Source organism: Streptomyces sp. NPDC005866 (assembly GCF_040629895.1).
GTDB lineage: Bacteria > Actinomycetota > Actinomycetes > Streptomycetales > Streptomycetaceae > Streptomyces.
On the sequence record NZ_JBEXWP010000009.1, the window covers coordinates 229,974 to 279,538 of the forward strand.

A 49,565-nucleotide genomic window follows, 5' to 3' on the forward strand; every position below is an offset into this window, starting at 1 on the left:
GCACCGCCGACGGAGGGGAAGGGTCCGCAGGGCGGGGGGCGGGTGAACGCGACCCGCCCCCCGTGAACGGCCCGGGCACCGGACAAGGCGACCGCCGGCCGGACGACGAAGCCCCGGCGCCGCCCGCGCGAGGGAGCCCGCCCGTGTGCTCCCACCGCAGCCCCCCGAGCGCCGGGTGAGGCATCCGCCACCGCGTTTCCCGCCAGGGCACCGAGTCGCCCGCGCGGGTCTTCGGCGGGTCGGCCACAGCCCTCGCCGCCGCGCCGCTCACCAGCTGGTACAGCGGCAAGCCCCGGGCGGATGCGTCCTGTGACGGCGCAGGACGCCGCGGTCCCGCACGGCCTTGCCGTTGGCGGTGCGGGGCAGCTCCCGCAGCAGGTGGTAGCGATCGGGCACCGGCGTGCCGCCGAGGAACCGGCGGCACCAGGAACGCAGTTCGTCGCCGTTCAGTTCCGCGCTGCTCGCGACGTGCGCCTCGATCGGGCCGACCCCGAGGACCACCGCGTCCGTGATGTGCCGGTGGGCCCGCAGCACCGACTCGATGCGCAGCAGGTCGACCGAGGCGTCCCCGACGCCCTGGACCCTTCCGCGCAGACGCAGAGCACCGGTACAGGGATCACGCGTGACCAGGTCACGGGTGGACATCCAGCCGCCCGTCCAGGGTGTGTCGTCGTACAGGTACGGAGACTCGGGGACATGCACCTCCAGCACGCCGCCGACCACACGGGTACGGGCGCCGGGCACCGGAACACCGACGGCTGCCGGGCCGAAGCGGCCGGTGAGGTCGGCGGCGATGATGCCCGTCTCGGTCGTGCCGTAGGCCTGGCCGACACGCACCCCGTGGCGGCCGCGGAACACCGCGGGGATCTCGGGCGGCAGGGCGTCACCGCTCGACACGGCCAGCCGGAGGTGCGGCAACCCCTCGGGCTCGGCCCGCGCCAGCCGGTGGAAGTGGTGCGGATTGCCCAGCACCACGTGCGCGTCGGCCGCCGCCCGCACGGTCGCGGCCGCCGTACGGGCGACCGGCATCACCACGGTCGCGCCCACCGCGAGGGAGTGCAGCACCCCACCGATCAGCCCGAAGGAGTGCGTGAGCGGCTCCAGCACGGCCACCCGCTCGCCGTGACGGGGTATGCCCTCCACGGCGGCGAGCCGGTCCAGCTCCTCCAGCAGCGACTGCGGGCTCCTGCCGACCGCCTTGGGGCGCCCGGTGGTGCCCGACGAGAACTGCACGAGGCAGTGCTCGCTCACGCTCGGAGCGGCGCCGGCGCGGCGGCGCACCAGCACCTCGCACTCGTCGACGAAGTCATGGGGCCGCCGGCGGCTCTCGCCGAGCGACACGGAGAACTGCGCCCGCTGCGGCCCGGGCGGGACATCCCGTGACCGCTGGTCGGGCGGTCTCTCCATCAGCACCACCTGGGCGCCGAGCGACCACAGCGCGAACAGCGTCCACAGGTGCGTGAAACTCGCGTTGCCGTACAGGGCGACCGTACTCCGCGCCCGGATGCCGTACTGCTCCAGCACATCGGCCAGCCAGGCCGTCTCGCGGCGCAGCCTGCCGAACGTGACCTCGCGGTCTGCGGCACGCGCCCACACCATGTCGTCGGCGTGGCGGCCGAGTAGTTCGGCACCCCACCAGGACCGTTGCGTCATCGCTTCCACCGGACCCCTCGCCGCGGCGCCGGGGCCGCGGCGAGGGCGGCCCCGGACGCCTGTCGCCTACTTCTCGACGCAGAACTCGCCGACCGGCCAGCCCACGTGGCGCTTGTCGGTGGCCACGTGACCCAGCAGCTGGTCGCCCTTCTTCAGCTCCGTCACGTTCAGCACCGCCGCACCGGGGCCGAGCACCCGCACGTGCCAGTCGTCCTGCACGATCAGGCTGACCTCGACGCCCTCCGGGGAGACGGCCTTGATGCCGAGCAGCGGGCGGGACTCCAGTTTGATGCGGCCCACCACGATGCGGCGGGTGCGGCCGTCGGCGCCGACGGCGAGCACCGGACTGCCGGCCTTCAGCTCGCTCAGGTAGTTGGTGCGGTTGTCAGCCCCGAACACGTAGCTGTGCAGCGCGCCCGCGTTGATGCGGAACGGCCGGGTCGGCATGTACGGCAGCGGATGCGTCTCGCTCACGCACAGCACGAAGCCGTGCGCGTAGGAGCCCACCAGCATGCCCTCGTCCTTCTCGAAATGCGTGCACGTGTCGATGCAGACGCGGTCGCCGAGGCCGAGGTGCTCGATCGACTCGACCGTGAGCGTCTGAAGCTGCAGGTCCGGGGTCTTCACCCGCAGCATCTCCACCAGTGCGAAGACGTCGTTGGCCGAGCGCGGGGCCACCAGGACGCCCTCGGAGCCCTTCTCCAGGACGTCGACGATGATCTGCGCCTCCTCGATGTCGGCGGCCTGGCAGATCAGCTGCCCCGGCGAGGCGTCCGCCGCGGCGATCACTATCTCCAGCGGGATCTTCGTCGGGTCCTTGAACTCCACCACCGTGAAGGGCAGTTCACGTGCGGCGTCACAGGCGAGCTTCAGGGTGGGGTCGTCGACGACGTTCACCCAGGCGGCCGTGTCCTTCTCGCCGCCGCGGTGCAGACTCCCCAGCGCGCCGAGGCTGTCGATGTCGACGACCTCGCGCAGCACGATCAGGTCCTCCGGGGTCTCCTCACCGACGCGCGCGCCCGGCGCGAGGATGCGCTTGACGGTGTTCGGCAGCAGGGCGAGTCGCTCCGGGTCGCTGTCGACGATGCCGTCGACCCGCGCGTGGATCGCGGCGTCGACGACCGCCTCGCGGTGTTCGGCGGGCACGGTCCGGAGGTCGATCCAGGCAAACTTCACAACACACCTGCCATCTCGGTCTGCGGCGCGGGCTCGGACGAGAGCTCGCGGCGGTGAATGATTGAGGCCAGTTCCCGGACCGCCTTCTCGGGCGACGGGCTGGTGAACACCCGTCGTCCGACGGCGAGTCCGGCACAACCCAGGTCCATGGCGGTGACCGCGAACTCGTACAGGTTCCGCTCGGTGGAGCCGCCGCCCGCCACCACCACCGGCAGCGGCGAGGAGGCGATCACCTCTTCCATGCGCTCGGGCGGAGCGGCGAGCACCGTCTTGACGATGTCGACGCCCAGATCCGCGGCGATGTTCACCACATGGGCGACGAGCGTCGGGTCGGTCGGATCGGTCACACGGGGACCACGCGGATAGATCATGGCCATGAGCGGCATGCCGAAGCGGTCGCAGGCCGCGGCCACGGCGCCGAGATCGGCGAGCTGCTCCGCCTCGGTGTCGGAGCCGATGTTCACGTGCACGCTGACCGCGTCCGCGCCCAGCCGGACCGCCTCCTCCACGTCACCGACCAGCACCTTGGCGTTGACGTCGGGGCTGTGCGCGGTGCTCGCGCTCAGGTGCACCACGAGTGAGCATCGTGTGAGCAGCGCCGGGGCGATCATGCGCGCCCTGCCCTTGTGGACGACGACACCGTCGGCGCCGCCGTCCGCGATGGAGCGCACCAAGTCGCCGAAACCGGCGGCGGTCGTCACGGGCCCGTCGGACACGGAGTGGTCCAGCGGCACGAACAGGAACCGGCCGTCTCCTGGCCGGGACAATCGCGCGAGGCGCACCGATTTACCGGTGAGCGGCATGCTCGACATGACACCCCTCCTCGTTCCTGGTCACAGGGTTCGGGTGGGATTCCGCTGCGGGTCCCGGGCTGAACTGTCGCAGTGGCCTCTGAAGAATCGAGCCAGGTGCCGCGGGCCGAGCACGCCCGCAAGATGCGGAGTGCGGCAACGGCCCACGGATGCCTAGCGTCGGCGGCATCCGCGTGTGATCCGCACGCCACAACGGGAGGGGACACCCTATGACGCACGGCAGACAACGGGTGAGCAGACGAGGGGTGATCGCGGCGAGCGCCGCGATCGGCGGCGGCGTGCTGCTGCCCGCCGGGCAGGCGGTGGCCCAGCCGGAGGAGCTGGTGACCGTCACCCCGGCCGACGCGCGCTACCCGGACCTCGTCCGGGGCTGGAACCAGCGCTACGTCGGCCGGCCCGAGGCGGTCTACGTTCCCCGCTCGACCGCCCAGGTCGCCACCGCCGTCCGGCAGGCGGTCCGGGCCGGCAAGCGGCTCACGGTGCGCAGCGGCGGACACTGCTGGGAGGACTTCGTCTTCAGCCCCGACGTCCAGGCGGTCATCGACATGTCGGCGATGCGGGACGTGGACTTCGACCCGTCCATGAACTCCTTCATGGTGCAGCCCGGCGCCCAGCTCCTCGACGTCTACGAGCGCCTGTACCGCACCTGGGGCGTTTTCGTGCCGGCCGGCATGTGCTTCCAGGTCGGGGCGGGCGGCCACGTCAGCGGCGGCGGCTGGGGACTGCTGTGCCGCCGGCTCGGCCTGGTGGTGGACCACCTGTACGCGGTCGAGGTCGTCGTGGTGAGGGCCGACCGCACCGTGCGCACCGTCGTCGCCACCCGCGAGGACAACGATCCGAACCGGGAACTGTGGTGGGCTCACACCGGCGGGGGAGGCGGCAAATTCGGCGTCGTGACACGCTACTGGTTCCGCAGCCCGGGTGCGAGCGGCACGGACCCGGCCCGGCTGCTGCCGGCCCCACCCCCGGAGGTCTTGGTCAGCGCCGTCTCCTGGAAGTGGTCCGACCTGGACGAGCGGTCCTTCACGCGGCTGGTCCGCAACTATGCGGACTGGCACGTGCGGCACGCCGCCCCCGGCGACCCGGCGACCGCCGTGTGCAGCCTGCTCTCCCTCAACCACGTCTCCAACGGAGCCGTGGGCTTGATCACGCACGTCGACGCGAGCGTGCCCGGTGCCGCCCGGCTGCACGACGAGTTCCTCGCGGCGGTCAGCGAGGGCGTCACCGTCGCGCACGGACCGGTCACCACGCGGATGGGCGAGCTGGCCGCGCTGCCGGATCTGGCCACACCGCGCCGCCTCCCCTGGCTGCAGGCGGCCCGCTACCTCGGCACGGCCAACCCCACCACCAACGACCCGACCCAGAAGAGCGACTTCAAGTCGGCGTACATGAAGGCCGGTTTCCCCGAGCGCCAGCTGGCCGTGCTGTACCGCCACCTGACCCGCACGGACATCGGCAACCCCACGGGCTCGGTGATGCTCAGCTCCTTCGCCGGCCAGGTCTCGGCCGTCGCGCAGGACGCCACGGCGAGCGCCCACCGGGACGCCGCGTACAAGCTGGCCTGGATGATCTGGTGGGACGACCCGGCCGACGAGAAGGACTGCGTGCGCTGGCTGCGCGAGTTCTACGCCGACATGTACGCCGACACCGGCGGCGTTCCGGTGCCCGGCGCGGTCACCGACGGCTGCTACGTCAACTACCCCGACGCCGACCTCGGCTCGCCGGAGTTCAACCGCTCCGGCACTCCCTGGCATGACCTGTACTACAAGGGCAACTACCGTCGCCTGCAGCGCATCAAGCAGGAGTACGACCCCGGCAACGTCTTCCGGCACCAGCAGTCGGTGCGGCTGCCGGGCAGCTGAGCCGGCGCCTGCCGTGCAACCCGTCGGCGCGGGCCGGTGTTCCTCCTGATGTACAGCATCCCAACGGATGCCAGAGTGCCGTCTACCACCGCAGGAGCCCCGATGCCGAACAGCCCAGCCGTGGACACCGAGGTCGCCGTCGTCGGCGGCGGGCCCGTCGGCATGCTGCTCGCCCGGGAACTGGCTCTGCTGGGCGTGCGCGTCACCGTCCTGGAGAAGCTGCCCTCGCCGACCGGTGAGTCGAAGGCGGGGACGCTGCACGCCCGCACCGCGCAGACCCTGCACCGGCGCGGACTCCTCAAAGCCGTGCAGCCCGGCCCGCCTGCCCCGCCGGTGGGCCTCGGCCCCGTACCGTTCCACTTCTCCGGCATGTTCGACCTCGACCTGAGCCGTGTCGTCACCGAGGGCCCCGTGATGGTGGGCAGCCCGCAGGCATGGGCGCAGGAGGTGTTCGCGGCCGAAGCCGAACGGCTCGGCGCGCGTATCCGGCGCGACCGTGAACTCGTCGGCCTCGACGAGGAACCGGACGCGGTACGCCTGACCGTACGCGACTCACGGGGCGCCACGGAGGACACACTGCGCGCCTCCTGGGTGGTCGGGGCCGACGGCGCCCGCAGCGCCGTGCGCCGGCTGACCGGCATCCCGTTCACCGGCACGCCCGCCCGCGTCGGCGCCCTGATCGGGGAGGTCCGCCTGCTGGACCCGGCGCGGGCGCCGCAGGGTTGGCAGCGCAACCCGCGGGGCTGGACCCTGGTGTGGCTCAACCTGTTCGGACGCAGCCGGGTGTGCACCTACGACTTCCGCGGCCCGCACCCGGACCGGCAGGCGCCTGTGACCCTGGACGAGTTCCGGGCGGAGGTGGAGCGGATCGTGGGCCACCCGGTGCCGATGGACTCACCGAGTTGGCTCACCCGCTTCAGCGACGCTGCCCTGCAGGCCGAGCATTACCGCGTCGGCAGAGTCCTGCTGGCCGGGGACGCGGCACACGTCCACTTCCCCGCCGGCGGCCAGGGCGTCAACCTCGGCCTTCAGGACGCCGTCAACCTGGGCTGGAAACTCGCCGCCGAGGTGCACGGCTGGGCGCCGCCCGGACTGCTCGACACGTACGAGGCCGAGCGCGCGCCCATCGCCGAGGCGATCCTGGAGAACGTGCGCGCCCAGGTGGCCCTGATGGACCCCGACCCCCGCATGGACTCGCTGCGCACCCTGTTCGCCCGGATGATGCACTTCGACGACGTCAACCAGTACCTCGGCGGCATGATCAGCGGTGTCGACGTCCACTACGACACCGGCCCCGGCGACCCGCTGGCCGGCCGCTTCGCCCCCGACGCGCTGCTGAAGACCGGCGACTCGGTCACCAGCCTCGCCGAACTCCTGCACAGCGCACAGCCGTTGTTGCTGCTGCTGACCGACTCGGAGGACTTGCTCAAGGCCGTCGAGCCCTGGCGCTTCCGGGTGAACGTGGTGACGGCGACGGCGACCGGGCAGATCGGCACGGACGCCGTGCTGGTGCGGCCCGACGGATACATCGCCTGGTCGGCCCTGGGCGACGCCGGGGACGCGGACGCCCTGGCCGGGGCGCTGGGGTGCTGGTTCGGGGACCCCGCGTAGGCGGCGGGGCCCGTACGGTGCCGTGACGGCCGTCGTACGAGCGCCGCCACCCGGCGGTGCGCTCGCTCAGTAGCGGTAGTTGTCCGCCTTGTAGGGGGCCGTCGACATCGACGCCGGTGTACGCCGCCTGCTCCGGGCGAGCTCGTGAGCTTCACGCCGAGGGCGTCCAGGTGGAGGCGGACGACCTTCTCCTCGAGGGGTCTCCTCCGTGACGCCGCGGATCTCGGACGCCGGCCGGGCCCAGTTGAGGCTGCTCGCCTCCGATCGGGTGCGAACCAGCGCGAGTTCCTCGCTGTCGGCGTCCGGCAGCGTACCGCTTTTCGGGTACTCCACGCCTAGGTGGACCAGGTGAGTGGTGTCACCGCCGTCGTCCAGGATCATGTTCGGCCTCGCGCGTCCGGGCCAGGTGAGGGCTTGCTCGGCGCACCACCAGTACTCCTCCAGCGTCTCGCCCTTCCAGGCGAGGACCGGGACGGTGGCAGCGGCCACGGCCGCGGTGGCGTGGTCCTGGGTGCAGAAGATGTTGCCGGAGGCAGCGGACCTGGGCGCCGAGCGCGACCAGGGTCTCGACCAGCACAGCGGTCTGCACGGTCATGTGCAGCGAGCCGGTGATGCGGGCGCCCGCGAGCGGCTGCGCGGCCGAACCCGGCCAGGGACAGGTCGGCGACCTTGAAATCGGTGAACTCAGCGGACCCGGACGCTTCTTGTGATCTGCGCCGACTGCACATTGCGATGGATGTCGAGGGCTGCGGTTGACTTGTTGAGCGTGATGTAGTGCAGGCCGGGTGCGCCCTCGGCGAGGAGGCGTCCGGCCATGGCGGTGGCGTACTCCACGCCGATCCGGTGGCCCTCGGCAGCGTCGTCGCGGGCGCTCTCGAGCCGGTGGGCGAGGTCCTCGGGGAAGGCCGCGTGGGACAGTTCGGCGAAGCGGCGGATCTGACGGACGTCGGTGGCCGGCATGATCTCCGGGATGATCGGGATGTCGCAGCCGGCCGCGGCCACCCGATCGCGCAACCGAAGGTAGTCCTCGATGCGGAAGAACATCTGGGTGACGGCGTAGTCGGCTCCCGCCCTGCACTTGGCGACGAAGTGCCGGATGTCGCTGTCCCAGTCCGGCGAGCGCGGGTGCATCTCGGGGAAGGCCGCCACACCGATGGTGAAGTCCCCGAGTGAGCGGACCAGTTCGACCAGTTCCCGGGCGTAGGTGAAACCGGCCGGGTGCGGCGTCCAGGGGCCGTTCGGATCGCCGGGCGGATCACCCCGCAGCACCAGGACGTCCCTGATCCCTGCGTCGGCGTACTGGCCGATGATCTGCCGCAGTTCGGCCACCGAGTGCCCGACGGCCGTCAGGTGGGCGACGGGCCGCAAGGTGGTTTCGGCGGCGATGCGCCGGGTGACCTCGACGGTTCGCTCGCGCGATGATCCGCCGGCGCCGTAGGTGACGGACACGAAGGTGGGGGAGAGGGATTCGACGCGGCGGACGGAGTTCCACAGGGCGCGCTCGCCATGGCCGGTCCTCGGCGGGAAGAACTCGAACGAGAACGAGGGAACGCCGCTCGCCAGCGCCTCGCGCACCGAGCTCATGAACGGCCTCCCGCGTTGAAGTGGCTGGCTTCCGGATGCCGGACGATGATCGCGTCGGTGGACTGCTCGGGGTGCAACTGCAACTCCTCTGGCAGGTGCACGCCGATGCGCTCGGGCCTGAGTAGATCGGCGATCTTGGCGCGGTCGTCCAGATTCGGGCAGGCCGGGCAGCCCAGCGAGTACCGGCACCCCTGGTAGTCGGTGCGGAGCATGCCGTCCAGCCCGGCCGGGTCGCTGCCGTGCACACCGAGTTCGGCGGGCACGCGGGCGGGCCAGTACCCGGCGAGGGCCTCGGCCAGCTGGACGGACGGCCCGTGCAGCTCCAGGTAGCCGCGGTAGGCGTCGGCCTCGAAGAGAAGGGTCGGGTCCTGCGCCTGGAGCATGGTGCCCGTCGCACCGTCGGCGACCACCACACGGGTGGCCAGTTCCTCCAGCAGCGCGCTCACGACAGCCTCGCCAGGCGCGGCTCCATCTCACGGGCCGCGTCGTGCCCGTACGTGCGCTCGACACGGTCGATCAGATCCACCGCGAGCAGCTTGTACTCCTGTGTGCCGACCGTCTCCAGCACGATCGACGCCAGCGCACAGCCGAGCCGCGCCGCGCGTTCCTCGGGCCAGTCCCAGCTCAGGCCGGCGAGGAATCCGGAGCGGAACGCGTCCCCTCCCCCGGTCGGGTCGGCGATCTTCGCGGTGGCGACGGAGGGCACGTCCAGACGGGGCTGACCGCATCGCGCCAAGGTGACGCCGTCCGCGCCCCGGGTGGTGATCCACGTACCGACGCGTTGCAGGATGTCCCGTTCGCTCCAGCCGGTGCGCTCCTGCAACAGGGCGGACTCGTACTCGTTGGTGAACAGCAGGTGCGCGTGGTCCACGAGGTGACGGGCCTGGGTGTTGTTCAGGCGGGCAAGCTGCTGCGAGGGATCGGCGGCCAGGCGGATGCCGGTGCGCCGAGCGGTCTCGGTGTGGCGCAGCATCGCCTCCGGGGCGTCGGCGCCGACGAGCACCAGATCGAAGCCGCCGCAGTGGGCGGCCGCCGCGGCGAGGTCGATCTTCGCGGCGTCGGCCATGGCACCGGCGTAGAAGGTGGCGATCTGGTTCTGCGCCTCGTCCGTCGTGCACACGAACCGGGCGGTGTGCAGTGTCTCGCTGATCCTCACGGAGTCCGTGTCCACCCCGGCGGCGCGCAGCCAGGCCCCGTACTCGGCGAAGTCGACGCCCGCGGCGCCGATCAGACGCGGGGTGAGTCCCAGCTGCGCGAGTCCGAAGGCGATATTGGCGGCGACACCGCCTCGCCGCACGTCAAGACGGTCGACGAGGAAGGAAAGGGACACCTGCTCCAGCCGGTCGGCAATCAGTTGGTCGGTGAACCGACCGGGGAAGGACATCAGATGGTCGGTGGCTATCGAGCCGGTCACGGCGATTCGCACGGCGGTCTCTCTCCTTAACCGGGGTCGAAGGGTGCGGCCCAGTGCCCGGCGGCCGGGTCGCGCGGGACGCCGGGGCCGGCCCCTGGCAGCTCGGGACTGCCCCGGCACGCAAGTCTGCCGCGCGCCGCTGAAGCGCCGATCGAGGTCACCCGCCGCCGGCCGCGGGGTGGACGTCCGGATACCGCTGGTACGACCGCCCGGGGTGATGCACAGTTGCCTTCGTGGACAGACGACGGGTCGATGGCGCGGTCGCGGCAGCGCCTCCCCGGTACACGCTGACTGGCGGCGACGGGCGGCCCTACCGAAGCGTCGTGGCCGGCCGGTTCGGCGGCTACCGACGAGGACGGATATACGGACGACTGGACTGCCCCTCCGCTCTGCGGCACATCGCCCGCGGGAAATACGTGCGCCATCGTGTGTTCTTCGCGGACGAGGCAACCGCCGTCGCCGCGGGATACCGGCCGTGCGCGGTCTGCTTGCCCCATCGCCACCGGGCGTGGAGGAAGGGGGAGCCGTCATGAGCGACCCCTCTCGCCGATTGGTTCCAGCCGCCCTCTGCGACTACGCGTCCTGGCCCGCCGCCCGGTCGCACACCGACCGCGAACTCGCGTGCCCGCTCGCGCTGTTGGAAGGCTGCGGATTCCGCGGCGGCAGTGTCGCGCTGGGGCATGGCCCGGGACGCCGCGTCGAAGGACGCCATCACTGCGTTCGCCGACACCTGGCAGAGGAGCGGCGGACATCTCGCCGCGGTGGTTGACTGGCCGGAGGGCGCCGCCTCATGGCTGCGTCAGGCTCGTCGGCTGACCCGTTCCGAGCCGGACGCCTGGGGTGGTGGCCGCGGCGCCGGTCGGTTGGGCCCAGAGGAGCCGTCGTGCTCAGTTACGGAGAACCGAGCCGGGGGCTGACAGAAGTTGCAGGCATTCTGGTCGGATGTCGGGGTAGACGCCTGCTTGCCGGACGATGGACCGGTGACGACGAGGCTGATCGACTGGGAGGGCGCATGATGGCGACGACCGCGCAGACCGCTGGGCAGACGGTGGACCTTCCGGAGGTGGCGGACCCTTCCAAGGTCGCGCCGAAGGACGCGCGGGAATTGTCGAAGCTGTTCTTCGACCAGCTGGCGGTGCTGGAGGAGGGCACCACCGAGCATCAGTACGCGCGCAACACGCTGATCGAGATGAACATGTCCCTGGTCCGCTACGCGGCAGGCCGGTTCCGCAGCCGCGGGGCGGAGGAGATGGAGGACATCGTCCAGGTCGGCATGATCGGGCTCATCAAGGCGATCGACCGGTTCGAGCTGTCCCGCGAGGTCGAGTTCACCTCTTTCGCCGTGCCGTACATCGTGGGGGAGATCAAGCGGTTCTTCCGTGACACGTCCTGGGCCGTGCACGTCCCGCGCCGGCTCCAGGAAGCCCGCGTCCAACTCGCCCGTGCCAACGAGGAACTGCGCAGCCGCCTGGGCCGGACACCGACGACCAAAGAGCTTTCCGAGCTGATGAGCCTTCCGGAGGACGAGGTCGTCGAGGCCCGGCTGGCCTCCAACGGCTACAAGTCGGCATCCCTGGACGCGGCGATCAACGGCAGCGAGGACGGCGAAGCCGCGCTGGCGGACTTCATCGGCGACGAGGACCCCGCACTCGGCCTGATCGAGGACTTCCACGCCCTCGCCCCGATGATCGCCGAACTCGACGAACGCGACCGCAAGATCATCCACTGGCGGTTCGTCGAGGAACTCACCCAGGCGCAGATCGGCGAACGTCTCGGCGTCTCCCAGATGCACGTCTCCCGGCTGATCACCCGTCTCCTGGGCCGCCTGCGCGAAGGCATGCTCAGCACCACCTGACGGTCGCAGTTGCGTCAACCGGACGACGCCCGGTGTCTCCCCGCAAGCCCGGGGGAGACACCGGGCGTCGTGCCGTACTGCGCGAGGTTCTGTCGGCCGGGCGGAGCCGCGCAGCCGCGTGGCCCCGAGTCCGGCGCGCCGGCTGCGCGATGGCGGGTCCGGCTTCTGCGCGCAGGCCTGAGTGAGCGGACGGACCGCCACCTGGTGAGGTGCCTGGTGTCGATCGCGCTGCCTCTGCGCGGTGCGCTGCCGGGTCACCGGCGGGTGGCGAGTGAGAGTCCGCACGGCGAGGGGGCGATCGCCATGCTGGAGCGACTGCTGTTGTGGTGGCCGGGCGGGGAAGTCCTTCGTGCTGGTCCTGCTCGCGTTCGCCGTCACCGAGTTCATGTCGCCACTACGCTCGTGGCCGCGCACGTCCGTCCTCATGGGCCTGCTCGGCCGGGGGTTCTGGAAGGCCGGCTCGTTCCCTGTGCGTGGGCTTCGACAGCTCCGCGTTGAACTGAGCGCCCACCAGAAGAGCCAGGTTGGACAGCCACAGCCAGACCAGGAAGACCACGACACCTGCCAGCGAACCGTACAGACGGTGATAGGCGCCGACATGGGACGTGTAGAGCGCGAATCCGAACGAGACGGCCAACAGGAGTATTACCGCCAGTGCGCCACCGGGTGCCATCTTTCTGGCAGGGCGGGAGGGCGCGGGGCCCGAGCGGTACAGGACGAGCACCAGGGCGACGGCGATCGCGGCCGCGGCCGGCCACCGCAGGGCATCCCAGGCGGCCTGCGGCCCGGTACCCAGATTGAGCGCCCGGCCCAGACCCCGTGCCAGGCTGCCGGTGAGAAACAGGGCGAGGGTCGATGTGAGAAGCAGGCAGACCAGGACGAGGGCCGTGCCGACGATCCGCGGAGCGGTGCGCCAGACAGGCCGGCGCGCGCTCATCCGGTGCATGGAGTGCAACGCCCTGCGGAAGACGCTCAGATAGCTGCATCCCGACCACAGGGCTGCCGCCCCGCCCAGGAAGATCAGGGTCCATGCCGTCGACGACTGTCCGGTCAACTGCCGCAGGTTGCTGCGCAGCAGAGCGCGGGACGCGTCCGGGGCGGCCTGTGACAGGCGGTCGATGACCTCCGGCTTGGCCGTGGGAATGGTCAGGCCCAGGATCGAGAGGATCATCAGCAGCAGAGGGAACAGGGCCAGGACCGCGTAATAGGTCAGCGCGGCGGCCCAGTCCGTGACGTCGTCGTTCCAGACGGCCACCGGGGTCCGACGCAGCGCCGCCCACCATCGAGCCGTGTGCCCGTCTCCATCATTCATGACGCGGATGCTCCTACCCCCGGCCCTCGGGCCGCCTCATCCAGCACTACGGTGCGAGAGCACCCGGCCGACACCGCGTGGTGAACAGAGCCGTCGCCATTCTCGCGCGCCACCGGGGACTTGAGGCGTCTGCCTGATGGTGACCCGGGAGCGGCCTGCGCGTCCGCCCCGCGGTGACGCCGTCGAAAAGGGGCCTTCCCGGAATCACGCCGGGCAGGCCCCTTTTCACATGCTCGATCGAGAACGCGGAGTCAGTGCTTGAACGCGTCCTTGGCCTTTTCCTTGGCCTCTCGGGCATCACCCGTGCTCTTCTCTGCCTGTCCCTCAGCGGCCATCCGGTCGTTCCCGATTGTGCTTCCCACGGCTTCCTTGGCCTTGCCCTCGGCCTGCTCGGTCTTTGCCTTGGCCTTCTCGCCGGCAGTCATGGAAGAGCACCTCCTGATAGATCGTGTGCCGCTGTCGCGGTAACCCGCTAGTGCCCCGACATTCCCTGCACAAACAAAGCGTCGTTGGTGAATGAGGACGGAATCGCAGGGCACACGGGGTGCAGGAGGTTGATAAATATGGTTCCCCTGATACTCGTTCTGCTTCTTGCACTGCTCCTCTTCGGCGCCGGCTTCGCCGTCAAGGTCCTCTGGTGGGTCGCCGTCGCTGTCCTGGTGCTGTGGCTTCTCGGCTTCGTCATGCGCTCCACCAATGCCGGTGGGGGCCGAGGCCGGTGGTACCGATGGTGATCTGACCCGCACACGCTCCTACGTCACGGGGCCCAGCCGACATGTCGGCTGGGCCCCGTGCGCGTGCCGGACGCGTAGGCGATAGGGCGCACAAAAGGGCATACGGCACCATAGGTGTCCCAAACGGCTGCAGGGGTGGGTGTGTTGCAGTCGGGGGCGGGACGGGCACGCGCAATGGAATCCGCGCGACCTCCTGCCATTTCCCCGCCTCCGGCCCTTACCGGCGGCCGTGCGCCCAGCCGGACCGCGGCGGCGTGCGGAGTCCCGTGGGCGGGAGCCGGGCGCGGCGGGCATCGGCAGCGACCGGCTGTCGGCAAGCGCCGTGCCTCACCTGGGTGTACTCGCCACCCTTGGGTGTTACTCGCCGTACCTGGGTGTTACGAGCTCGCGCGGTCGCCCGCGGTTCCCCTTGGTGTCAGGGATGCCGGTCGGCTCAGCTCACAGGAAGCGCCGGATCGGGGTGACCGCGGCTTCCTTGGCGCGCTGCAGCATGGCCCGTCGTCTCCATCGGGTGGGGTCGATGTCCACGCTGCGCTTCAGGTCCGCCTCGTAGTCGCGGTCGAGTGAGGCGGTGAACTCCGCGTCCAGGACGGCGAGCATCACCTCTTCGTCGTGGTCCATGGACCGGCGGTTGAAATTGGTGGACCCGATGAGGGAGGCAACCGAGTCCACGGTGATGATCTTGGCGTGCAGCATGGTCGGTTGGTACTGGCGGATGCGCACGCCGGCCTCCAGCAGGCGCGTGTAATGGTGCTGGCCGGCGAGTTGGCAGGCCCGCTGGTCGGTGTGGGGGCCGGGGAGCAGGATCTCCACGCGCACCCCACGGCGAGCGGTCCGGCAGAGCAGGTCGACGAAGTAGGTGTCGGGGGCGAAGTAGGCGGTGGCGAGGCGGAATCGTTCCTCGGCGGATGTGAGCATCACCCGGATGAGGGTCTGCATGTCCTGCCAGCCGATGCTGGCCGAGCCCCGCACGACCTGAACGACCGCCGAGCCGGCCTGAGGGTGCTCGGTGAAGCGGTCGCGGTCGTCGAAGAGTTCGTCATGGCACTCGGCCCAGTTCTGCGCGAACGCGGCAGCGATGCCGTCCACGGCCGGTCCGCGCACCTGGACGTGGGTGTCGCGCCACTCGTCGGGATTGCCGGCGTCGCCGCACCACTCCTCCGCGATGCCGACGCCGCCGGTGAAGGCGGTGTGCTCGTCCACGATGAGGGCCTTGCGGTGGCAGCGGTGGTTCTGTTTGAACGGCGACAGCCACACGGGTTTGCGGAACCAGGCCACCTGTACGCCGGCGGCGCTCATGAGGTCCAGCAGCCGCCGCTCGATCTCCTTGGCGCCGAAGCCGTCGAGCAGCAGCCGCACGCGCACCCCCGCGCGGGCCCGATCGGCCAGAGCGACGGCGAAGTCGTGGGCGATCTGGCCCCGCCAGTACACGAACGTCATCATGTCGATGGTGTGCCGAGCCGAACGGATCGCCCCGAGCATCGCGGGGAAGATCTCGTCACCGTTGCGCAGGGGCACCAGGTCGTTGCCTTCGGTGGCGGCCACGCCGATCAGCCGCTCCAGGCGACGGCGTAGGCGCTGCTTGCGCGCCGCTGCGTCAGGCCCGGTGCCGCGAGCGGGGGGTGCGGGTATGCCGTCGATCATCACACCGAATCTCCCCCTGGACCATGAAGGCGGAACGTCAGGGGCTCCCGGACGAGCCCGAACAACCATCTGCCCCGCCCGTACCGCGTCACTCCAGCCGTCTGCTTGGACCGGAGCCGGACCCTAGGGGATGGCCAGTTCCGCCCAGATGGTCTTTCCGGACGCGGTGTACCGCGTGCCCCAGCGCTGGGACACCTGGGCGACGAGGAACAGGCCGCGGCCTCCCTCGTCGTCCCGGCGGGCGCGTCGCAGATGAGGTGCCGTGTGCGCGTTGTCGGAGACCTCGCAGAGCAGGCCGCGGTCCCTGATCAGCCGTAGCATCACGGGGCCGGTGGTGTACCGGATGCTGTTGGTGACCAGCTCGCTCACCACGAGCGCGGCGGTGAAGGACAGTTCGGGCAGGCCCCAGGTCTCCAGCTGGCGCTCGGTGTGGGTGCGGGCGTGCGCCACCATGGCTGGGTCGGGCGGCAGTTGCAGGTCCGCCACGCGGTCGGCACCGAGCCGCCGGGTGCGCACGAGCAGCAGCGTGGCGTCGTCGGCCTGGGGTCCGGGCGGCAGGGTGGACAGTGCCCGGTCGCACAGTTCCTCCAGCGGGCAGCGGTGCCAGGTGAGCACATGGGCGAGGCGGTCGATGCCGCTGTCGATGTCGGTGCGCCGGTCCTCCACGACTCCGTCGGTGAAGAACGCCACCACGCTGCCGTTGGACAGGCTCAGCTCGACGTTCTCGTACGGCAGGCTGCCCAGCCCCAGGGGCGGCCCCGGGGCCAGCGCGGACGCGGCCACCGAGCCGCCGGCGTCGGCCACGATCGGCGGGGGATGGCCGGCGCTCGCCCAGGTGCAGCGGCCGCCGACCGGATCGTAGATCGCGTAGAGGCACGTCACTCCGAGCGCCTCGTCGCTCAGCCCGTCACTCGCGTTGGGTTCCGAGTCCTGTGCGACCAGGCCGTCCAGCCGGGTGAGCAGCTCGGCCGGGTCCAGGTCCAGCAGCGCCAGGGTCCGTACGGTGGCGCGCAGCCGGCCCATGGTCGCGGCCGCGTGCACACCGTGGCCGACCACGTCACCGACGGTCAGCCCCACCCTGGCACCGGACAGCGGGATCAGGTCGAACCAGTCGCCGCCCACGCCCACCCGGCTGTCGGCGGGCAGATAGCGGTACGCCACCTCGACCGCGCTCTGTTCGGGCAGATGCCGGGGCAGCAGGCTTCGTTGCAGCACCAGCGCCGCCGCGTGCTGGCTGGTGTAACGGCGGGCGTTGTCGATGCCGACGGCGGCCCGCTCGGCCAGCTCCACGGCGAGTGCCTGCTCCTCGGGCCCGAAGGGGTCGGGGTTGCTGCTGCGCCGGAAGGTGGCGAGACCCAGGACCGCGTCGCGGGCGAGCAGCGGGACGAAGAGATGGGAGCACCGGGTGGCCGACCCCCCTTCGTCCGGCCCCCCCGGTGGGGAGGCGTCCACGATGGGGCGGTTGGTGGCCAGGCTCAGGGCCTGCGGTGACGACGGCGGATAGGAGACCGGGCTGGTCCGGAACTCCTCCGGGGTACGGCCGTGCATCCGCAGCAGACTGTGCCCCGGTGCCGAGCCCGTCGGCGGCTGCCGTCCCTCGATGACCGCCGGCGGCAGATCCACTAGCACCTCGTCGGCCAGCTGCGGCACCGCCACGTCGGCCAGCTCCGCGGCCGTACGCCGCACGTCCAGCGAGGCACCGATGCGCTTTCCCGCCCGCACCAGCAGCGACAGCCGTTCCTGGGCGCGGTAGCGGTCGGTGATGTCCAGGGATTCCTCGAACAGCCCCAGTGGTTCGCCCCTGGCGTCCATCAGCCGGTAGTACGAGCAGGACCAGACGTGCTCGCGCACCGGGTCGACGGGGGCGCGCCCGCGGTAGTGCATGCCGAGGATCGGTTCCCCGGTCTTCAGTACCTGCTCCATCACCTGGTCTTCGTCCGGGGGGTGGTGGCGGGAGATGAACTCACCCTCCGGAAAGAGATCCGAGGCGGGCCGGCCGACGTACTGGGCGACCCCCGCGAGCTCCGTATCGGCGCAGGCGTTCCCCCAGACGACGCGCATGTCCGTGTCGAAGATCGTCAGACCCACGGAGGACTCGGTCGCCAGCCCCTGCAACATCGCCAGCTGGGCCTCCCAGCCGCGCAGGGCTCCCAGGCCCGTCGCGACCACGACGGTCGCGGCGACGCCCTGGTGCGCGAGCGGATGGAACGTCACGGCGGCGCGCAGCGTGTGTCCGTCCCGGCAACGGAGGTCCAGGACCGTGCTGCGGGGACTGTGCGCCTTGCAGAGAGCGGACAGCCGCTGCCCCGGGTCCGCCGCCAGCAGCCGGGCGGCGGCCCGGCCGAGCATCTCCTCGGCCGGATGTCCGAGGAGATGCTCGGCCCGGCTGCTCCACCCGGAGATGCGGCCTTCCGCGTCCAGCACCGCGGCGGCGGCCTTGGAGAGATCCAGAGGGCTGTGGAAGTCGACGTTGGCAGCATTCGGAAAACGATCCATGGCACCGCTTCCCTTCGTGCCCCCTCAGCATCCCGTGCCGCACGACGGACGACAACCGCACGCCCCGGCACCACCGGCTCGGGCAAGGCGAGCGCCGCCGGTCACCGGCCGCGACGCACCGTGGCCGGAGCGACAGCGTCGCGGCCTGGTCGACTGAGCCGTGGCCTGGCCGTCGCCGCCGTGGCCTGGCCGGACACGCCGTGACCTGGCCGGACACGCCGTGCCCGGGTCGTCCACGTCGTGGCCGCGCCGACTCCGCCGTGGCGACCGGGTCGGGGCTGCCATCACTCTCGGGAGGCAGGTGCGTGGTCGCCCCCGCCGTGGCGGAACGGCGGGCGTCGACCACGACCAGCCGAAGGCGGTCAGCGTGTGCGGGGCGGCGACCGCCGCCCCGCACACGCTGAAGGCCGTGCGGTCACGGCGGCGGAAGCGACCCGGTGGGTGAACCTCAGGTGTCGGTGATTCCCTCCGAGGTGAGGGCGTCCCGGAGCTGGGCCCTGGCCGTGACGCCCAGCTTGGGGAAGATCTTGTGCAGGTGGTAGCCGACCGTGCGGGGCGAGAGGTAGAGGCGTGCCGCGATATCGCGGTTGGTGAGGCCCTGGGCGGCCAGTTCGGCGATCTGGCGTTCCTGCCGGGGTCAGGTCACCGGCCGGGGCCGTGGCGACCGCCGTACCCGCCGCCCGCAGTTCCGCCGCCGCCCGCTCGGTCCAGGGGCGGGCGTCGAGCCGCTGGAAGCACTCCAGTGCCGCGCCGAGATGCCGGCGGCCCTCGGCGGCGCGGCGGCGCCGGCGCAGCCACTCGCCGAAGTCGAGGTGGGCCAGCGCCTTCTCGAAGGGCCGGCAGTCGGTGACGGAACCGTCGAGAGCGGCCCGGAAGTGGTGCTCGGCGTCGTCGTCGGTGTCGGTCAGCAGGGTGGTGGCCCGGTGGAGTACGGCGGCCAGGCGCGGGGAGGGGTCCGGCTTCAGGTCCTGCGCCACGGCGTCGACCACGGTGCGCGCGTCGTCCGTCTGCCCGTCGCGGACCGCGGCGGCGGCCAGGTCGCCCAGGTAATAGAGGGAGGCGTGGTAGTGGACGGGGGCAGGGCGGAAGTCGTGGGTGAAGGCCGCGCGCAGCTGCTCGTAGGCGCCGGCGTGGTCCCCGGCGACGAACGCGGCCATGCCCACGGCGTGCCGGTGCCGGACCTGGAGGCTCAGGGACTTGCGCAGGTCCACCCCCCGTACGGCCTCGATCGCGAGGGTCCGCGCCGCCGGGTCGCCCCGCAGCGCGCACAGTGTGGCCCGCAGTATCCGGGCGCCCACGGTCACGTTGTCGGCGCCCGCCTCCGTCGCCATCCAGAACGCCTCGTCGGCCGCCTCCTCGGCCGCCGTCCATGAGCCGTTCTCGGACAGGGTGAGGGCGAGCGCCTGGGTCACCGTCGCGTTCGTGCCCGCGCTGCCCGCGCGGCGCAGGAGGTCGATGGTCCGGCCGAGGATGCGTACGGCCTGCTCGGTCTCGTCCAGGATCCACGTCGTGCCGCCCAGCGCCGTGAGGTTGCCGAGGGTCTCCTCCCGCGCCAGCGCCGCCAGCCCCTGCGCCAGGTGACCCAGGAGCAGCGGCCGTTCGAGATGCGGATCGACGACCGCCAGGGCCCAGGAGCGGCCGGTGGGATCGCCGTCCCCGTCGATCAGGCCGCCGATCCGGCGGAGCTCCGCGCGGTAGTACGGCGCGCCGGACGGATTCCGTTCCCGCGCCCACGCTGCGGCCGGTCGGCGGACGGCGGCACGGCTGTGCGGCATCCGGTCCGCGGTTCGACCGGGACGGGCCCGCTCAGGCGATGTGGCGCAACAGTGCCGCGACCGCAGCCGGAGGCTCCCCCGGCGGCCGTACCACCATCACCTTCCAGCTCGGCGCGTGCCGGGCGAACCGGTAGGTCGTCAGGTCCGGGAAACGGTGGGCGATGGTCGGCGGCATGATGCAGACACCGAGGTCGTTGCGGACCAGTTCGGACGCGGCCACGATGTCGTTGACCTCGAAGGTCGCGGCCCGTTCGACGTCGGCCGCACGGAACGCGCGGTCGGCCGCGTCGCGGATCGCCCAGCCCGGGGTGAACTCCACCTGCGGCAGCTCGGCGATGTCGGCCGGGTCGACCGTGCCCTCGGGGCCGCGCACGGTCAGGCTCCGGCGGGGCGAGGCCACCAGGACCATCTCCTCGCGGGACAGCAGCCTGGTCACCAGCCCGCGCTGTTGCTGGCGGTCCAGCGCCACCACCGCGAGGTCCACCGTGCCCTCGCGCAGCGCCTGACGCAGGTCGGTGACCGCGGCCTGCCGCAACCGCACCACCACGCGCGGGTGTTCCGCCCGCAGCGCGGCCAGCGCGTGGTGCAGGTTCGCCCAGACCCCCTGCATCATGCCGACCGTCACCCGGCCGCGCAGCTCCCCCTTCGCCGCGTCGACGGCATCGCGGGCCAGCTCGGCGGCGCGCAGTGCCTGCCGCGCCGCCGGGACGAACGCCTCACCGGCCGGGGTGAGCCGGACCCGGTGGGTGGTCCGGGTGAACAGCGCGGTGCCCAGCTCGCGTTCCAGTGCGCGGACCGTGCCGGAGACGGCGGACTGGACCACGTGCAGGCGCCGCGCCGCCGCCGTGAACCCGCCCGCGTCCGCCACCGCGACGACGACTTCCATCTGCCGTAGGTCCATCATCCGCTCCCGCCGCCGCAGCGGCCGCCTCGGCAAGGCGGCGATCTCCGCCGCATCCTAGGCGGGCGGGCCGCGTCCTTCGGGCTCTCTCAGGCGCGCACCCGGGGAGTGTCGACGAGGTGCTCCGCCAGGAACCAGGCCTGCGGTTCGAGTGGCTGCGGCACATGATCTACACGTTCCCGACCTTCCATCGCGCGATGGAAGCGGTCCTGGCGGGCCCTACGCTGAGCGCTCCACGCGCTGCCGACTCTCGGTCAGCCAGTACAGCAGCCCCAGCACCGGCAGGGCCGCCCCGAAGAGACTGACCGCGCTCCAGCCGCCGGCCCGGTAGGCGATCGAACCGAACTGCGAGCCGAGGGCGCCGCCGACGAAGAAGATCGCGATGAAGGCGCTGTTGAGGCGGGCCCGGGCGAGGGAATCGAGTTGGTAGACGGTGTGCTGGCCGAGGATGAGGCTGCTCTGGACGGCCGTGTCCAGCGCGACGGCCGCGAGGGCGATCAGGATCACGCTGTGCTGTCCGAAGCCCGCTATCGCGAAGGCCAGCGCGGCGAGCACGAGCGCGGCACCGGTCATCTTCCGGGTCAGCCCGTGGTCGGCCCAGCGTCCGGCGAGCGGCGCCACGGCCGCACCGGCGGCTCCGACCAGCGCGAACACACCGACACCGACGGCGGAGTAGTGGAAGGGCGGCCCGATCAGGACATACGAGACGGTGGTCCAGAAGGCGCTGAAGGCACCGAACATGGCCGCCTGGTAGAGGCCGCGGCGCAGCAGCACCGGGTGCGTGCGCACCAGCGCCAGCGTGGAGCGCAGCACATGGTGGTACGGCACGGACGTGGTCGGCGCCTGCCGGGGCAGGGCCAGCCGCAGGGCCACGCCCAGCAGGGCCATCAGGACGGCCGAGCCGAGGTAGACGACCCGCCAGCCGGCGACGCTGGAGACCAGGCTGCTGAGCGTGCGGGACAGCAGGATGCCGGTGAGCAGGCCGCTCATCACCCGGCCCACGATCCGGCCGCGCGCGTGATCGGGCGCCAGGCTCGCGGCGAACGGGACCAGTATCTGCGCGACCACCGAGGTGGCACCGCTGATCAGCGAGGCGATCAGCAGCATGGGGAACCCGGTCGCGAGACCGGCCGCCACCAGGGCGAGCGTGGTGACCGTCAGCAGGGCGGTGATCAGGCTCCGCTTCTCCAGCCGGTCACCGAGCGGGACCAGGAAGACCATGCCGATCACATAGCCGACCTGGGTGAGCGTGATCAGCGCACCCGCGGTGGCCTCGCTGATGTGGAAGACGCCGCGCAGCTCCGACAGCAGGGGCTGGGCGTAGTACAGGTTGGCGACCGTCATACCGGAGGCGACGGCGAACAGCGCGATCAGCCAGCCCGGCACCCCGTGGGCGGGCTCGGCGCCTGCCTTCCGGCGCGGGGAGCGGAGTGCGGACGACGACTGGGACACGGGGAACCTTCCTCACAGAGGTGTTGCTCTCACTGAGCACAAGCGCTCCGCCGCCCGCCATGCTTCCCCTGTCACGGCGATGGTCCGGGATGTCAGTCATCTCGGTCACAGATGGCCATCGCCACCTCTGACGAACCAGTGAACGCCACCTCCCGAGCGGGCCGGTCGGCGGCACACCTAAGGGGCGCCGGGAACCGTGCGACCGGCCCCAAGGCCTGTCGGCAGTGAGCGGCCCGCCCACCTGTGAGTTGAGCGCGCTGCCTGTGGATCGCCGCGCCGTTCCCTGATGAGCCGGCGCCGGCTGTCAGGATGATGCGCCATGACGGCAGGGTGGTGTGCGCGCACGGTACGGGCCGCGGTGTTCGCGGCCGTCTGTGTGCTGCTCGCCGCCCTGGGCCACGTCATGATGTCCAGCGGCCCGGTGCCGGGCTGGGCGCTGGCCGCAGGCCTGCTGGCCACCGGCGCCCTGGGCTGGGCTCTGGCCGGACGTGAGCGCGGGCTGCCGCTGGTCGTGTCCGCCGCGGTCGGCGCCCAGACGGCGCTGCACAGCGGCTTCTCCGCGGCCCAGGCATGGACGTCCCAGCCGAACCCCGTGCCCTCCATGGACATGGCCTCCATGCACAGGGACATGACCGGCATGCACATGGGCCCCACCCACGTGGACGCCGTCGCATACCTGCGCTTCGGCACCGGCGGCGCGGCCTCCACCGGCATGCTCGCCGCCCACCTCCTCGCCGCGCTGCTGTGCGGGCTGTGGCTCGGCCACGGCGAACGCGCCGCCTTCCGCATCCTGCGGGCCGTCGCCGGGCGCCTCACCGCACCGCTGCGGCTGCTGCTCGCCCTCCCCGCCCCACCCGGGCGGCCGCGCCCCCGGCCGCTGCGCCGCCGCCCGGACCGGGCGCCGCGGCTGCTGCTCCTCGTCCACGCGATCACTTCCCGGGGCCCGCCCGTGCGGACGGCTGCCGCCTGACGACAGCTGGTGCTCCGGGGCCCGCGCACACGCGCCCCCGGAGGAACACGGCGGCCGTACGCCCGGGCAAGCACCGCAGGGCCGGCCGTCTCCCCCTCTCACCTTTTTTCTCACAAGGACACCGAGTGATCACTTCCGTGCTGCCCGCACGCACTGCGCCGGACCAGAAACGTGACGAGTCGATCACGGCCTGGGCTCTCGCGGCCCGGTCCGGTGACACGGCCGCCGTGGACGCGTTCGTACGGGCCCTCCACCGCGACGTGCTGCGTTACGTGGCCCATCTGTGCGCCGACCCGCAGGCGGTCGACGACCTCGCACAGGACACGTTCCTGCGCGCGCTGGTCAGCCTGCACCGCTTCGAGGGCCGGTCTTCGGCCCGCTCCTGGCTGCTGTCGATCGCCCGCCGGGCGGTCGTGGACAGTCACCGGTACGCCGCCGCCCGGCCGCGCCTGGCGGACGTCTCCGACTGGCAACTCGCCGTCGAGCGGGCCCAGCCGTGCGGGCTGCCCGGCTTCGACGACGGGGTCGCGCTGCTCGATCTGCTGGCGGCGCTGCCCGACGAGCGGCGGGAGGCGTTCATCCTCACCCAGCTCGCCGGGCTGCCGTACGCGGAGGCCGCCGAGGTCAGCGACTGCCCCGTGGGCACGGTCCGCTCCCGGGTGGCCCGGGCCCGCGAGACGCTCCGGGATCAGCTGTCCTGAGGCTCCGCAAAGGCCTTCAGGATGCGCTCGGCGGCCAGTGTCGCCGTCAACGTGCCGTCCCTGACCTGCCGTTCGAGGTCGGGGGCGGCCGCGCGCACCGCCGGATGGGCGGACAGCCGGCCGAGCAGCTCGTCCCGCACCATCGACCAGGTCCAGCCCACCTGCTGCTCACGGCGTTTGTCCGCGAGCCGCCCGGTGGAGTCGAGCAGCGCCCGGTGCTGCTCCAGCCGCTCCCAGACCAGCTCCAGGCCGGTCGACTCCCGGGCGCTGCAACTCAGCACCGGCGGCGTCCAGAAGGCGTCCTTGCCGTGCATCAGCCGCAGCGCGCCCGCCAACTCCCGTGCCGCGGACCGCGCGTCACGCTCGTGCGGGCCGTCCGCCTTGTTGACGGCGATCACGTCGGCCAGTTCCAGGACGCCCTTCTTGATGCCCTGGAGCTGGTCGCCGGTGCGGGCCAGGCTGAGCAGCAGGAAGGAGTCGACCATGTCGGCGACGGCCGTCTCGGACTGCCCGACGCCGACGGTCTCGACCAGCATCACGTCGTACCCGGCGGCCTCCATGACCACCATCGACTCCCGGGTGGCCTTCGTGACCCCGCCGAGGGTGCCCGCGCTGGGGGAGGGGCGGACGAAGGCGTTCGGGTCGACCGCCAGCCGCTCCATCCTCGTCTTGTCGCCCAGGATCGAGCCGCCCGTGCGGGTGGAGGACGGGTCCACGGCGAGGACGGCCACCCGATGACCCAGCCCCGTCAGCAGCGTCCCGAACGCGTCGATGAACGTCGACTTGCCCACGCCCGGCACCCCGCTGATGCCGATCCGCCGCGCCCGGCCGCTGTGCGGAAGCAGCTCGGTGAGCAACTCCTGTGCCAGCGCCCGGTGTTGTGGACGGGTGGACTCGACGAGGGTGATCGCGCGGGCGATGACCGCGCGCTTCCCGTCGAGCACACCCTTCGCGTAGGCGTCGACCTCGATCACAGGTCGTGCCCGAGTTCCGCCGACAGCCGCCTGACCAGGTCGTAGGCCGCGTCCGGGATCACCGTCCCGGGCGGGAACACGGCCGTGGCGCCCATCTCCAGGAGGGTCGGCACATCCTGCGGCGGGATGACACCGCCGACCACGATCATGATGTCCGCCCGGCCCTCCTCGGCGAGCTTCTCGCGCAGCGCCGGTACGAGGGTGAGGTGACCGGCCGCCAGCGAGGACACGCCGACCACATGGACGTCCGCCTCCACCGCCTGGCGGGCGACCTCCTCCGGGGTCTGGAACAGCGGGCCGACGTCGACGTCGAAGCCGAGGTCGGCGAAGGCGGTGGCGATCACCTTCTGGCCGCGGTCATGGCCGTCCTGGCCCATCTTGGCGACGAGGATGCGCGGCCGCCGCCCCTCGGCCTCGTCGAAGGCGTCGACCAGGGCCCGGGTGCGGTCCACGTTCGGGGACTCACCGGCTTCGTTGCGGTACACACCGGAGATCGTACGGATCTGGCTCGCGTGCCGGCCGTACACCTTCTCCAGGGCGTCGGAGATCTCGCCCACGGTCGCCTTGGCGCGGGCCGCGTTCACGGCCAGCTCGAGCAGGTTGCCTTCGCCGTCCGCGGCCCGGGTCAGCGCGTCGAGCGCGTCCCGGCACTCGACGTCGTCCCGCTCCTCCCGCAGCCGCCGCAGCTTCTCGATCTGCTGGGCGCGCACCGAGGAGTTGTCGACCTTGAGCACCTCGATCTGCTCGTCGCTCTCCACCCGGTACTTGTTGACGCCGATCACCGGCTGCCGCCCGGAGTCGATCCGGGCCTGCGTCCGCGCCGCCGCCTCCTCCACGCGCAGCTTCGGGATACCGGCGTCGATCGCCTGCGCCATACCTCCGGCCTGCTCGACCTCCTGGATGTGCGCCCAGGCCTTACGGGCGAGGTCGTACGTCAGCCGCTCCACATAGGCGCTGCCGCCCCACGGGTCGATCACCCGAGTCGTCCCCGACTCCTGCTGGATCAGCAGCTGGGTGTTGCGGGCGATGCGCGCCGAGAAGTCGGTGGGCAGCGCGAGGGCCTCGTCGAGGGCGTTGGTGTGCAGCGACTGGGTGTGGCCCTGGGTCGCGGCCATCGCCTCCACACATGTCCGCGTGACGTTGTTGAAGACGTCCTGCGCGGTCAGCGACCAGCCCGAGGTCTGCGAATGGGTACGCAGGGACAGGGACTTGGTGTTCTTCGGCTCGAACTGGCCGACCAGCCTGGCCCACAGCAGCCGGGCCGCCCGCATCTTGGCGATCTCCATGAAGAAGTTCATGCCGATGGCCCAGAAGAAGGAGAGCCGGGGCGCGAACGCGTCCACGTCCAGGCCGGCTTCGCGTCCCGCCCGGATGTACTCGACGCCGTCCGCGAGCGTGTACGCCAGCTCCAGGTCGGCCGTGGCGCCCGCCTCCTGGATGTGGTAGCCGGAGATGGAGATCGAGTTGTAGCGGGGCATCCGCTGCGAGGTGAAGGCGAAGATGTCGGAGATGATCCGCATCGACGGCTTCGGCGGATAGATGTAGGTGTTGCGGACCATGAACTCCTTGAGGATGTCGTTCTGGATGGTCCCGGCCAGCTTCTCGGGCGGTACGCCCTGCTCCTCCGCCGCCACGATGTACAGCGCGAGCACCGGCAGCACGGCGCCGTTCATCGTCATCGACACGGTCATCCTGTCCAGCGGGATCCCGTCGAACAGCTGGCGCATGTCGTAGATAGAGTCGATGGCCACGCCCGCCATGCCGACGTCACCGGTCACCCGCGGATGGTCGCTGTCGTAACCGCGGTGGGTGGGCAGGTCGAAGGCGACCGACAGACCCTTCTGGCCGGCCGCGAGGTTGCGCCGGTAGAAGGCGTTGGACTCCTCGGCGGTGGAGAAGCCCGCGTACTGGCGGATGGTCCAGGGCTGGTTGACGTACATCGTCGGGTAGGGGCCGCGCAGATACGGCGCGATGCCCGGGTACGTCCCGAGGAAGTCCAGGCCCTCCAGGTCATGGCCGGTGTAGAGCGGCTTGACCCCGATGCCCTCCGGGGTCTCCCACACCGGGACCTCGCCGCCGGTGGCGTGCTTGACGGCCGAACGCCACTCCGTGTCACCGCCCTCGGTGACGGGGGTCCCCAGTTCGATGCCGGAGAAGTCGGGGATTCCCATCAGGACACTCCCATGCGGTCGAGGGTCTCGGACAGCACGGCCACGGCGTCGCAGCCCGCGAAGACATACGCGTCGACGCCGACGTACTCGCCCCGGCCCGCGAGGAACACCTGCCGGGCACCGGCCGCCTTCAGCGACCGGGCCGTCGGCTCGGCCTGTTCGGCGTAGAGCGCGTCGCTGGAGCAGAGCACCGCCTCGGTGGCGCCGCTCTCCTCGAAGCTGCCCTCGGTGACGGTTTCGATGCCGCCGGCCTGGAAGAGGTTGGCGGCGAAGCCGGCGCGGGCCGTGTACGCGGCGGCCGGGCCGATCGTCGCCAGGTAGATCCGGGGGCGGGCGCCGGTCGCCGCCAGATGCGCGTCCGAGCGGGCGCGCAGCTCCTCGTACGCCTCGTCCCGGCGGACCCGGGGGAGCCCGCCGGACAGCGGCTCGGGCGCGGGCTCGCGCTCCAGCGGCTTCTCGGCCAGGAGCGGGAACTCGCTGACCCCGGTGATGGGTTCGCGCCGCTTGGCGAGCCTCTTGGAGCGCTCCGCCCAGGTCGTCGCGAGGTCCGTGCGCAGCCGGCCCGAGCGCAGCACGGCCGCCTGGCCGCCGTCCCGCTCGATGGACCGGAAGAACTCCCAGCCCGCGTGGGCGAGTTCGTCGGTGAGCCGCTCCACGTACCAGGAGCCGCCCGCCGGGTCGATCACCCGGGCCAGATGCGACTCCTCGACCAGGATCGTCGACGTGTTGCGGGCGATCCGGCGGGCGAAAGCGTCCGGCAGGCCCAGCGCATGGTCGAACGGCAGCACGGTGACCGCGTCGGCGCCGCCCACCCCGGCCGCGAGCGTGGCGACCGTGGTGCGCAGCATGTTCACCCATGGGTCGCGGCGGCTCATCATCACCGGCGATGTCACCGCGTGCTGCACCTGGGCGCCCGCGTCGGCCGCCCCGCTGACCTCGGCGACCCGCGCCCACAGCCGGCGCGCCGCGCGCAGCTTGGCGATCGTCAGGAACTGGTCGGCGGTCGCCGCGTACCGGAACTCAAGCTGCCCGAGGGCCTGTTCGACGCCCATCCCGGCCTCGGTCAGCTCCCGCAGGTAGGCCACCCCGGTGGCCAGCGAGGCGCCCAGCTCCTGCGCGGCCGAGCCGCCCGCCTCGTGGCAGGGCAGCGCGTCCACGGTCAGCGCGCGCAGCCCCGGGAACTCCTCGGCGCAGCGCCGCGCCAGCTCGGCGGCGGGAGCGAAGGCCAGGGACTCGCCCGTACGCGCCTCGAACCCCAGCGGGTCGGCGCCCAGGTTGCCGCGTACGGCCTTGGGATCGACGCCCTTCTCCTCGTGGAGCCGGAACAGCTCGGCCGCCGCCTCCGCCGTCTCGCGGCCGGCGTCCAGGACGACCGGGGCCAGGTCGAGGTAGACGCCGTCGAGGGCGCCGGCGAGACCGGACACCGGGATGCCGCCCCGGCCCACGAGCAGCCAGAGCGAGGTGACGCCGTTCTCCAGATCGGTCAGGACCGCGCCGTCGGGAGCCGCCGCGTGCCGCTGCCTTATGTCCCAGCCGCCCGCGGTGCCGCCCTCAGGGCGGCCGCCGCGCACGAACGGAGCGAAGCCGGGCAGGCCGGGGTCGGGCGCCGTGTCGCGCGCGGTGTAGAGGGGACGGGTGCGCAGCCCGTCCTCCAGTGTCGTGGACAGGGCGTCCTCAGCGGCCTCGCCCGAGACTTCCCTGCCCGACTTGCGCAGCACGCCCTCGACGAGGCGTTGCCACTGCTCATGTGTCGCGTCAGGGAACTCGGCGGCCAGTGAGAGCCCGTCGTCAGGCAGGACCGTCATGCTCGGATGCTAGGGCAGACCACCAAATGCGCACGGGTGACGGGGCTGTGACCTTGCCCTCTCTGTGGTTGTGACCTGAGCCTCCCGCGGGTGAAGCGACCGGATTCGTGCGGTCAGTGCGGGTCGTCCCCGAGCTTAGGAACCAGCGCGCCCAGCGCGTCGAGCTGCTCTGCTCCGATGACGTGGGCGAACGCCTCGCTGACCGTCTCCGCGAGGGCGGCGGAGGCGTCCTTGAGAAGGTCGCGGGCCTTGTCGGTGAGGGCGACCTCGATGCCCCGTTTGTCGCCGCAGACGGACTCGCGGGTGACCAGGCCGGCGTGCTGGAGGCAGGCGATCTGGTAGGTGAGGCGGGTCTTGGGGCGGCCGAGGAGCTCGGCGATCCGGGTCATGCGCAGGCCCTCGCGCGGCTGCTCGGCCAGCAGACACAGGATCAGGAACTCGTCGTGCGAGACGTCCAGCCTCTCCTTCACGACCGACCGCAGCCGCTGCTCCACCGCCCCCGTCGCGGCCAGCAGCAGCATCCAGGCACGCAGTTCGCCGGGGAGCAGTCCGCCGCCCGCGAGGGACGGGCATCCGGGCAGCTCGGAGGGGTGTTCCTGGGATGCCGTCATGGCAACGAGTCTACCCATTGTCCAAATTTGAATATTCGGTTAGCGTGAGGGTCATCCAAATTTGGACCAATACTCGTTGGGAGCACGGCCATGACCGTCACCGTGGAAACCGGCCTCTGGCAGCTCGACCCGGCCGCCTCCGCCGTCGCCGTCCGGCACAAGACGATGTGGGGCCTGGTCACCGTCAAGGGCACCTTCACGGGCGTCAGCGGCCGGGGCGAGGTCGCCGCCGACGGCACCGCCACCGGCACACTGGCGATCGACGCGGCCTCCCTGGACACCAAGAACAAGAAGCGGGACGACCATCTGCGCTCGGCCGACTTCTTCGACGCCGACCACCACCCGGAGATCACCTTCGCGGTGCGCGGTGCCGAGCGGCCCACGGGCGACGTGGTGCATGTCGACGGTCAGCTGACCGTCCGGGGCATCAGCAGACCGCAGCAGATCACCGCGCAGCTGGTCTCGGCCGACGCCGACGGGCTGACGCTGCAGGTCGAGTTCACGGTGGTGCGCGAGGACTTCGGGGTCACCTTCAACCAGATGCGCATGATGGGCGGCCCGACCACGGTGGCCGCCACCCTCCGCTTCACGCGCGCGGCGGCCTGACCGCTCATCCCGCTCAGTTTCGCGCGACGGTCTGCCCGGCCGTCCTGCGCAGCTTGACGTCTAGGCTGGACAACGTCTGCGGATTCCCGGTGAAGGCGCGCAGCCGGATCCGGGTGCTCGGCTTGGTGGGAATCCCGAACCGGCCGTTAGGCGGCTGGAGTTCGACGCTCGCCGTGCCGTGCCCGGGAATCGTCGCCGGACCCCGCACCAGCAGCCAGTACTTGCTCATGCCCTGGCCGGTGGTGAGCGTGTAGTGCGGGGTGAGCGGGACGCTCCCCGTGTTGACCACCTTCAGCGTCATCCCCCGGACCACAGCCGCCGACTGCTTGGACCGCCGCAGGGCGGTGATCTCCATTCGCAGCGGCGGACTGCCGGACGCCGCGAGGGCCGCGCTCGCCAGTGCCGGGGCGAGCAGCAGGACGATCGCCGCGACCAGGGCGGGCCGGCGGCGGGGCCCGGTCAGGAAGGCCGGGCGCGGCTGCCAGGCGCGCTCGAACTCCGACAGGGGCGCGGTCACGGCCGCCGCCAGCCACAGCGGGGTCATCATCAGGTAGTACCCGTCCTGGGAGCGGGTGGCTAGGAAGAAGACGAGCCAGGGCAGCACCGTCGCGGCCGGGCCGAGGCGCCGTACGAACAGCACGAACAGGGCGAGCAGGGCCGCCGCGAGCAGCATGCTCGCGTGCGAGTACCAGTCGATGCGGTCACTGCCGTTCGTGAAGTACAGCGTGATGTCCACCAGGCCCTGGCCGTGTACCACGGCGCCCTGGGTCAGCGGCAGCGCGATCCCGCCCAGCCAGCGGCCGGGCTCGGACACGATGAGGTACGCGTTGAGCAGCAGCCAGACCGTGACGGCGATGCCGGCGAACCGCAGGATCACCAGACCGGCGGCCCGTCCGCCCAGCTCCCCGCGCCGCACCGCGTAGATCCCGGCCAGCAGGAACGGCGTGACGAACCACGGCAGCTGCTGCGCCGCGCACGCGGCCCCCAGGCACGCGGCCCGGGCGATCCCGGCCGCGCGCAGCCGTCCGCCCGCACCGATCCGCGGCCACCGCACCACCACCGGGATCAGCAGGGCCAGCCCGATGATCGCCGGGTAGCCGACCCGGCCGTACGTCGGCAGGAAACCGAAGCCCAGACACGCCAGCGTCGCCGCCGACCGCCACGGCACCGGCAGCATCCGCCACAGGGTGATCGTGCCGGCGATCAGTGCGCCCGTGCACACCGCCGTCGCCGGCGCGCCGGAGTGGCCCAGCCACAGCAGCGGAACGGTCATCAGCGGTGCCAGCGGGGGATAGCCGTACGTGTAGTCGTAGCCGCCGCTTATCGTCGGCGTGAGCGCGATGCCCGTGCCGTGGAACAGCCAGGGCCAGGGGTGTCCGTAGACGGCATGGCCGGCGACGAGTTCCTTGGCGGCCTGGGTGGTGAGGACGGCCTCGTCGCCGCCGCTGTGGTTCAGCGCCCAGGCACACAGGGCGAGGGTCACCGCAGTGACCAGGACCAGCAGGTCGAGGCGGGCCAGCGACCGGGTCCTGCGGACCGTCAGCGTCAGTACGCCCGTCACCAGGATCGAGACGTAGCAGACCGAGATCAGGGCCGCTATGACCAGGTGGTGCGTCGCCGCCTGCGTCCAGATCGACCGGGTGCCGATGAACAGGCCGATGTCTGCGAGAAGGGTCAGGACGCGATGCCAGGGTGCGGGGACTCCGGGATCTGCCGGGGCGGCGGACACCGCCGACTGTGTCCGCCGGTCGGGTGTCACCTGCTCTGTTTCTGCCAAGTGCACGCACCGCACGGTAATCCCGGGCGGTGAGCGGGGCGCCGCAGGAGGAGAAGAGTCGGGTGTGAGGGTGGTAAGAGGCCCCCAATGCGCGGCAATCGCCTGAATAGTGACAAGATCGCTTCTTCTGCGCGTGAGTACCCACACACGCTCGCGCTTCGTGTCGCTGCTGGGCCGAACGGGTGACTTGGCGTAAGAATTGGCTGGTGCAGGCATCAAGTGCGAGTCAGGTCAGGGGGAGCCGGTGAGCCGTTACGACGTCACCGATGAACAGTGGGAGGGGCTCGCCCAGGTCGTGCCACTGCGGGGCCGTGACGCCTGGCCGTCGGCCGTGGGCCACCGGTCGCTGCCGGACGCGGAGACCGAGACGCGCCGCCGTTTCGTCGTGCTGCGGGTGAATGTCTTCGCCGACGCGCGCGAGGTCGCCGAGACGCTGATGGCCGGGATACCGGTCCTGCTCGACCTGACCGGCGCGGAGGCGGAGGTCGCCAAGCGCGTCCTCGACTTCAGTACGGGCGTCGTCTTCGGCCTGGCCAGCGGGATGCACCGAGTGGACCGCAACGTCTTCCTCCTCACCCCGCCCGGCACGGAGGTCAGCGGACTGATGGAGGGGGCGGAAGCCTCGGGCGGCTGAGAAACCTCGCCGCCCGGGGAGGCGCGTGCGGTCGGCTCCGCCTTTTCGGCGGAGGGGGCGGCGTCTTTGGGCTTGGGGGCGTGCGCGTCGCCCATGGGGGGTGGGGGAGGCGTTGCGTTCGGCTCCTCCTTTTCGGCGGAGGGGCGGGCCGCGTCTTGCCCTGGCGGTCGGCGCTTCGCCGCCCACGGGGTGGCTGCGCCCGTCCCCCGATCGTAGGAAGGTCCGGACGGCGGAACGGTTTGCCGGTCGGACGAAGCCCTACGGTCCGTATATGGCCGTGCCCTCCGCCTTGCCCGCGTCCCTGCCCTCTCCGTCCGCCCGCTCCACCCCCGGCGACACACCGGTTCCCTCGGCGCCGCCCGGAGCCGTAACGCCGCCGGCGGCATCGACCGCCCCGACGGCATCCGCCGGCCCTCCGCCCGAACGGCCGCGCCGGTCACGCTCCGGTACATCCGCCGAACCGCGCGAGACCGTACCCCTTGCCCGGCCGGGCCGCCGCGCAGCACCACCGGGCGCGGGAGCCGACGGCCCGCCCGCCGCGACATCGACGGCGTGTACGACTGGGTCGAGTGGATCCGATGGCCCGTCTGCCCCTTCGCTGACCGCGCACTCGGCTGCCGGCTCCGCCGGTCCGCCCGCCGCCGCGTCGGCTCCGCGTACCGGCGGTCCGTCTGGCTCAGCGTCGGTTGGGCGCTCGGCGGCACGTGCCAGCAGTTCCTCTGGCCGCGCGGCGGCAGCTGATTCCGCCGGTCCGTCCGCCGCCGCCCCTGCCGACCGCCCGGTCGGTGCCCCCTCGGCCCTTCCCGCCCCCGCCGCCCCCGTAGCCACCCCCCGGCGCGACCCCCGCCCCCGGGTCACCGAGCTTCGTCTCTCCGCCTTTGCCCGGCATCGCGGTGCGAGCTTTCCGCTTGGGCAGGTCACTCTCTTCGCCGGGCCCAGTGGCAGCGGGAAGTCCGCCGTGCTCGCGGCCTATGAGGCGCTGGCGCGGCTGGGGGGCGGGGCCTCGCTCGCGGAGGTGTTTCCCGATCCCGTCGCGCTGGTGCCGGAGCGGGCGCGGCCCGACGCGCAGCGGCGGCGGGGGTTCCGGATCGGCTGCACCGCCGACGGTGCCGAAGGGCCCGTGCGGCTCGACGTCGCCGTGCAGGCCGAGCCCGAACTCCGCATCGTCGGCGAGCGGTTGACCGCCCGCGGGCTCGTGCTGCTGGAGACCGCCCTGCGCGACCCCGGGCGCCGGGCCGTACAGGCCGCCTGGCACACGGCGGGCAGTTCCCCGGTGACCCGGGCCCCGCTGCCCGACGACCGGCTCGGTACCGCCCTGCTGCCGCTGCGCGTCGCAGGCAAGACCGACGGGCAGCGTCAAGTCCTCGCCGCCGCCGAGCAGATGGTCGTCGCCCTGCGGTCCGTGTTCGCCTGCGATCCGCGGCCCGACGGCATGCGCACCCCCGTCCTCACCGGCTCCGGGCGGCTGCTGCGCGGCTGCGACAACCTCGCCGACGTCCTGTGGCGCACCCGCTCCGAATGCGGCCGCCGGCACGGACTGCTCGTCGACGCGGTACGCACCGGCTGTGCCGGCCCCCTGGCCGACCTGCTCGCCGAACCGCTCGGCGACGGCACGGTACGGGCGCTGCTCGACCGCGGCGACGGCCACCGCTCGGAGCTGGAGCGGCTCGGCGACGGCGAGCTGCGCTATCTCGCCCTCGCCCTGGTCCTCTTCACCGGCCCCGGCGTCCTGGAGGTCGACACACCCGGCGAGGTTCCCGACGCCATGCGCAGCCTCACCGTCCTCGCCGACGGCTTCGACCGCTGTCTCGACCCCCGCCAGCGCACCGAACTCCTGCGCACCGCCGTCCTGATGGGCGAGCGCGGCCACATCCGCTTCGTCGGCGCGGTGAGCGACGCGACCTGGGCCGTCGGAGCGGGGGCGATCACAGTGGTACATCTGGACGCGTGACCGACGAGCCCCTCGACGTGGCGAAGCTCCAGCGCCGGCTGGCCGAGTTCGCCGCCGCCCGTGACTGGCAGCAGTACCACACGCCCAAGAACCTGGTCGCAGCCCTCAGCGTGGAGGCCTCCGAACTGGTCGAGATCTTCCAGTGGTTGACCCCGGAGGAGTCCTCCCGCGTCATGGACGACCCCGACACCGCCCACAAGGTCACGGACGAGGTCGCCGACGTCCTGTCCTATCTGCTCCAGCTCTGCGGGGTCCTGGACATCGACCCGCTGGCCGCGCTGGACGCGAAGATCGAACGCAACGAGAAACGTTTCCCGCCCGCCTGACGGAAGGTCACGGAGAGAGCGGGGTACTCCGGTATAACGCTCGGTAGCCAAAGCCCCGCCCGAATCCGAATTGTTGTCCACAGATTTCCCTCTTCCCCTGGCTCCACGTCTCGCGCACCCTCACTCTGGGTAGTGAACTAGTGAGTGCTGCAAGACAGTTCGGACCGACGGGGACGGGGCGACGGATGGACGCGATGCGGCTCATCGTGGCGAGCAGACGGGCGCTGGCGAGCGGCGCGGGCGCACCGGATCTGATGACCGAGGTGTGGCAGGCCCAGGCCCTGGCGCAGGCGATCGGCAGTCGGCTGGCTGTCTCCGGCCCGCCCGAACTGCGCGGCGAGGCCCTCGGCCTGACCGAGCTGGCGGGCCGGGGCTGCGGGGTGCTGGGCACCCCTGACCTGGACCCCGGCACCCTGCGCGCCGCCCAGCTCACCGAACTGGACGACGCCCGCCGGACCCTGCTGAGCCTCGGCGGCCTCCTCGGCGAGGTCGGCATCACGCTGGTCGGCATGGCCAGCTCGGCGGCCGACGAGGCGACGTACTGGCAGTGCATGGAGGCCATCGACGCGGCGGACGAGTCCCGGGACCGGGTGCTGGAGATGCTGCGCAAGCTGGCGGCACGGGAGGAAGTCCACGACGGCTGACCACCGATACCGTCGGCGCCAGAGGGACAAATCGTTCGCCGCGGCGCCCGTGGTCATCGCGCCGCGGCGTCGGACAGGGCCACGTCGTCGGTGGACGGCGCGCTCATGCGCACCCCCGGGTCGCGATGTCCGCCGATCACCGAAGGGGCCGGTCACTGGCCTGCGCCGCCCCGCGCCCCGCCGTTACGATATTCACTCCGGCGGGGACGCGCCGCGACGACCGGTGCCGGTGCCGGTGCGCTTGACGGGGCCAGGGCGATGCAGGATGGACGCATGGACCTTCGCATCTTCACCGAGCCCCAGCAGGGCGCGAGCTACGACACCCTCCTCGCCGTCGCCAAGGCGACCGAGGACCTCGGCTTCGACGCCTTCTTCCGTTCCGACCACTATCTGAAGATGGGCGACGTGGACGGCCTGCCCGGCCCCACCGACGCCTGGATCACGCTGGCCGGTCTCGCCCGCGAGACCAAGCGGATCCGTCTCGGCACCCTCATGACCGCGGCGACCTTCCGGCTGCCCGGCGTGCTCGCCATCCAGGTCGCCCAGGTCGACCAGATGTCCGGCGGCCGCGTCGAACTCGGCATCGGCGCGGGCTGGTACGAGGAGGAGCACAAGGCGTACGGCATCCCCTTCCCGAAGGAGAAGTTCGGCCGCCTGGAGGAGCAGCTGGCGATCATCACCGGGCTGTGGGAGACCAAGATCGGCGAGACCTTCGACTTCCACGGAACCTTCTACGACCTGACCGACTCGCCCGCGCTGCCCAAGCCCGCTCAGGCGCGGGTCCCGGTGCTGATCGGCGGCCACGGCGCCACCCGCACGCCGAAGCTGGCCGCCCGGTACGCGGACGAGTTCAACATGCCGTTCGCCTCGGTCGATGACAGCGAGGCGCAGTTCGGCCGGGTGCGCGCCGCCGCCGAGGCCGCCGGCCGCAAGGCCGACGACCTGACGTACTCCAACGCCCTCGTGGTCTGCGTCGGCAAGGACGACCAGGAGGTCGCCCGCCGCGCCGCCGCGATCGGCCGTGAGGTCGACGAGCTGAAGACGAACGGCCTGGCCGGCACCCCGGCCGAGGTCGTCGACAAGATCGGCCGCTACGCCGAGATCGGCTCGCAGCGTTTCTACCTCCAGGTCCTCGACCTCTCCGACCTGGACCACCTGGAGCTGATCTCCGCCCAGGTCCAGTCGCAGCTGTCGTAACCCTCCCAGCCCCGCCCCCTGGCCCCGCGAGGCCGCGGGGCGGGTAAAACCAGTGGTCAAGGCCGGGCACACCCGCGAAACTCGTGCATGTGTTCCTGACGATCTCCACGAGCGGCACCGCCGCCACCCCGGCCACCGACCTCGGGTTCCTGCTGCACAAGCACCCCGACAACGCGCAGACGTTCTCGACCTCCTACGGCATCGCGCACGTCTTCTACCCCGAGGCGGATGCCGAGCGCTGCACGGCGGCGCTGCTCCTGGAGGTCGACGCGGTGGCGCTGGTCCGGCGCGGCAAGGGCAAAGGACGCGGCGGGGCACCCGACGCGGCGCTCGCGCAGTACGTCAACGACCGCCCGTATGCGGCTTCCTCACTGCTCGCCGTGGCGATCGGCAACGTCTTCTCCAGCGCGATGCGCGGTGTGTGCAGGGCCCGCCCCGAGCGCGCCGCCACCGCGCTCCCGTTGCGCATCGAGGTCCCGGCGCTGCCCGCACAGGGCGGCCCCGACCTCGTACGACGCCTCTTCGAGCCGCTCGGCTGGACGGTGGCCGCCGAACCGGTCGCCCTGGACACCGCGTTCCCGGAGTGGGGCGACTCACGGTACGTAGGTCTCGTCCTGGAGTCCGAGGCGCTGACCCTCGCCGAGGCGCTGCGCCACCTTTACGTCATGCTCCCCGTCCTGGACGGCGCCAAGCACTACTGGGTGTCCGCCGAGGAGGTCGACAAGCTGCTGCGTGCGGGCGAGGGCTGGCTGCCCGGCCACCCCGAGCAGAAGCTCATCACCAGCCGCTATCTCTCCCGCCGCTGGTCGCTGACCCGGCAGGCGATGGAGCGGCTGGAGCTGGTGCGGCTCGCCGAGGCCGATGACAGCGAGGTCGAGGAGATCGACAACGCGGTCGAGGAGGAGACGGAGGCCGAGGAGAAACCGGCCCCGCTCGGGGTGCAGCGCCGGGAGGCGATCATCGAGGCGCTGCGCCGGTCCGGTGCCGCCCGCGTCCTCGATCTCGGCTGCGGACAGGGCCAGTTGGTGCAGGCACTGCTGAAGGACCCGGTCTTCACCGAGATCGTCGGCGTCGATGTGTCGGTGCGGGCGCTCACCGTCGCCTCACGCCGGCTCAGGCTGGACAGCATGGGCGAACGGCAGGCGTCCCGGGTCAAGCTCTTCCAGGGCTCGCTGGCCTACACCGACCAGCGGCTCAAGGGGTACGACGCGGCCGTGCTCAGCGAGGTGATCGAGCATGTCGACCTGCCCCGGCTGCCCGCGCTGGAGTACGCCGTGTTCGGTGCCGCCCGTCCCCGCACGGTCCTGGTGACCACGCCGAACGTCGAGTACAACGTCCGCTGGGAGACTCTCCCGGCCGGACACACCCGGCACGGCGACCACCGCTTCGAGTGGACCCGCGAGGAGTTCCGCGCCTGGGCCGCCCGGGTCGCCGGACTCCATGGCTACGACGTCGAGTTCACCCCCGTGGGCCCGGACGACCCCGAGGTCGGCCCGCCCACCCAGATGGCCGTTTTTGAGATCAGCACCACTCCCGCCGTGAAGGAGGCGAAGGCAGCATGACCGAGCGGACACCCGGACGGGTCCTTCCCGTCACCGACCTCTCCCTGGTCGTCCTCGTCGGCGCCTCCGGCTCCGGCAAGTCCACCTTCGCGCGCCGCCACTTCAAGCCGACCGAGGTGATCTCCTCCGACTTCTGCCGGGGCCTGGTCTCCGACGACGAGAACGACCAGGGCGCGACCAGGGACGCCTTCGACGTGCTGCACTACATCGCGGGCAAGCGGCTGGCCGCCGGCCGCCGCACGGTCGTCGACGCGACCAGCGTGCAGCAGGAGTCCCGGCGCCAGCTCGTCGACCTGGCCAGGCAGTACGACGTGCTGCCCATCGCCATCGTCCTGGACGTGCCCGAGGAGGTGTGCGCCGAGCGCAACGCGGCCCGCGCCGACCGGGCCGACATGCCCCGCCGGGTCATCCAGCGCCATATCCGCGAACTCCGGCGCTCCGTCAGGCACCTGGAGCGCGAGGGCTTCCGCAAGGTGCACATCCTGCGCGGCGTGGAGGAGGCCGAGTCGGCGACCGTCGTCACCGAGAAGCGCTTCAACGACCTGACCCACCTCACCGGCCCCTTCGACATCGTCGGCGACATCCACGGCTGCGCCTCCGAACTGGATTCCCTCCTCACCAAGTTGGGCTACGCCGACGGCGTGCACCCCGACGGCCGTACCGCCGTGTTCGTCGGCGACCTCGTCGACCGCGGCCCGGACAGTCCGGGCGTGCTGCGCCGGGTGATGTCGATGGTGAAGTCGGGCAACGCCCTGTGCGTGCCAGGCAACCACGAGAACAAGTACGGGCGATATCTCAAGGGCCGCAAGGTCCAGCACACCCACGGACTCGCCGAGACCATCGAGCAGATGGACGGCGAGAGCGAGGAGTTCAAGGAGCAGGTACGGGAGTTCATCGACGGGCTTGTCAGCCACTACGTTCTCGACGGCGGGCGTCTCGTCGTCTGCCACGCCGGGCTGCCCGAGAAGTACCACGGCCGTACCTCCGGCCGGGTCCGCTCGCACGCGCTGTACGGCGACACCACCGGCGAGACCGACGAGTTCGGCCTGCCGGTGCGCTACCCGTGGGCCGAGGACTACCGGGGCCGGGCGGCCGTCGTCTACGGCCACACTCCCGTCCCGGAGGCGACCTGGCTGAACAACACCATCTGCCTGGACACCGGCGCCGTCTTCGGCGGCAGGCTGACCGCGCTGCGCTGGCCGGAGCGGGAGCTGGCCGACGTACCGGCGGAGCGGGTCTGGTACGAGCCGGCCAGGCCGCTGCGCTCCGAGGCGCCCGGCGGCCAGGACGGACGCCCGCTCGACCTGGCGGACGTCCAGGGCCGGCGGGCGGTGGAGACCCGGCACCAGGGCCGGATCGCGGTCCGCGAGGAGAACGCGGCGGCCGCCCTGGAGGTGATGAGCCGCTTCGCGATCGACCCGCGCCTGCTGCCGTACCTGCCGCCGACCATGGCCCCTACGGCGACTTCGCACATCGATGGCTGTCTGGAGCACCCGGCGGAGGCCTTCGCGCAGTTCGCGGCGGACGGGGTCGCCAGGGTCGTGTGCGAGGAGAAGCACATGGGCTCGCGGGCGGTGGCGCTGGTGTGCCGGGACGCGGAGGTGGCGCACAAGCGCTTCGGCGTCGCGCCCGGCCCCACCGGCTCCCTCTACACCCGCACCGGACGCCCGTTCTTCGACGACGAGTCGGTGACGGAGGCGATCCTCGGCCGGATCCGCGCGGCGGTCGACACGGCCGGCCTCTGGGACGAACTCGCCACCGACTGGCTGCTGCTGGACGCCGAGCTGATGCCCTGGTCGCTCAAGGCCGCCGGCCTGCTGCGGACCCAGTACGCGGCCGTGGGCGCCGCCTCCGGCGCGGTGTTCCCGGGTGCGCTGGCCGCCCTGGAGGGCGCGGCGGCGCGCGGCGTGGACGTGAGCGGGCTGCTGACCCGGCAGCGTGCACGCGCCTCCGACGCGGCCGCGTTCACCGACGCCTACCGCCGTTACTGCTGGACCACCGAGGGCCTGGACGGGGTGCGCCTCGCCCCCTTCCAGCTCCTCGCGGTCCAGGGCCGCAGCCTCGCCACGCTCCCGCACGACGAGCAGCTCGCCCTCCTGGACCGGCTGGTGGAGCACGACCCGTCCGGGCTCCTCCAGACCACCCGGCGCCTGTACGTCGACACCGGGGACCCGGAGTCGGTGCGGGCCGGTGTCGACTGGTGGCTGGAGATGACCGGCCGGGGCGGCGAGGGCATGGTCGTCAAGCCGCTCGGCGCGGTGGTGCGCGACCCGAAGGGCCGGCTGGTCCAGCCCGGCATCAAGTGCCGGGGCCGTGAGTACCTGCGGATCATCTACGGCCCGGAGTACACCCGCCCCGACCACCTGGCCCGGCTGCGCAACCGGTTCCTCAACCACAAGCGGTCCCTGGCGATCCGCGAGTACGCCCTGGGGCTGGAGGCCCTGGACCGCCTCGCGGACGGCGAGCCGCTGTGGCGGGTCCACGAGGCGGTGTTCGGGGTGCTGGCCCTGGAGTCGGAGCCGGTCGACCCCCGGCTGTGAGGTCGGCCGACCGGCTGTGAGGTCGGCCGACCAGCCGGAGGCGGCGGGCGCAGGCTCCCACCCGGACCGTCTGTCCCCAGGTGAGCTCCAGGGCGTCGGTCTCGATGCCGTCGCCGAAGGCGATCAGGCGGTCCGACTCGACCGTGAGGGTCAGGCCCGCGGAGGCTGTCAGCTCGCCGGCGACCAGGCGGGTCCCGGTCGCCGGCGAGGGCCAGGCCTCCCGGACGAACCACAGGAGGCGGTCCTCGGTGGGGGACGGCAGCGTGAGCCGGGCGCCGCGTTCCTGCCACAGGGAGCGCAGCCAGCCGGTGGCGCCGGTGCCGGTGCCCACCAGCACCCCGGACGAGGCCTGGGCCTCGACGACACCCCCGTCGCCCTCGAGGCCCAGGCGGTAGCGGGCGGTCTGATGACCGGCGGTGCCCAGGTAGATCTCGTTGAGCGCCACGAGCCGTTGTGTGTCGTCGGCCACCGCCTCGACCATCGTCAGCTCCTCGGCGCCCGTGCCCTCGAACGAGGCCAGCAGGACGGCCGCGTGCTCCGGCCGGTGGCGTACCAGCACACCGGGGTTGCGGCCTGGATCGGTGTCGATCCCGATCACCGGCTGGCCGTCCAGGTACTTGGCCACGTTCGCCACCAGCCCGTCCTGGCCGACCACCACGACCACGTCCTCGGGCGCGAACAGGAAACGGTCCAGATCGGCCCGTTCGACCCGCGCCTGACGCCAGGTCAGTGGGACCGCCGAGGTCACCTCGGCGAGCGCTCGCCGGGTACGCCGGTGGCGTTCGGCGACCTCGGCCAGGTCCCGGCCCCGGGAGGTGAGGAAGAAGCCGGCCTGGCCGTGCGTGCCGTGCCGGGCCACCAACTCCTCGTACTCCGTGGTCCGGTGGACCAGTACGGCACGCGGCGCGAGGCTCACTCCCGCTCCCCGTTGCCCAGCCTGGCGAGCAGCCCGGTCAGCACGTCAGGCGACACGGTCACGCTGTCGATGCGCGGCAGGTTCTCGGCGAGCCGTGCGCCCGTGAGTGCGTGCAGCGTGGCCACGTCCACCTCGCCGTGCACCCGCAGCCAGGCCGCCTGTGCCGCGGCCCGGGCCTCGCCGACCTCCCGTGCCCCCTCCGCTTCGGCCCGCGCGAGCGTGACCGCCCGGGCCGCCTCGGCCTCGCCCAGCTTCACGGACCGTACGGCCTCCGCCTCCGTGAGCCGTACCGTGCGAGCCGCTTCCGCCTCCGCCAGCTTCACGGACCTCGCGGCCTCCGCCGCCGCGCGCACCGCGTCCGCCGCCGCGTGCTCCTCCGCCTCGCGCCGTGCGTTGGTGCCCCGCTGCTCCACCAACTGCTCCTCTCGGCGGGCCAGTTCGATCTGGCTGGCGAGCTCGTTCTCGGCGATCGCCCGCTCCCGCTCCACGGCCACCGCCCGCCGCTCGTAGGTCGCCCGGTCGGCCTCCTGCTGGATCTGCTCGCGGGCCGGGGTGCGCAGCGCCCGCTCCACCTCCGGCTCCGGCCGCAGCGCCATCACCCGGACGGCCACCACCTCGATCCCGGTCGCCGGCAGCCGGGGCTCCGCGCCCAGCCCCTCGGCGATCCGCTCCCGGACCGCCGCCACCCCGTCGACCAGCGCCTCCGCCAGCGGCGTGCGGGCCAGCACGGCCAGTGTGTGCTGCTGGGCCGTCTCCGTGAGCAGGGTGCCCAGCTGTTCCAGCGGGGTGCCACGCCAGACACCGGTGTCGGGGTCGATCGAGAAGTCGAGGCGGGCAGCCGCAAGCGCCGGGTCGCCGATGCGGTAGGTGACCGTCGCCTGCACTGCCACGTCCTGGAAGTCGGCCGTACGGGCATGGAAGGTCATCGCCAGCTCGCGGTCGTCGACCGGTATCTCGGAGATCGCGGCGGTCAGCGCGCGGAACCAGAAGCTGATCCCCGGCCCGTCGTGCAGCAGCTTTCCGCCCCGGTGATGTCTGATGTGCGCTGTCGGGGCTCCGCGCAGATGGCGCCGGCCCAGCCGCCGGGTGATGTCGGCCATGAAATCCCCCTCCTGATTTAGAGTCAACATGACAATAATCGCGTCGGCCCTGCTTCTCGTCAAGAGGACGAGAACAAGAAACGGCCGACCTGGGGGTGAATCCGGTCCGCGATGGTCAGGATGGAGGCATGGGATTCCATGTCGACTCCGAAGCCGGGCGGCTGCGCCGCGTCATCCTGCACCGGCCGGATCTGGAGCTCAAAAGGCTCACCCCGAGCAACAAGGACGCCCTTCTCTTCGACGACGTCCTCTGGGTGCGCCGGGCGCGCGCCGAGCACGACGGGTTCGCCGACGTGCTGCGCGACCGCGGGGTCACCGTCCATCTCTTCGGCAGCCTGCTCACCGAGACGCTGGAGATCCCGGCCGCCCGCACCCTCGTCCTGGACCGGGTCTTCGACGAGAAGGAGTACGGCCCCCTCGCCACCGATCATCTGCGGGCCGCCTTCGAGCGGCTGCCCGCGCGCGAGCTGGCCGAGGCGCTGGTCGGCGGCATGACCAAACGGGAGTTCCTGGAGGGGCACGAGGAGCCCACCTCGGTCCGCTTCCACGTCATGGACCTCGACGACTTCCTCCTCGAACCGCTCCCCAACCATCTCTTCACCCGCGACACCTCCGCCTGGGTCTACGACGGCGTCTCCATCAACGCCATGCGCTGGCCCGCCCGTCAGCGCGAGACCGTGCACTTCGAGGCGATCTACCGGCACCACCCCCTCTTCCGTGGCGAAACGTTCCATGTCTGGTCGGAGGGGCAGGCCGCCTACCCCTCCACCATCGAGGGCGGCGACGTCCTGGTGATCGGCAACGGCGCGGTCCTCATCGGCATGAGTGAGCGCACCACCCCGCAGGCCGTGGAGATGCTCGCGCACAAGCTGTTCGCGGCGGGCTCCGCGCAGACGATCGTGGCCCTGGACATGCCGAAGCGGCGCGCCTTCATGCACCTCGACACCGTGATGACGATGGTCGACGGCGACACCTTCACCCAGTACGCCGGGCTCGGCATGCTCCGCTCGTACACCATCGAACCGGGTGTCGGCGAGAAGGAGCTGAAGGTCACCGACCATCCGCCGGAGCACATGCACCGCGCGATCGCCGCCGCCCTCGGCCTCAGTGAGATCCGGGTCCTCACCGCCACCCAGGACGTGCACGCGGCCGAGCGCGAGCAGTGGGACGACGGCTGCAACGTCCTCGCCGTCGAACCCGGTGTCGTCGTCGCCTACGAGCGCAACTCCACCACCAACACCCATCTGCGCAAGCAGGGCATCGAGGTGATCGAGATCCCGGGCAGCGAGCTGGGCCGGGGGCGGGGCGGGCCGCGCTGCATGAGCTGCCCGGTGGAGCGAGACGCCGTCTAGGACCGACGCCGTAAGAAGCTGACTGTATAGAAATGTGGAACATCGTATAGAGTTCCAGAAGTCCCCGCGTCGACCTACTGCTGGAGCGCCCCCATGGCGACAGTCCCGACCGCCCTCGCCGGCCGCCACTTCCTCAAGGAGCCGGACTTCACCCAGGAGGAGTTCCGCGGTCTGGTCGAGCTGGCCGCCGAGCTGAAGGCGGCCAAGAAGGCCGGGGCCGAGACGCGGTACCTGAGCGGCAAGAACATCGCGCTGGTCTTCGAGAAGACCTCCACCCGCACCCGCTGCGCCTTCGAGGTCGCCGCCGCCGACCAGGGCGCGGTCACGACCTACCTCGACCCGGCCGGCTCGCAGATCGGGCACAAGGAGTCGGTGAAGGACACCGCCCGCGTCCTCGGCCGGATGTTCGACGCGATCGAGTACCGCGGGCACGGACAGGGCGTCGTGGAGGAGTTGGCCGCGTACGCCGGGGTGCCCGTCTACAACGGGCTCACCGACGAATGGCACCCCACCCAGATGCTCGCCGACGTGCTCACCATGACCGAGCACAGCGACAAGCCGCTCACCGGCATGGCCTTCGCCTACCTCGGCGACGCCCGCTACAACATGGGCAACTCCTACCTCGTCACCGGCGCCCTGCTCGGCATGGACGTGCGGATCGTCGCGCCCCGGCCGCTGTGGCCGGACGACACGGTCGTCGAGCTGGCCCAGGGCCTCGCCGCCGCGTCCGGCGCCCGGATCACGCTCACCGAGGACGTGAAGGAGGGCGTGCGGGGCGCCGACTTCATCGCCACCGACGTCTGGGTGTCGATGGGCGAGCCCAAGGAGGTCTGGGACGAGCGCATCGCGCTGCTCGGCCCCTACGCCGTCACCATGGACGTGCTGCGCGCCAGCGGCAACCCCGACGTCAAGTTCCTGCACTGTCTGCCGGCCCTCCACGACCTGGGCACCGACGTCGGCCGTGAGATCTTCGAGCGCCATGGACTGACCGAGCTGGAGGTCACCGACGAGGTGTTCGAGTCCGAGCACTCGGTCGTCTTCGACGAGGCCGAGAACCGGATGCACACCATCAAGGCGGTGCTGGTGGCCACACTCGCCTGACCGCCGTATCGCGAAGTCCTCACCAGGCCCTGTTCTTTCCGGCGGCCCGGCGCCACCCCTGCCGCGACCGCCCCGGCGACCGACCCGGATCGCCCCCGTACCACCAGAAACGAGCACCACCCGCATGCCCCGCATCAAGTCCCCGCACCTGCTGGTCGCCGAATCCGGCGCCGACCGCGCTGGCCACGGCCTCCGGCGCACCATGGGCCTCTTCCAGCTGATCTGCTTCGGCATCGGCGCGATCGTCGGCACCGGCATCTTCGTCGGCCTCTCCGACTCGGTCGCGCAGGCCGGCCCGGCCGTCGTCGTCTCCTTCGTCCTCGCGGCGGTCACCTGCGTCTTCACCGCCCTCGCCTTCGCCGAGCTGGGCGGGGCGATCCCGGTCTCCGGATCGTCGTACTCCTTCGCCTATGCCGGTCTGGGCGAGTCCACCGCGTTCCTGGTGGGCTGGTGCCTGCTCCTGGAGTACGGCGTCTCGATCTCGGCGGTCGCGGTCGGCTGGAGCCAGTACGTCGACGAACTGCTGCACAGCCTCACCGGCCTCCAGCTCCCGCACGCGCTGTCCGCGGGCCCCGGCGACGGCGGAATCGTGAACCTTCCCGCCGTGATCGTCATCGCGATGGCCGCCGTACTGCTGGTGCGCGGCGCGCGGGAGAGCGCCCGGGCCACCGCGGTGATGGCGGCCGTGAAGCTCACCATCCTGCTCGCCTTCTGCGTGGTCGGCTTCAGCGCCTTCAAGGACGGCAACCTCGTGCCGTTCTCCCCGGCCGGGCTCGGCGGCATCGGCGCGGGCACCACCGCCGCCTTCTTCTCGTACATCGGCTTCGACGCGATCACCACGGCCGGTGAGGAGGCCAAGAACCCGCGCCGGGACATCCCGGTCGCGATCCTCGTCTGCATGGGCGTGGTCACGCTGCTGTACTGCGCGGTCGCGCTGGCCGCGATCGGCGCCATCGGCGGCCACCAGGTCGCAGGGCGGCCCGCCGCCCTGTCCTACGTGGTCAACCAGGTCACCGGGTCCGCGGTCGGCGGCGGTGTGATCGCCTTCGGCGCGGTCGTCGCCATCGCCTCCGTCGTCCTGGCGGTGATGTACGGCCAGACCCGCATCCTCATGTCGATGTCCCGGGACGGGCTGATCCCGCGGGTCTTCGAGAAGGTCTCTCCGAAGACCGCCACACCGGTCGCGGGCACCCTGATCGTCGCGGTCGTCTTCGCGCTGCCGGCGGCCTTCGCCTCGCTGGACGCGGTGATGAACCTGTGCACCATCGGCACCCTCGCGATCATGGCCGTGGTGAACATCGCGGTGATCGCCCTGCGCCGCCGCGAACCGGCCCTCGCCCGCACCTTCCGGGTGCCGCTCTACCCGCTCGTGCCGCTGCTGGGCGTCGGCTTCTGCCTGTACCTGATGTACGAGACCGGGTGGGCGACCTGGATCCAGTTCGCCGTCTTCCTGGCGGTGGGCACGCTGGTCTACGTCGGCTACGGGCGCCGGAACTCCACGCTGGCCCTTTCGAAGAGCGACGCGATCACGCCGGACGCCACTGACGCGGTACTGCAAGAAGCCTGAACCACACCGCCTTGCCGGACTCGGTGGGGCGGTGCCCGCAGGAGGCGCTGAGGGCGCGGATCAGCAGCAGACCGCGCCCGCCCTCCTGCATGAGGTCGGGCTCCTCGATCACCGGACGGGTGAGGTGGCCGGGCGGCGCCGGGTCCGGGTCGTGCACCTCGACCTTGCAGCCGCCCGGCATCAGCTCGACGACCAGCTCTATCGGCCCCTTGCCGGCGGTGTGCTCGACGGCGTTGGCGACCAGTTCCGCCGTGAGCAGCTCGGCGGTGTCGGTGTCCGCCGCATGGCCCGACTCCTCCATCGCCGAACGCACCAGGGCACGGGCGACCGGCACGGCCGCGACGGTGTGCGGCAGCGCGATGCGCCAGGAGGCGGCGGCGGAAGGTGGTTCGTACACGGCGATTCCGTTCATGGAGCAGGCGATCACTGCTTGTCCTGCTTTCAACTGTAGGAATGGTACGGGTCCCCTCCCAGAGGCTGTCGGCGCCCCCCGGACGGGACCTTCGGCCCGGTAACGGGCTGCTTACCCCGCCCGGTGGGCCGTCTTGCACGACCGGCCCGGCTGTTACCGCGTTATTGACGCGCCGTGACCTTGTGACCGCCCCGCACGCGAAGGAGCCCCCGGCGGCCGCCGGGGGCTCCTTCGCGGAATGAGGGTGATCAGGCGAACTCGACCATGCCCGCGGTCAGCGTCGCGCCGTCCGCCGGACCGATCAGGATGAACGCGCCGGTACGCCGGGAGATCGCGTAGGCGTCCAGCGGCAGCGGCTCGGCGCTGCGCAGGCTGATCCGGCCCAGGTCGTTGGCGGTGAGCTCGGCGGCGCCCGCCAGGTCCCGGACGATCGCCTTGACGGTCCGGGTGGTGTGCTTCAGCAGCACCCGGTCGCCGACCCTGAGCGGCCGGTCGGCCAGATGGCACACGGCCGCCGTGACGTCCTGGGTGAGCACGGGCACCTCCGGCGCGGCGGTGATCATGTCCCCGCGCGAGACATCCCGCTGGTCGGCCAGGCGCACCCCGATGGACCGCGGTGTGTGCGCGGCCTCGACCGCGGTGCCGAGCACGTCGATCGCGGTGATCTCGGAGGTCTCCCCGACTCAAACTCGCGTAAGACCCGTCGAAGAGTAGGTAAGAAGTCTGAGAGGAGCGGTTGAGGACCCTGGGGTTTAGCTGAGTGACTCGTGGTACGCAAGAGGTCACGGGGCTGTGCAATGAACATTTCACCACCGGCGATCCGTTCACAGGCCGGCGAAGACACCGCCCGCGTCCCGCAGCCGCTCGTGCAGCGCCCGGAAGACGGCGGCCGAACGGGTGCCCGGCCAGTCGGCCGGCAGCAGGCTCGTCGGCAGCCCGGGGTCGGTGTACGGCAGATGGCGCCAGGAGTCGAGGGCGAGGAGATAGTCGCGGTAGGCGTCCTCGGGCGGGGAGTCCGTCCGGTGCTCCCAGCCGCGCAGTACCGGCTCATGGGCGTCGAGGAACTGCTCGTGAGCCTTGGCGATCCCCGTCAGGTCCCACCAACGGGCGACCGCCTCGGTGGTGGGCGCGAACCCGAGATGCTCACCGCGGAAGAAGTCCACGTACGGATCGAGGCCGAGCCGGCGCAGGGTGTGCCGGGTCTCCCCGAACAGCCGGGCCGGGGCGATCCACACCCCGGGGGCGGCCGTGCCGAAGCCGAGTCCGGCGAGCCGGGAGCGCAGCACGTGCCGCTTCTGCCGTTCCGACTCGGGCACCGAGAACACCGCGAGCACCCAGCCCGCGTCCTCCGGCGGCGCCGCCGCGTACACCCGGCGGTCGCCGTCGTCGAGCAGTTGCCGTGCCTCGGCGGAGAGTTCGTATCCGGCGGCGCCCTGTGCGGTGCGGGCCGGCGCCAGCAGCCCGTTTCAGCCGGGACACGGACGACCGTACGGACGGGGCGTCCACGCCGACGGCGGCCAGCAGCCGGATCAGCTCGGCGACAGGCACCGGGCCGGGCAGGAAGCGGCCGTACGCGCCGTAGAGCGTGACGATGAGGGACCTCGGGGCGTGTTGCTCGGGCACGTTGATCATTTTAGGTCCCCGGCATCGCTGCTGGTCACTTCCGGTACGCGCCTGAACGTGAGTCAGGACTCCGGGGGCCGCTCGCGGGCGGCGGTCAGGACGCGTCGAAGGAGCCGCGGGAAGGGGAGGCCGGGGCGTGTTCGCCGAGCCGCCGGAGGCCGAGCCGGGCCTCGCCCGCGCCGGTCAGGCGGCGGTGGCGAGTCGGCCTGCCGGGCCGCGGCGCGGCTCGATCACGCTGCCGTCGGCGTGCAGCTCGCCCGTGTCGTCGAAGACGATCGCCCCGTCGCTCAGCAGGGTCCAGCCCTGCTCGGGGTGGGCGGCGACGATGTGCGGGAGGCCGCGGCCGGCCGTCGCGCTCGGGAACTGGTGGGAACACATGGCGCACCTCCACGGGGCTGCCTCCGGCACGGTCGCCGACCGGCATGACCAGACCATGCTCCTGTCGTGAACGCCACGGAACCTCCGGTCGCGACCTGTGACAACACGGGGACAACTCCCGGACGCCCCCATGACGGCCGCCGCGCGTCCGGGACGCGGCCCGCGTGTCCGGCGCGGTGGGACGCGCCACCGAAGGAGTGACGATCACGCTTCCCGGCCCGGCCGCCCGGTATCCAGGGCTAGGGCCTGTTGCGAAAGTCCCGTCGTCCGTCCGGAGGGCGGGCCCCGCGGCGTCCGGTGCGTGCTCTCGGGGTGCCGGGTGCAAGCCCTCGTACTGGACGTACTTGGGTTTGTGCCCGGTGCGGC

General features: G+C 71.8%; 37 protein-coding genes and 7 pseudogenes. 19 read left to right on the plus strand and 25 right to left on the minus strand.

Features of this window, described 5'->3' with window-relative positions; translation table 11 throughout:
• Positions 1 to 267 precede the first annotated feature (267 nt).
• The 3 genes from ABZ396_RS16280 to ABZ396_RS16290 form a co-directional block, all read right to left on the minus strand.
• Complete coding sequence (locus tag ABZ396_RS16280; RefSeq protein WP_358924305.1) at positions 268 to 1,653, minus strand: long-chain fatty acid--CoA ligase; 1,386 nt, start codon at positions 1,651 to 1,653, stop codon at positions 268 to 270.
• Between the two features lie 66 nt (positions 1,654 to 1,719).
• Positions 1,720 to 2,829, minus strand: a complete 1,110-nt coding sequence (locus tag ABZ396_RS16285; RefSeq protein WP_358924307.1) for a 3-dehydroquinate synthase II — start codon at positions 2,827 to 2,829, stop codon at positions 1,720 to 1,722.
• Positions 2,826 to 3,632 carry a 2-amino-3,7-dideoxy-D-threo-hept-6-ulosonate synthase gene (locus tag ABZ396_RS16290; RefSeq protein WP_358924330.1) on the minus strand — a complete coding sequence of 269 codons (807 nt, stop codon included), beginning with the start codon at positions 3,630 to 3,632 and terminating at the stop codon, positions 2,826 to 2,828. Before ABZ396_RS16290 ends, ABZ396_RS16285 begins: the two co-directional genes overlap by 4 nt.
• A gap of 218 nt (positions 3,633 to 3,850) precedes the next feature.
• Here ABZ396_RS16290 and ABZ396_RS16295 point away from each other — a divergent pair, with 218 nt between their 5' ends.
• Both ABZ396_RS16295 and ABZ396_RS16300 read left to right on the plus strand, forming a co-directional pair.
• Entirely contained in the window at positions 3,851 to 5,503 is a 1,653-nt protein-coding gene (locus ABZ396_RS16295; protein WP_358924309.1) for an FAD-binding oxidoreductase, read from the plus strand.
• A 102-nt stretch (positions 5,504 to 5,605) separates the two neighbouring features.
• Positions 5,606 to 7,114: an FAD-dependent monooxygenase gene (locus tag ABZ396_RS16300; protein WP_358924311.1), complete on the plus strand. Its 1,509-nt coding sequence runs from the start codon at positions 5,606 to 5,608 to the stop codon at positions 7,112 to 7,114.
• 198 nt (positions 7,115 to 7,312) lie between these two features.
• Here the strand turns inward: ABZ396_RS16300 and ABZ396_RS16305 are convergent.
• The 4 genes and pseudogenes from ABZ396_RS16305 to ABZ396_RS16320 all read right to left on the minus strand — a co-directional run.
• Positions 7,313 to 7,842, minus strand: a pseudogene (locus tag ABZ396_RS16305) (adenosylhomocysteinase); the annotation flags it as partial.
• Positions 7,799 to 8,698 (minus strand): methylenetetrahydrofolate reductase [NAD(P)H], encoded by a 900-nt coding sequence (gene metF, locus ABZ396_RS16310; RefSeq protein ID WP_358924313.1) that lies wholly within the window; start codon positions 8,696 to 8,698, stop codon positions 7,799 to 7,801. The gene metF and the pseudogene ABZ396_RS16305, both read right to left, overlap by 44 nt.
• Positions 8,695 to 9,054: pseudogene (locus ABZ396_RS16315) on the minus strand (vitamin B12 dependent-methionine synthase activation domain-containing protein); the annotation flags it as partial. The gene metF and the pseudogene ABZ396_RS16315, both read right to left, overlap by 4 nt.
• An 86-nt stretch (positions 9,055 to 9,140) precedes the next feature.
• On the minus strand, positions 9,141 to 10,124 hold the full coding sequence (locus tag ABZ396_RS16320; RefSeq protein WP_358924315.1) for a carbohydrate kinase family protein: 984 nt from the start codon (positions 10,122 to 10,124) through the stop codon (positions 9,141 to 9,143).
• A gap of 311 nt (positions 10,125 to 10,435) precedes the next feature.
• On the opposite strand from ABZ396_RS16320, the gene ABZ396_RS16325 reads away from it, so the two are divergent.
• The 3 genes and pseudogenes from ABZ396_RS16325 to ABZ396_RS16335 all read left to right on the plus strand — a co-directional run.
• Positions 10,436 to 10,645: an Ada metal-binding domain-containing protein gene (locus ABZ396_RS16325; protein ID WP_358924331.1), complete on the plus strand. Its 210-nt coding sequence runs from the start codon at positions 10,436 to 10,438 to the stop codon at positions 10,643 to 10,645.
• 479 nt (positions 10,646 to 11,124) lie between these two features.
• A complete protein-coding gene (locus tag ABZ396_RS16330; protein ID WP_358924317.1) occupies positions 11,125 to 11,967 on the plus strand; it encodes an RNA polymerase sigma factor SigF in 843 nt (280 codons plus the stop codon).
• Between the two features lie 165 nt (positions 11,968 to 12,132).
• Positions 12,133 to 12,355: pseudogene (locus ABZ396_RS16335) on the plus strand (hypothetical protein); the annotation flags it as partial.
• A 6-nt stretch (positions 12,356 to 12,361) separates the two neighbouring features.
• Here ABZ396_RS16335 and ABZ396_RS16340 read toward each other — a convergent pair.
• Both ABZ396_RS16340 and ABZ396_RS16345 read right to left on the minus strand, forming a co-directional pair.
• Positions 12,362 to 13,279, minus strand: a complete 918-nt coding sequence (locus ABZ396_RS16340; protein WP_358924319.1) for a YihY/virulence factor BrkB family protein — start codon at positions 13,277 to 13,279, stop codon at positions 12,362 to 12,364.
• Between the two features lie 251 nt (positions 13,280 to 13,530).
• Positions 13,531 to 13,704 (minus strand): CsbD family protein, encoded by a 174-nt coding sequence (locus ABZ396_RS16345; protein ID WP_358924321.1) that lies wholly within the window; start codon positions 13,702 to 13,704, stop codon positions 13,531 to 13,533.
• Between the two features lie 138 nt (positions 13,705 to 13,842).
• Between ABZ396_RS16345 and ABZ396_RS16350 the strand changes: the two genes are divergently transcribed.
• Positions 13,843 to 14,013, plus strand: coding sequence for a hydrophobic protein (locus tag ABZ396_RS16350; protein WP_358924322.1), 171 nt, complete (start codon positions 13,843 to 13,845; stop codon positions 14,011 to 14,013).
• A 438-nt stretch (positions 14,014 to 14,451) separates the two neighbouring features.
• Here the strand turns inward: ABZ396_RS16350 and ABZ396_RS16355 are convergent, their stop codons facing one another.
• The 5 genes from ABZ396_RS16355 to ABZ396_RS16375 all read right to left on the minus strand — a co-directional run bounded on the left by ABZ396_RS16355 (position 14,452) and on the right by ABZ396_RS16375 (position 22,281).
• The gene (locus tag ABZ396_RS16355; protein WP_358924324.1) at positions 14,452 to 15,657 is read right to left on the minus strand and encodes a phospholipase D-like domain-containing protein; all 1,206 of its coding nucleotides are present in this window, start codon (positions 15,655 to 15,657) and stop codon (positions 14,452 to 14,454) included.
• A gap of 123 nt (positions 15,658 to 15,780) precedes the next feature.
• Positions 15,781 to 18,153 carry a SpoIIE family protein phosphatase gene (locus ABZ396_RS16360; RefSeq protein ID WP_358924326.1) on the minus strand — a complete coding sequence of 791 codons (2,373 nt, stop codon included), beginning with the start codon at positions 18,151 to 18,153 and terminating at the stop codon, positions 15,781 to 15,783.
• A gap of 448 nt (positions 18,154 to 18,601) precedes the next feature.
• Positions 18,602 to 18,772 carry a helix-turn-helix transcriptional regulator gene (locus tag ABZ396_RS16365; protein WP_358926278.1) on the minus strand — a complete coding sequence of 57 codons (171 nt, stop codon included), beginning with the start codon at positions 18,770 to 18,772 and terminating at the stop codon, positions 18,602 to 18,604.
• Between the two features lie 1,187 nt (positions 18,773 to 19,959).
• Positions 19,960 to 20,829, minus strand: a complete 870-nt coding sequence (locus ABZ396_RS16370; protein ID WP_358926239.1) for a LysR family transcriptional regulator — start codon at positions 20,827 to 20,829, stop codon at positions 19,960 to 19,962.
• A gap of 219 nt (positions 20,830 to 21,048) precedes the next feature.
• The gene (locus ABZ396_RS16375; RefSeq protein WP_358926241.1) at positions 21,049 to 22,281 is read right to left on the minus strand and encodes an MFS transporter; all 1,233 of its coding nucleotides are present in this window, start codon (positions 22,279 to 22,281) and stop codon (positions 21,049 to 21,051) included.
• 319 nt (positions 22,282 to 22,600) lie between these two features.
• Between ABZ396_RS16375 and ABZ396_RS16380 the strand changes: the two genes are divergently transcribed.
• Both ABZ396_RS16380 and ABZ396_RS16385 read left to right on the plus strand, forming a co-directional pair.
• Positions 22,601 to 23,251 carry a hypothetical protein gene (locus tag ABZ396_RS16380; protein WP_358926242.1) on the plus strand — a complete coding sequence of 217 codons (651 nt, stop codon included), beginning with the start codon at positions 22,601 to 22,603 and terminating at the stop codon, positions 23,249 to 23,251.
• Positions 23,252 to 23,376: 125 nt separating this feature from the next.
• Positions 23,377 to 23,952, plus strand: coding sequence for a sigma-70 family RNA polymerase sigma factor (locus ABZ396_RS16385; protein WP_358926244.1), 576 nt, complete (start codon positions 23,377 to 23,379; stop codon positions 23,950 to 23,952).
• Here ABZ396_RS16385 and meaB read toward each other — a convergent pair.
• From meaB to ABZ396_RS16405, 4 genes are all read right to left on the minus strand, one after another.
• Positions 23,940 to 24,926: a methylmalonyl Co-A mutase-associated GTPase MeaB gene (meaB, locus tag ABZ396_RS16390; RefSeq protein WP_358926245.1), complete on the minus strand. Its 987-nt coding sequence runs from the start codon at positions 24,924 to 24,926 to the stop codon at positions 23,940 to 23,942. The two genes, ABZ396_RS16385 and meaB, sit on opposite strands and share 13 nt — an antisense overlap.
• On the minus strand, positions 24,923 to 27,097 hold the full coding sequence (scpA, locus tag ABZ396_RS16395; protein WP_358926247.1) for a methylmalonyl-CoA mutase: 2,175 nt from the start codon (positions 27,095 to 27,097) through the stop codon (positions 24,923 to 24,925). The genes meaB and scpA overlap by 4 nt, the downstream gene beginning before the upstream one ends.
• Positions 27,097 to 28,902, minus strand: a complete 1,806-nt coding sequence (locus ABZ396_RS16400) for a methylmalonyl-CoA mutase subunit beta (RefSeq protein WP_358926248.1) — start codon at positions 28,900 to 28,902, stop codon at positions 27,097 to 27,099. Before ABZ396_RS16400 ends, scpA begins: the two co-directional genes overlap by 1 nt.
• Before the next feature lie 113 nt (positions 28,903 to 29,015).
• Complete coding sequence (locus tag ABZ396_RS16405; RefSeq protein WP_358926250.1) at positions 29,016 to 29,513, minus strand: MarR family transcriptional regulator; 498 nt, start codon at positions 29,511 to 29,513, stop codon at positions 29,016 to 29,018.
• 90 nt (positions 29,514 to 29,603) lie between these two features.
• Here ABZ396_RS16405 and ABZ396_RS16410 point away from each other — a divergent pair, with 90 nt between their 5' ends.
• Positions 29,604 to 30,119 carry a YceI family protein gene (locus ABZ396_RS16410; protein ID WP_358926252.1) on the plus strand — a complete coding sequence of 172 codons (516 nt, stop codon included), beginning with the start codon at positions 29,604 to 29,606 and terminating at the stop codon, positions 30,117 to 30,119.
• A 13-nt stretch (positions 30,120 to 30,132) separates the two neighbouring features.
• Here the strand turns inward: ABZ396_RS16410 and ABZ396_RS16415 are convergent, their stop codons facing one another.
• A complete protein-coding gene (locus ABZ396_RS16415) occupies positions 30,133 to 31,848 on the minus strand; it encodes a hypothetical protein (protein ID WP_358926280.1) in 1,716 nt (571 codons plus the stop codon).
• Between the two features lie 292 nt (positions 31,849 to 32,140).
• Here ABZ396_RS16415 and ABZ396_RS16420 point away from each other — a divergent pair, with 292 nt between their 5' ends.
• The 7 genes and pseudogenes from ABZ396_RS16420 (at position 32,141) to ABZ396_RS16450 (ending at position 40,750) form a co-directional block, all read left to right on the plus strand.
• Positions 32,141 to 32,530 carry a cell division protein SepF gene (locus ABZ396_RS16420; RefSeq protein ID WP_358926254.1) on the plus strand — a complete coding sequence of 130 codons (390 nt, stop codon included), beginning with the start codon at positions 32,141 to 32,143 and terminating at the stop codon, positions 32,528 to 32,530.
• 844 nt (positions 32,531 to 33,374) lie between these two features.
• Positions 33,375 to 34,481, plus strand: a pseudogene (locus ABZ396_RS16425) (ATP-binding protein); the annotation flags it as partial.
• On the plus strand, positions 34,478 to 34,807 hold the full coding sequence (locus ABZ396_RS16430; RefSeq protein WP_358926256.1) for a nucleotide pyrophosphohydrolase: 330 nt from the start codon (positions 34,478 to 34,480) through the stop codon (positions 34,805 to 34,807). The pseudogene ABZ396_RS16425 and the gene ABZ396_RS16430, both read left to right, overlap by 4 nt.
• A 185-nt stretch (positions 34,808 to 34,992) precedes the next feature.
• A complete protein-coding gene (locus tag ABZ396_RS16435) occupies positions 34,993 to 35,451 on the plus strand; it encodes a DUF6099 family protein (RefSeq protein ID WP_358926258.1) in 459 nt (152 codons plus the stop codon).
• Between the two features lie 273 nt (positions 35,452 to 35,724).
• Positions 35,725 to 36,648, plus strand: a complete 924-nt coding sequence (locus tag ABZ396_RS16440) for an LLM class F420-dependent oxidoreductase (RefSeq protein ID WP_358926260.1) — start codon at positions 35,725 to 35,727, stop codon at positions 36,646 to 36,648.
• An 89-nt stretch (positions 36,649 to 36,737) separates the two neighbouring features.
• Positions 36,738 to 38,210 (plus strand): 3' terminal RNA ribose 2'-O-methyltransferase Hen1, encoded by a 1,473-nt coding sequence (locus tag ABZ396_RS16445; RefSeq protein WP_358926262.1) that lies wholly within the window; start codon positions 36,738 to 36,740, stop codon positions 38,208 to 38,210.
• On the plus strand, positions 38,207 to 40,750 hold the full coding sequence (locus ABZ396_RS16450) for a polynucleotide kinase-phosphatase (protein ID WP_358926264.1): 2,544 nt from the start codon (positions 38,207 to 38,209) through the stop codon (positions 40,748 to 40,750). Before ABZ396_RS16445 ends, ABZ396_RS16450 begins: the two co-directional genes overlap by 4 nt.
• 25 nt (positions 40,751 to 40,775) lie before the next feature.
• Here ABZ396_RS16450 and ABZ396_RS16455 read toward each other — a convergent pair.
• Positions 40,776 to 41,666, minus strand: a pseudogene (locus ABZ396_RS16455) (hypothetical protein); the annotation flags it as partial.
• The gene (locus ABZ396_RS16460; RefSeq protein ID WP_358926266.1) at positions 41,663 to 42,766 is read right to left on the minus strand and encodes an SPFH domain-containing protein; all 1,104 of its coding nucleotides are present in this window, start codon (positions 42,764 to 42,766) and stop codon (positions 41,663 to 41,665) included. The gene ABZ396_RS16460 and the pseudogene ABZ396_RS16455, both read right to left, overlap by 4 nt.
• A gap of 128 nt (positions 42,767 to 42,894) precedes the next feature.
• Between ABZ396_RS16460 and ABZ396_RS16465 the strand changes: the two genes are divergently transcribed.
• From ABZ396_RS16465 to ABZ396_RS16475, 3 genes are all read left to right on the plus strand, one after another.
• Positions 42,895 to 44,118, plus strand: a complete 1,224-nt coding sequence (locus ABZ396_RS16465) for an arginine deiminase (protein WP_358926268.1) — start codon at positions 42,895 to 42,897, stop codon at positions 44,116 to 44,118.
• A 93-nt stretch (positions 44,119 to 44,211) separates the two neighbouring features.
• A complete protein-coding gene (argF, locus tag ABZ396_RS16470) occupies positions 44,212 to 45,219 on the plus strand; it encodes an ornithine carbamoyltransferase (RefSeq protein WP_358926270.1) in 1,008 nt (335 codons plus the stop codon).
• Positions 45,220 to 45,343: 124 nt separating this feature from the next.
• A complete protein-coding gene (locus ABZ396_RS16475) occupies positions 45,344 to 46,786 on the plus strand; it encodes an amino acid permease (protein ID WP_358926272.1) in 1,443 nt (480 codons plus the stop codon).
• Here ABZ396_RS16475 and ABZ396_RS16480 read toward each other — a convergent pair.
• The 4 genes and pseudogenes from ABZ396_RS16480 to ABZ396_RS16495 form a co-directional block, all read right to left on the minus strand.
• Positions 46,746 to 47,198, minus strand: a complete 453-nt coding sequence (locus ABZ396_RS16480) for an ATP-binding protein (protein WP_358926274.1) — start codon at positions 47,196 to 47,198, stop codon at positions 46,746 to 46,748. The two genes, ABZ396_RS16475 and ABZ396_RS16480, sit on opposite strands and share 41 nt — an antisense overlap.
• A gap of 248 nt (positions 47,199 to 47,446) precedes the next feature.
• Positions 47,447 to 47,878: pseudogene (locus ABZ396_RS16485) on the minus strand (hypothetical protein); the annotation flags it as partial.
• A gap of 144 nt (positions 47,879 to 48,022) precedes the next feature.
• Positions 48,023 to 48,830 (minus strand): annotated as a pseudogene (locus tag ABZ396_RS16490) (PaaX family transcriptional regulator C-terminal domain-containing protein).
• A 174-nt stretch (positions 48,831 to 49,004) separates the two neighbouring features.
• A complete protein-coding gene (locus ABZ396_RS16495; protein WP_358926276.1) occupies positions 49,005 to 49,199 on the minus strand; it encodes a DUF5999 family protein in 195 nt (64 codons plus the stop codon).
• Between the last annotated feature and the right edge of the window lie 366 nt (positions 49,200 to 49,565).

Excerpts from the sequence above, each read along its gene's own strand:
- ABZ396_RS16450 (WP_358926264.1), top strand. The coding sequence starts at position 38,207 with ATGACCGAGCGGACACCCGGACGGGTCCTTCCCGTCACCGACCTCTCC.
- ABZ396_RS16400 (WP_358926248.1), bottom strand. The coding sequence starts at position 28,902 with ATGACGGTCCTGCCTGACGACGGGCTCTCACTGGCCGCCGAGTTCCCT.
- ABZ396_RS16460 (WP_358926266.1), bottom strand. The coding sequence starts at position 42,766 with ATGGCCGACATCACCCGGCGGCTGGGCCGGCGCCATCTGCGCGGAGCC.
- ABZ396_RS16330 (WP_358924317.1), top strand. The coding sequence starts at position 11,125 with ATGATGGCGACGACCGCGCAGACCGCTGGGCAGACGGTGGACCTTCCG.
- ABZ396_RS16280 (WP_358924305.1), bottom strand. The coding sequence starts at position 1,653 with ATGACGCAACGGTCCTGGTGGGGTGCCGAACTACTCGGCCGCCACGCC.
- metF (WP_358924313.1), bottom strand. The coding sequence starts at position 8,698 with ATGAGCTCGGTGCGCGAGGCGCTGGCGAGCGGCGTTCCCTCGTTCTCG.
- ABZ396_RS16405 (WP_358926250.1), bottom strand. The coding sequence starts at position 29,513 with ATGACGGCATCCCAGGAACACCCCTCCGAGCTGCCCGGATGCCCGTCC.
- ABZ396_RS16465 (WP_358926268.1), top strand. The coding sequence starts at position 42,895 with ATGGGATTCCATGTCGACTCCGAAGCCGGGCGGCTGCGCCGCGTCATC.
- ABZ396_RS16340 (WP_358924319.1), bottom strand. The coding sequence starts at position 13,279 with ATGAATGATGGAGACGGGCACACGGCTCGATGGTGGGCGGCGCTGCGT.
- argF (WP_358926270.1), top strand. The coding sequence starts at position 44,212 with ATGGCGACAGTCCCGACCGCCCTCGCCGGCCGCCACTTCCTCAAGGAG.
- ABZ396_RS16350 (WP_358924322.1), top strand. The coding sequence starts at position 13,843 with ATGGTTCCCCTGATACTCGTTCTGCTTCTTGCACTGCTCCTCTTCGGC.
- ABZ396_RS16360 (WP_358924326.1), bottom strand. The coding sequence starts at position 18,153 with ATGGATCGTTTTCCGAATGCTGCCAACGTCGACTTCCACAGCCCTCTG.
- ABZ396_RS16495 (WP_358926276.1), bottom strand. The coding sequence starts at position 49,199 with ATGTGTTCCCACCAGTTCCCGAGCGCGACGGCCGGCCGCGGCCTCCCG.
- scpA (WP_358926247.1), bottom strand. The coding sequence starts at position 27,097 with ATGGGAATCCCCGACTTCTCCGGCATCGAACTGGGGACCCCCGTCACC.
- ABZ396_RS16410 (WP_358926252.1), top strand. The coding sequence starts at position 29,604 with ATGACCGTCACCGTGGAAACCGGCCTCTGGCAGCTCGACCCGGCCGCC.
- ABZ396_RS16380 (WP_358926242.1), top strand. The coding sequence starts at position 22,601 with ATGACGGCAGGGTGGTGTGCGCGCACGGTACGGGCCGCGGTGTTCGCG.
- ABZ396_RS16370 (WP_358926239.1), bottom strand. The coding sequence starts at position 20,829 with ATGGACCTACGGCAGATGGAAGTCGTCGTCGCGGTGGCGGACGCGGGC.
- ABZ396_RS16295 (WP_358924309.1), top strand. The coding sequence starts at position 3,851 with ATGACGCACGGCAGACAACGGGTGAGCAGACGAGGGGTGATCGCGGCG.
- ABZ396_RS16300 (WP_358924311.1), top strand. The coding sequence starts at position 5,606 with ATGCCGAACAGCCCAGCCGTGGACACCGAGGTCGCCGTCGTCGGCGGC.
- ABZ396_RS16440 (WP_358926260.1), top strand. The coding sequence starts at position 35,725 with ATGGACCTTCGCATCTTCACCGAGCCCCAGCAGGGCGCGAGCTACGAC.
- ABZ396_RS16290 (WP_358924330.1), bottom strand. The coding sequence starts at position 3,632 with ATGCCGCTCACCGGTAAATCGGTGCGCCTCGCGCGATTGTCCCGGCCA.
- ABZ396_RS16475 (WP_358926272.1), top strand. The coding sequence starts at position 45,344 with ATGCCCCGCATCAAGTCCCCGCACCTGCTGGTCGCCGAATCCGGCGCC.
- ABZ396_RS16345 (WP_358924321.1), bottom strand. The coding sequence starts at position 13,704 with ATGACTGCCGGCGAGAAGGCCAAGGCAAAGACCGAGCAGGCCGAGGGC.
- ABZ396_RS16355 (WP_358924324.1), bottom strand. The coding sequence starts at position 15,657 with ATGATCGACGGCATACCCGCACCCCCCGCTCGCGGCACCGGGCCTGAC.
- ABZ396_RS16435 (WP_358926258.1), top strand. The coding sequence starts at position 34,993 with ATGGACGCGATGCGGCTCATCGTGGCGAGCAGACGGGCGCTGGCGAGC.
- ABZ396_RS16480 (WP_358926274.1), bottom strand. The coding sequence starts at position 47,198 with ATGAACGGAATCGCCGTGTACGAACCACCTTCCGCCGCCGCCTCCTGG.